The organism is Methylobacillus rhizosphaerae, from assembly GCF_900187985.1.
Classification (GTDB): Bacteria; Pseudomonadota; Gammaproteobacteria; order Burkholderiales; family Methylophilaceae; genus Methylobacillus; species Methylobacillus rhizosphaerae.
Window position 1 is genome coordinate 1 of record NZ_FZOA01000008.1, and the last position, 56,591, is coordinate 56,591.

The 56,591-nt window shown below is 51.5% G+C and carries 57 protein-coding genes, 2 tRNA genes and 1 rRNA gene (1 of these 60 running past the window's edge); 43 read left to right on the forward strand and 17 right to left on the reverse strand.

Annotation, left to right across the window (positions count from 1 at the left end):
* Nucleotides 1–215 precede the first annotated feature (215 nt).
* Together rrf and msrA are read left to right on the forward strand one after the other, a co-directional pair.
* Nucleotides 216–329: ribosomal RNA gene (gene rrf, locus CHB59_RS09610) — 5S ribosomal RNA — on the forward strand.
* Nucleotides 330–492: 163 nt separating this feature from the next.
* Nucleotides 493–1,029, forward strand: coding sequence for a peptide-methionine (S)-S-oxide reductase MsrA (gene msrA / locus CHB59_RS09615; protein WP_089376033.1), 537 nt, complete (start codon nucleotides 493–495; stop codon nucleotides 1,027–1,029).
* A 3-nt stretch (nucleotides 1,030–1,032) separates the two neighbouring features.
* Here msrA and corA read toward each other — a convergent pair whose 3' ends face one another.
* Complete coding sequence (gene corA / locus CHB59_RS09620) at nucleotides 1,033–2,103, reverse strand: magnesium/cobalt transporter CorA (protein ID WP_089376034.1); 1,071 nt, start codon at nucleotides 2,101–2,103, stop codon at nucleotides 1,033–1,035.
* Between the two features lie 298 nt (nucleotides 2,104–2,401).
* Between corA and CHB59_RS09625 the strand changes: the two genes are divergently transcribed.
* Complete coding sequence (locus CHB59_RS09625) at nucleotides 2,402–2,674, forward strand: hypothetical protein (protein WP_179212131.1); 273 nt, start codon at nucleotides 2,402–2,404, stop codon at nucleotides 2,672–2,674.
* Here the strand turns inward: CHB59_RS09625 and CHB59_RS09630 are convergent.
* Nucleotides 2,668–3,255 carry a flavin reductase family protein gene (locus CHB59_RS09630; RefSeq protein WP_089376036.1) on the reverse strand — a complete coding sequence of 196 codons (588 nt, stop codon included), beginning with the start codon at nucleotides 3,253–3,255 and terminating at the stop codon, nucleotides 2,668–2,670. The two genes, CHB59_RS09625 and CHB59_RS09630, sit on opposite strands and share 7 nt — an antisense overlap.
* Nucleotides 3,256–3,288: 33 nt before the next feature.
* Nucleotides 3,289–5,052, reverse strand: a complete 1,764-nt coding sequence (locus tag CHB59_RS09635; RefSeq protein ID WP_089376037.1) for a glutamine--tRNA ligase/YqeY domain fusion protein — start codon at nucleotides 5,050–5,052, stop codon at nucleotides 3,289–3,291.
* A 128-nt stretch (nucleotides 5,053–5,180) separates the two neighbouring features.
* Here CHB59_RS09635 and CHB59_RS09640 point away from each other — a divergent pair, with 128 nt between their 5' ends.
* Genes CHB59_RS09640 through CHB59_RS09655 form a run of 4 tightly spaced genes read left to right on the forward strand, consistent with a single transcriptional unit; the run spans nucleotide 5,181 to nucleotide 8,015 of the window.
* Nucleotides 5,181–6,161: a biotin--[acetyl-CoA-carboxylase] ligase gene (locus tag CHB59_RS09640; RefSeq protein WP_089376038.1), complete on the forward strand. Its 981-nt coding sequence runs from the start codon at nucleotides 5,181–5,183 to the stop codon at nucleotides 6,159–6,161.
* Nucleotides 6,158–6,916 carry a type III pantothenate kinase gene (locus CHB59_RS09645; protein WP_089376039.1) on the forward strand — a complete coding sequence of 253 codons (759 nt, stop codon included), beginning with the start codon at nucleotides 6,158–6,160 and terminating at the stop codon, nucleotides 6,914–6,916. The genes CHB59_RS09640 and CHB59_RS09645 overlap by 4 nt, the downstream gene beginning before the upstream one ends.
* The gene (locus tag CHB59_RS09650; RefSeq protein WP_089376040.1) at nucleotides 6,913–7,572 is read left to right on the forward strand and encodes an SPOR domain-containing protein; all 660 of its coding nucleotides are present in this window, start codon (nucleotides 6,913–6,915) and stop codon (nucleotides 7,570–7,572) included. Before CHB59_RS09645 ends, CHB59_RS09650 begins: the two co-directional genes overlap by 4 nt.
* 8 nt (nucleotides 7,573–7,580) lie before the next feature.
* Entirely contained in the window at nucleotides 7,581–8,015 is a 435-nt protein-coding gene (locus CHB59_RS09655) for a hypothetical protein (protein WP_089376041.1), read from the forward strand.
* 116 nt (nucleotides 8,016–8,131) lie between these two features.
* On the opposite strand, the gene lpdA is transcribed toward CHB59_RS09655, so the two are convergent.
* The 3 genes from lpdA to aceE form a co-directional block, all read right to left on the reverse strand.
* A complete protein-coding gene (gene lpdA, locus CHB59_RS09660; RefSeq protein WP_089376042.1) occupies nucleotides 8,132–9,901 on the reverse strand; it encodes a dihydrolipoyl dehydrogenase in 1,770 nt (589 codons plus the stop codon).
* Between the two features lie 16 nt (nucleotides 9,902–9,917).
* On the reverse strand, nucleotides 9,918–11,252 hold the full coding sequence (aceF, locus tag CHB59_RS09665; protein WP_089376043.1) for a dihydrolipoyllysine-residue acetyltransferase: 1,335 nt from the start codon (nucleotides 11,250–11,252) through the stop codon (nucleotides 9,918–9,920).
* A 126-nt stretch (nucleotides 11,253–11,378) separates the two neighbouring features.
* Complete coding sequence (gene aceE / locus CHB59_RS09670; protein ID WP_089376044.1) at nucleotides 11,379–14,033, reverse strand: pyruvate dehydrogenase (acetyl-transferring), homodimeric type; 2,655 nt, start codon at nucleotides 14,031–14,033, stop codon at nucleotides 11,379–11,381.
* A gap of 202 nt (nucleotides 14,034–14,235) precedes the next feature.
* On the opposite strand from aceE, the gene arfB reads away from it, so the two are divergent.
* Nucleotides 14,236–14,643, forward strand: coding sequence for an alternative ribosome rescue aminoacyl-tRNA hydrolase ArfB (gene arfB / locus CHB59_RS09675; protein WP_089376045.1), 408 nt, complete (start codon nucleotides 14,236–14,238; stop codon nucleotides 14,641–14,643).
* A gap of 11 nt (nucleotides 14,644–14,654) precedes the next feature.
* On the opposite strand, the gene CHB59_RS09680 is transcribed toward arfB, so the two are convergent.
* The 5 genes from CHB59_RS09680 to CHB59_RS09700 are packed head-to-tail and all read right to left on the reverse strand — an operon-like array spanning nucleotide 14,655 to nucleotide 19,471.
* The gene (locus tag CHB59_RS09680) at nucleotides 14,655–16,358 is read right to left on the reverse strand and encodes a potassium channel family protein (protein WP_179212136.1); all 1,704 of its coding nucleotides are present in this window, start codon (nucleotides 16,356–16,358) and stop codon (nucleotides 14,655–14,657) included.
* A 52-nt stretch (nucleotides 16,359–16,410) separates the two neighbouring features.
* Entirely contained in the window at nucleotides 16,411–16,779 is a 369-nt protein-coding gene (locus tag CHB59_RS09685; protein ID WP_089376047.1) for a DUF6394 family protein, read from the reverse strand.
* Nucleotides 16,780–16,838: 59 nt separating this feature from the next.
* Nucleotides 16,839–18,320: a CYTH and CHAD domain-containing protein gene (locus CHB59_RS09690; protein WP_089376048.1), complete on the reverse strand. Its 1,482-nt coding sequence runs from the start codon at nucleotides 18,318–18,320 to the stop codon at nucleotides 16,839–16,841.
* Between the two features lie 3 nt (nucleotides 18,321–18,323).
* On the reverse strand, nucleotides 18,324–18,980 hold the full coding sequence (locus CHB59_RS09695; RefSeq protein ID WP_089376049.1) for a ParA family protein: 657 nt from the start codon (nucleotides 18,978–18,980) through the stop codon (nucleotides 18,324–18,326).
* Nucleotides 18,981–19,018: 38 nt separating this feature from the next.
* The gene (locus CHB59_RS09700) at nucleotides 19,019–19,471 is read right to left on the reverse strand and encodes a SixA phosphatase family protein (RefSeq protein ID WP_089376163.1); all 453 of its coding nucleotides are present in this window, start codon (nucleotides 19,469–19,471) and stop codon (nucleotides 19,019–19,021) included.
* A 72-nt stretch (nucleotides 19,472–19,543) separates the two neighbouring features.
* Between CHB59_RS09700 and CHB59_RS09705 the strand changes: the two genes are divergently transcribed.
* From CHB59_RS09705 to CHB59_RS09725, 5 genes are all read left to right on the forward strand, one after another.
* Nucleotides 19,544–20,488, forward strand: coding sequence for a hypothetical protein (locus CHB59_RS09705; RefSeq protein WP_089376050.1), 945 nt, complete (start codon nucleotides 19,544–19,546; stop codon nucleotides 20,486–20,488).
* Entirely contained in the window at nucleotides 20,488–22,182 is a 1,695-nt protein-coding gene (gene recJ, locus CHB59_RS09710) for a single-stranded-DNA-specific exonuclease RecJ (protein WP_089376051.1), read from the forward strand. The genes CHB59_RS09705 and recJ overlap by 1 nt, the downstream gene beginning before the upstream one ends.
* Nucleotides 22,183–22,238: 56 nt before the next feature.
* A complete protein-coding gene (tpiA, locus tag CHB59_RS09715) occupies nucleotides 22,239–22,997 on the forward strand; it encodes a triose-phosphate isomerase (RefSeq protein WP_089376052.1) in 759 nt (252 codons plus the stop codon).
* Between the two features lie 24 nt (nucleotides 22,998–23,021).
* Nucleotides 23,022–23,357, forward strand: a complete 336-nt coding sequence (gene secG, locus CHB59_RS09720; RefSeq protein WP_089376053.1) for a preprotein translocase subunit SecG — start codon at nucleotides 23,022–23,024, stop codon at nucleotides 23,355–23,357.
* A 21-nt stretch (nucleotides 23,358–23,378) separates the two neighbouring features.
* Nucleotides 23,379–23,463: transfer RNA gene (locus tag CHB59_RS09725), tRNA-Leu, on the forward strand.
* Nucleotides 23,464–23,554: 91 nt separating this feature from the next.
* Here the strand turns inward: CHB59_RS09725 and CHB59_RS09730 are convergent.
* Nucleotides 23,555–24,313: an SDR family NAD(P)-dependent oxidoreductase gene (locus tag CHB59_RS09730; protein WP_089376054.1), complete on the reverse strand. Its 759-nt coding sequence runs from the start codon at nucleotides 24,311–24,313 to the stop codon at nucleotides 23,555–23,557.
* Between the two features lie 114 nt (nucleotides 24,314–24,427).
* Between CHB59_RS09730 and CHB59_RS09735 the strand changes: the two genes are divergently transcribed.
* The 29 genes from CHB59_RS09735 to CHB59_RS09875 all read left to right on the forward strand — a co-directional run bounded on the left by CHB59_RS09735 (nucleotide 24,428) and on the right by CHB59_RS09875 (nucleotide 52,144).
* Nucleotides 24,428–25,327 (forward strand): LysR family transcriptional regulator, encoded by a 900-nt coding sequence (locus CHB59_RS09735; RefSeq protein WP_089376055.1) that lies wholly within the window; start codon nucleotides 24,428–24,430, stop codon nucleotides 25,325–25,327.
* 440 nt (nucleotides 25,328–25,767) lie between these two features.
* Nucleotides 25,768–26,124, forward strand: coding sequence for an NADH-quinone oxidoreductase subunit A (locus tag CHB59_RS09740; protein WP_089376056.1), 357 nt, complete (start codon nucleotides 25,768–25,770; stop codon nucleotides 26,122–26,124).
* A gap of 13 nt (nucleotides 26,125–26,137) precedes the next feature.
* Nucleotides 26,138–26,614: a NuoB/complex I 20 kDa subunit family protein gene (locus tag CHB59_RS09745; protein ID WP_011480281.1), complete on the forward strand. Its 477-nt coding sequence runs from the start codon at nucleotides 26,138–26,140 to the stop codon at nucleotides 26,612–26,614.
* A gap of 10 nt (nucleotides 26,615–26,624) precedes the next feature.
* Nucleotides 26,625–27,218, forward strand: a complete 594-nt coding sequence (locus tag CHB59_RS09750) for an NADH-quinone oxidoreductase subunit C (protein ID WP_179212132.1) — start codon at nucleotides 26,625–26,627, stop codon at nucleotides 27,216–27,218.
* Between the two features lie 128 nt (nucleotides 27,219–27,346).
* Nucleotides 27,347–28,600 (forward strand): NADH-quinone oxidoreductase subunit D, encoded by a 1,254-nt coding sequence (locus CHB59_RS09755; protein ID WP_089376058.1) that lies wholly within the window; start codon nucleotides 27,347–27,349, stop codon nucleotides 28,598–28,600.
* Entirely contained in the window at nucleotides 28,597–29,076 is a 480-nt protein-coding gene (gene nuoE / locus CHB59_RS09760; protein WP_089376059.1) for an NADH-quinone oxidoreductase subunit NuoE, read from the forward strand. The genes CHB59_RS09755 and nuoE overlap by 4 nt, the downstream gene beginning before the upstream one ends.
* Complete coding sequence (gene nuoF / locus CHB59_RS09765; RefSeq protein ID WP_089376060.1) at nucleotides 29,073–30,398, forward strand: NADH-quinone oxidoreductase subunit NuoF; 1,326 nt, start codon at nucleotides 29,073–29,075, stop codon at nucleotides 30,396–30,398. The genes nuoE and nuoF overlap by 4 nt, the downstream gene beginning before the upstream one ends.
* Nucleotides 30,391–32,817 carry an NADH-quinone oxidoreductase subunit NuoG gene (gene nuoG, locus CHB59_RS09770; protein WP_089376061.1) on the forward strand — a complete coding sequence of 809 codons (2,427 nt, stop codon included), beginning with the start codon at nucleotides 30,391–30,393 and terminating at the stop codon, nucleotides 32,815–32,817. The genes nuoF and nuoG overlap by 8 nt, the downstream gene beginning before the upstream one ends.
* The gene (gene nuoH / locus CHB59_RS09775) at nucleotides 32,814–33,830 is read left to right on the forward strand and encodes an NADH-quinone oxidoreductase subunit NuoH (protein ID WP_089376062.1); all 1,017 of its coding nucleotides are present in this window, start codon (nucleotides 32,814–32,816) and stop codon (nucleotides 33,828–33,830) included. Before nuoG ends, nuoH begins: the two co-directional genes overlap by 4 nt.
* Nucleotides 33,831–33,838: 8 nt before the next feature.
* Nucleotides 33,839–34,330 carry an NADH-quinone oxidoreductase subunit NuoI gene (gene nuoI / locus CHB59_RS09780; RefSeq protein ID WP_089376063.1) on the forward strand — a complete coding sequence of 164 codons (492 nt, stop codon included), beginning with the start codon at nucleotides 33,839–33,841 and terminating at the stop codon, nucleotides 34,328–34,330.
* A 75-nt stretch (nucleotides 34,331–34,405) separates the two neighbouring features.
* Complete coding sequence (locus CHB59_RS09785) at nucleotides 34,406–35,044, forward strand: NADH-quinone oxidoreductase subunit J (protein WP_089376064.1); 639 nt, start codon at nucleotides 34,406–34,408, stop codon at nucleotides 35,042–35,044.
* A 13-nt stretch (nucleotides 35,045–35,057) separates the two neighbouring features.
* The gene (gene nuoK / locus CHB59_RS09790; RefSeq protein ID WP_089376065.1) at nucleotides 35,058–35,366 is read left to right on the forward strand and encodes an NADH-quinone oxidoreductase subunit NuoK; all 309 of its coding nucleotides are present in this window, start codon (nucleotides 35,058–35,060) and stop codon (nucleotides 35,364–35,366) included.
* 59 nt (nucleotides 35,367–35,425) lie between these two features.
* A complete protein-coding gene (nuoL, locus tag CHB59_RS09795; protein ID WP_089376066.1) occupies nucleotides 35,426–37,438 on the forward strand; it encodes an NADH-quinone oxidoreductase subunit L in 2,013 nt (670 codons plus the stop codon).
* A gap of 8 nt (nucleotides 37,439–37,446) precedes the next feature.
* A complete protein-coding gene (locus tag CHB59_RS09800; RefSeq protein ID WP_089376067.1) occupies nucleotides 37,447–38,934 on the forward strand; it encodes an NADH-quinone oxidoreductase subunit M in 1,488 nt (495 codons plus the stop codon).
* Between the two features lie 19 nt (nucleotides 38,935–38,953).
* Nucleotides 38,954–40,402, forward strand: a complete 1,449-nt coding sequence (gene nuoN / locus CHB59_RS09805; RefSeq protein ID WP_089376068.1) for an NADH-quinone oxidoreductase subunit NuoN — start codon at nucleotides 38,954–38,956, stop codon at nucleotides 40,400–40,402.
* A 43-nt stretch (nucleotides 40,403–40,445) separates the two neighbouring features.
* A complete protein-coding gene (locus CHB59_RS09810) occupies nucleotides 40,446–40,739 on the forward strand; it encodes a DUF2818 family protein (protein WP_089376069.1) in 294 nt (97 codons plus the stop codon).
* Nucleotides 40,740–40,766: 27 nt separating this feature from the next.
* Nucleotides 40,767–41,351, forward strand: coding sequence for an NUDIX domain-containing protein (locus tag CHB59_RS09815; RefSeq protein WP_089376070.1), 585 nt, complete (start codon nucleotides 40,767–40,769; stop codon nucleotides 41,349–41,351).
* Nucleotides 41,348–42,178: an SDR family oxidoreductase gene (locus CHB59_RS09820; protein WP_089376071.1), complete on the forward strand. Its 831-nt coding sequence runs from the start codon at nucleotides 41,348–41,350 to the stop codon at nucleotides 42,176–42,178. The genes CHB59_RS09815 and CHB59_RS09820 overlap by 4 nt, the downstream gene beginning before the upstream one ends.
* 352 nt (nucleotides 42,179–42,530) lie before the next feature.
* The gene (locus CHB59_RS09825) at nucleotides 42,531–44,330 is read left to right on the forward strand and encodes a methanol/ethanol family PQQ-dependent dehydrogenase (protein ID WP_089376072.1); all 1,800 of its coding nucleotides are present in this window, start codon (nucleotides 42,531–42,533) and stop codon (nucleotides 44,328–44,330) included.
* Nucleotides 44,331–44,407: 77 nt separating this feature from the next.
* Nucleotides 44,408–45,250, forward strand: coding sequence for a methanol oxidation system protein MoxJ (gene moxJ / locus CHB59_RS09830; RefSeq protein WP_089376073.1), 843 nt, complete (start codon nucleotides 44,408–44,410; stop codon nucleotides 45,248–45,250).
* Between the two features lie 59 nt (nucleotides 45,251–45,309).
* Nucleotides 45,310–45,768 (forward strand): cytochrome c(L), periplasmic, encoded by a 459-nt coding sequence (moxG, locus tag CHB59_RS09835; RefSeq protein WP_245835115.1) that lies wholly within the window; start codon nucleotides 45,310–45,312, stop codon nucleotides 45,766–45,768.
* A gap of 99 nt (nucleotides 45,769–45,867) precedes the next feature.
* Nucleotides 45,868–46,143 carry a methanol dehydrogenase gene (locus CHB59_RS09840; protein ID WP_089376075.1) on the forward strand — a complete coding sequence of 92 codons (276 nt, stop codon included), beginning with the start codon at nucleotides 45,868–45,870 and terminating at the stop codon, nucleotides 46,141–46,143.
* A gap of 138 nt (nucleotides 46,144–46,281) precedes the next feature.
* On the forward strand, nucleotides 46,282–47,301 hold the full coding sequence (locus tag CHB59_RS09845) for an AAA family ATPase (RefSeq protein ID WP_089376076.1): 1,020 nt from the start codon (nucleotides 46,282–46,284) through the stop codon (nucleotides 47,299–47,301).
* Nucleotides 47,302–47,325: 24 nt separating this feature from the next.
* Nucleotides 47,326–48,189 carry a DUF58 domain-containing protein gene (locus CHB59_RS09850; RefSeq protein ID WP_089376077.1) on the forward strand — a complete coding sequence of 288 codons (864 nt, stop codon included), beginning with the start codon at nucleotides 47,326–47,328 and terminating at the stop codon, nucleotides 48,187–48,189.
* Nucleotides 48,189–49,061 (forward strand): hypothetical protein, encoded by an 873-nt coding sequence (locus tag CHB59_RS09855; protein ID WP_089376078.1) that lies wholly within the window; start codon nucleotides 48,189–48,191, stop codon nucleotides 49,059–49,061. The genes CHB59_RS09850 and CHB59_RS09855 overlap by 1 nt, the downstream gene beginning before the upstream one ends.
* A complete protein-coding gene (locus CHB59_RS09860; RefSeq protein ID WP_089376079.1) occupies nucleotides 49,058–50,062 on the forward strand; it encodes a vWA domain-containing protein in 1,005 nt (334 codons plus the stop codon). Before CHB59_RS09855 ends, CHB59_RS09860 begins: the two co-directional genes overlap by 4 nt.
* Nucleotides 50,047–50,619 (forward strand): hypothetical protein, encoded by a 573-nt coding sequence (locus tag CHB59_RS09865; protein WP_089376080.1) that lies wholly within the window; start codon nucleotides 50,047–50,049, stop codon nucleotides 50,617–50,619. Before CHB59_RS09860 ends, CHB59_RS09865 begins: the two co-directional genes overlap by 16 nt.
* A 2-nt stretch (nucleotides 50,620–50,621) precedes the next feature.
* Nucleotides 50,622–51,644 (forward strand): vWA domain-containing protein, encoded by a 1,023-nt coding sequence (locus tag CHB59_RS09870; protein WP_245835112.1) that lies wholly within the window; start codon nucleotides 50,622–50,624, stop codon nucleotides 51,642–51,644.
* Nucleotides 51,641–52,144 (forward strand): SRPBCC family protein, encoded by a 504-nt coding sequence (locus CHB59_RS09875; RefSeq protein ID WP_089376082.1) that lies wholly within the window; start codon nucleotides 51,641–51,643, stop codon nucleotides 52,142–52,144. Before CHB59_RS09870 ends, CHB59_RS09875 begins: the two co-directional genes overlap by 4 nt.
* Before the next feature lie 59 nt (nucleotides 52,145–52,203).
* Here the strand turns inward: CHB59_RS09875 and CHB59_RS09880 are convergent, their stop codons facing one another.
* The gene (locus CHB59_RS09880) at nucleotides 52,204–53,655 is read right to left on the reverse strand and encodes a pyridoxal phosphate-dependent decarboxylase family protein (protein ID WP_089376083.1); all 1,452 of its coding nucleotides are present in this window, start codon (nucleotides 53,653–53,655) and stop codon (nucleotides 52,204–52,206) included.
* Nucleotides 53,652–54,290 (reverse strand): 2OG-Fe(II) oxygenase, encoded by a 639-nt coding sequence (locus CHB59_RS09885; protein WP_089376084.1) that lies wholly within the window; start codon nucleotides 54,288–54,290, stop codon nucleotides 53,652–53,654. Before CHB59_RS09885 ends, CHB59_RS09880 begins: the two co-directional genes overlap by 4 nt.
* 126 nt (nucleotides 54,291–54,416) lie before the next feature.
* On the opposite strand from CHB59_RS09885, the gene CHB59_RS09890 reads away from it, so the two are divergent.
* A tRNA-Val gene (locus CHB59_RS09890) sits at nucleotides 54,417–54,493 on the forward strand.
* 62 nt (nucleotides 54,494–54,555) lie between these two features.
* Here the strand turns inward: CHB59_RS09890 and rfbD are convergent.
* The 3 genes in view from rfbD to rfbA are tightly spaced (at most 6 nt apart) and all read right to left on the reverse strand, a layout consistent with a single transcriptional unit that may run on beyond the window.
* A complete protein-coding gene (gene rfbD, locus CHB59_RS09895; RefSeq protein ID WP_089376085.1) occupies nucleotides 54,556–55,452 on the reverse strand; it encodes a dTDP-4-dehydrorhamnose reductase in 897 nt (298 codons plus the stop codon).
* 6 nt (nucleotides 55,453–55,458) lie between these two features.
* Nucleotides 55,459–56,007, reverse strand: a complete 549-nt coding sequence (gene rfbC, locus CHB59_RS09900; protein ID WP_089376086.1) for a dTDP-4-dehydrorhamnose 3,5-epimerase — start codon at nucleotides 56,005–56,007, stop codon at nucleotides 55,459–55,461.
* Nucleotides 56,007–56,591, reverse strand: the 3' portion of a protein-coding gene (rfbA, locus tag CHB59_RS09905; RefSeq protein WP_089376087.1) for a glucose-1-phosphate thymidylyltransferase RfbA. 294 nt of this gene lie beyond the right edge of the window; the window shows 585 of its 879 coding nt (coding positions 295–879); the start codon falls outside the window, past its right edge; the stop codon is at nucleotides 56,007–56,009. The genes rfbC and rfbA overlap by 1 nt, the downstream gene beginning before the upstream one ends.

Sequence of the window (56,591 nt, forward strand, 5' to 3'; positions counted from 1 at the left end):
ATAGGTCGGGTGTGGAAGCGCAGTAATGCGTTAAGCTAACCGATACTAATTGCTCGTGAGGCTTGATCCTATAACCTTGAAACTTGAATCAAGGTATTTTTAAAGCAGCAATCAAAATACCATCTTTACTTCTTCTGTTTGTTGAAGACGAATTTGCGATAGCAAATTCCATCAGACATCAGTGAATGTACCTCGTACACGCACTACCGGTTATGTCTGGCGGCCATAGCGAATTGGACCCACCCCTTCCCATCTCGAACAGGGACGTGAAACGATTCTGCGCCAATGATAGTATGCACCTCGCATGCGAAAGTAGGTCACCGCCAGGCTTTTATTCAAAAGCCCGCTAGATTACTAGCGGGCTTTTTTCATTTTTGCTTTTTCTCGTTTCTTTCGCTGGTAATTTGATTTTTGACGTCTTTGGCTGATAGTTGCTTTCTGTTTGAAAAGCAATTATAAAAATACCGATGAAATTTTGAACAGGACATTAAAATGGAATCTGTTGCTATCTTTGCCGGTGGTTGTTTCTGGTGCTTGGAGCCTGTCTTCTCGCAATTAAAGGGTGTAAAGAAAGTTGTGTCTGGATATATAGGCGGCCATGTTGTGAATCCTGACTATAAGCAGGTATGCACAGGGCAGACTGGGCATGCGGAAGCAATCAGAATTCTGTTTGATCCAGCAGTCATTAATTATGAGGTGTTACTGGAAATATTTTTCCTGGCTCATGATGCTACGACCTTGAATCGGCAAGGGCATGATATAGGAACACAATATCGTTCTGCAGTGTTTTGCCAAAATATGGAGCAGCAAGAGATACTTAATGAATTGCTCCGGCAGTACGCAAAGGACAATACTTATGGAGCTCCAATAGTGACTGAGATTGTGAGTGGGGGCGAGTTTTATCCTGCTGAGGATTATCATCAAGGCTATTATGCAAATAATCTTGACCAGCCTTATTGTCTTGCTGTTGCAGCGCCCAAGGTTGCAAAAATACGTGCAAAGTATGCAGCTCGGATCAAAAGTGCATGATAGTTAATGTCTGCTAAGCCATTGTCTGCGCCAGAAATGCAATCCCATTCCACCTGCCACAAGTAACATGAAGGCAAGGGCAATCCAGAATCCCCAATAATCTTTCAACAGTGGCATATGTTCAAAATTCATGCCGAAAATACCTGATATCAAGGTTGCAGGCATGAACAACATGGTGACCACTGTCAGGATGCGGACTTCTTTGTTTACCTGGTTGCTGATGCTGGAAAGGTAGATATCAAGCATGCCTGCCAGTAAGTCGCGCAGTGATTCCAGAGATTCAATGAAGTGAATACTGTGATCATAGACATCGCGCAGATATAGGGTGGTACTTTCCTGAAAAAAGTCAAATTCGTTACGGACCAAGCTATTGATGATTTCCCGCAATGGCCAGACTGCGCGACGCAGATCCATGGTTTCACGCTTGAGTTTATGGATGTTTTGCAATACTACGTTGCTGGGGCGATGAAGTAGCTGGTCTTCGAGTTTTTCGCAATCGTCACTGATTTGCTCCAGCATAATAAAGTATTTATCTACGATCATGTCCAGCAATGCATAAGCTAGGACGTCTGCACCAGATTTTCGCAGTAATCCTTTGTTGGCGCGTAAACGTTCGCGTAGTGGGTCAAATGAGCCAGTTGGTCGCTCCTGGAAGGACAGCACAATATGTTCCCCGAGGATAATGCTGATCTGTTCCGAATTGATCTGCATTTCTCTGGAGTCATAGGTAAAGAATCGAGTGACGAGATATAAATAATCGTCATAAACATCTACCTTGGGGCGCTGTTCAGTATTGAGGATGTCTTCTAATACTAAAGGATGCAGTTTGAATTTCAATCCGATTTCAGCCATGATCTTGGGGTCATGCAGGCCATGTATATTCAACCAGAGGATACTATTCTCTGATTCTGATGGTATCTCATCCAGTGAAGTGATCGTACGCTCTTCAATCTGTTCGGCGCTGTAGCGGAACATGGTTAGTGTCACCTGCGAGGTTTTGACATCTCCTGTGTGTATAAGTGTGCCAGGAGGTAGGCCGGTTTTCTTGCTGTGAGCATGACGCTTTTTTTTCATGTGGGTTTTCTTTCTCCACTGATGGTCAGAAAAAAGATGTATTCGCTTGATTGATGTGATGATGAGTTCCGCAATCAATGGAATAGTACGGTAGAAAAGTCATGCTCACCATACGCAGCAGTCATGATGACAATGTCAGGTGTTGAGTTAGAATAGGCCAGTTTGTGGTAGATCATTGCTAGGACTGTTTTATTGAGGTGGCCAAGAAGCCTAGCTGGAGTTAAATGGAGATGATATGCGGTATTGCCTGATGATGGGGTTGTTGTGTGTAATCTTGAATGCGCATGCGGCGGAATCCATGGATTCAAATGTAGCTGGAGTTGGCTTGATTGAGGACGAGAGTTCGGAATGTCTTGCCAATGATGGCAAGTTGATTCTATTGAAGAGTGATGCGACTGAGGCCATGGAGGTATGGCTGGACCGCTGGTTCATGGATGTGCAGACTGCGGATCATACCAAACATATTATCCAGCCGGGAGATGAGCCGATTGCGCTGGGATGCTCTCAGACGCGCGACAAGGAAAAACAATATTGGACGATTGCCAGCGCGCGTCCTGTAGCGCTTCAGTGATCCTGGGACTGCGTGGAGACACTTTCTCCGGGCGTAAAGAAAAATCCGCCAGCAACATGATGCAGGGTGCGTAATTCATCATGGCCATCAAAATGCCAGCGCCCGTGACTAAAGACACGGCTGTCGGCATGTGCAGCAACGATATCAGCAATAAATAAATCGTAGCTTTCCTGCATATGGGGCTCGTTTATCAGCCTGCATTCCAGCCAGGCAATACAGCCTTCCAGTAAAGGAGCTTCAATCTTGGAGGCAGAAAATGTTGAGAGATCGAGCGCAGAAAATTTGTTATCCGGATTTTGTCCCAGTAATTCACGGCCAGAGCTGGCACCTACCTGGGTAACGACTCCGGCTTGCGCGCGACAAGGCACATTGATGGCGAATGTGCTACTTCCCTCTATCAATTCGCGCGTGTAGGTTTTCTTATCAATGACAATTGCAATCCTGGCTGGACTGCAATCCAGAGGCATATTCCAGGCGGCGGCCATTACGTTGACTTTTCCCTGATAGGCTGCTGTAACTAGTACAGTCGGGCCATGATTGAGAAGGCGAAATGCTTGATTCAGGTCAACGGCTAGTTTCATGGTTGTATTGTTAGATAGAGGGAATGCACAGAGCTATTTTTGCCAGGCGTCGCGTAAAGTCACTGTTCTGTTAAAGACAGGCTTTCCAGACTGGCTATCCTTGCTGTCGGCTACAAAATAGCCGTGACGCTCAAACTGGAAACGTTCCTCCGGCCTGGCTTGCTGCAGTGATGGCTCCAGCTGTGCTGTAATGATTTTGACCGAGTCTGGATTAATATCGTCCAGATAATTGCGGTCGCCTTCGCCTGGGCGCGCTTCCTTGAACAATCGGTCGTACAAGCGTATTTCTCCGGCGAAAGCATGTGCTGCGGATACCCAGTGAATGTTACCCTTGACCTTAACCGAGTCTGCGCCAGGTGTGCCCGACTTGGTGTCTGGCAGGTATTCGCAGTGTACCGTGGTGATATTGCCATCAGCATCTTTTTCAAAGCTTGTGCATTTGACGACATAACCATAGCGTAGTCGTACCATATTGCCCGGGAAGAGTCTGAAGTAACCTTTTGGTGGTGCTTCCATGAAGTCTTCGCGCTCTATCCATAGTTCGCGCGAAAGCGGCACTACCCGGTGGCCAAGCTCAGGTTTTTGCGGGTGGTTGGGAGCGTGGCAATCCTCGGACTGGCCTTCTGGGTAGTTATCAATGACGAGCTTGATAGGGTCAAGCACGGCAATACGGCGTTCTGCTGACGCATTGAGTACTTCCCGCATGCAGTCTTCGAGAATGGTGTATTCGATCCAGGAGTCCGTCTTGGAAATACCAATACGATCTGTAAACAAGCGGAAACCTTCAGGTGCATAGCCGCGGCGGCGAGCACCCACTAAAGTAGGCAGGCGTGGGTCATCCCAGCCACTGACGAATTGCTTTTCCACCAGTTCAATCAACTTGCGTTTGGAAAGTACAACATAAGTCAGGTTGAGGCGGGAAAATTCGTATTGCCTAGGTAATGGATGAGCCAGCAAACCAGCTTCTGCCAGTTTGGCTAGTACCCAGTCATAAAACGGACGCTGGTCCTCGAATTCCAATGTACAGAGCGAGTGAGTTACTCTTTCGTAAGCATCTTCCAACGGATGGGCGAAGGTGTACATCGGGTAGATGCACCATTTGTCACCGGTGTTGTGGTGATGGGCATGCTTGATACGGTAGATCGCCGGATCACGCAGATTGATATTGGGGGAAGCCATATCAATTTTGGCGCGTAATATCATGCTGCCATCCGCGTGCTTGCCATCGCGCATTTCACGGAATAGCGCGAGGTTTTCCACTGCTGAGCGGTCACGCCAGGGAGAATTCTTGCCCGGTTCTGTGAGTGTGCCGCGGTTAATACGCATTTCCTCGGCGGTTTGCTGATCGACATAAGCATGGCCTGACTCAATCAGTATTTCTGCAGCCCGGTACATGAAGTCAAAATAGTTACTGGCAAAATACAAATGAGATTCGCCGAAAACATTCCAGTCAAACCCCAGCCATGTGACGGAGTCTATGATACTGTCAACGTATTCCTGTTCTTCTTTTTCAGGATTGGTATCATCGAAGCGCATATGGCAGACACCACCGAAGTCTCGTGCCAGCCCGAAATTGAGGCAAATGCTCTTGGCGTGTCCTATGTGCAGGTATCCATTGGGTTCTGGAGGGAAGCGGGTACGGATCTTGGCCGGGTCGATTTCCCCGGCAGCATGATGTTGCGCATCGCCAGGTGAGCTTGCCCAATGGCGATGTTTGTACGTACCTTGTTCAAGGTCATGTTCCACAATATTGCGAATAAAGTTGGAAGCAGGGGCAACAGGTGTTTTTTCAGACATGGTGGTAATGCACTATTGATTTGCTGCTATTTTACACTGTGTCGCGTCCTAACGGGCTGTCCGGCATGGCAGACAGACCCAGATTATTCGTTAGATTCTGCTACAGCTTGCGATATACTGGCCTAGCAATGAATAATTTGGTTTTTCCTATCTTAAGATTATTGGCGGATGGCCGCTTTCACTCTGGCGAGGATATTGCCCGCCAGTTTTCCGTGACCCGCGCTTCTGTCTGGAATGCAATCCAGGCAGCAGAAAGACTTGGCATCGAGATTTTTTCTGTTCGTGGGCGTGGATACCGGTTACCGGCACCAGTGCAGTTGCTTGATAAAGAAACAACGCTGACTGAGTTGGGCATGCAGCAATCCTTGTTTGATGTGGAGTTGTTTGATGCTATTGACTCCACTAATAGTTATCTTATGCAGCAAGCTGCGAATGACGCACAACATGGTGCTGTTGCTGCTGCTTTGCTGCAAACACGGGGCCGTGGGCGACGCGGACGTAGCTGGCAGGCCGCACTCGGTGCCAGCCTGACATTTTCTTTATTGTGGCGTTTCCAGATGGGGGCCGCTGCATTATCTGGATTGAGCCTGGCAGTGGGCCTGGCCCTCATCCGTACGCTGCACCAATACGGATTGCTGGAGGCAAGATTAAAATGGCCGAATGACATTCTGGTCGGAGAGCACAAACTTGCGGGTATCCTGATTGAACTGCAAGGAGATATGGAGGGACCCAGTGCTGCGGTAATAGGGATCGGGCTTAACCTTAAATTGTCTGAGGCGACCCGGGCCATGATAGACCAACCTGTCACAGATATGACCAGCCATTTATCTGTGGAAATAAATCCCAGTATTTTGCTGGGAAGAGCATTGGGACAGCTGGCACAAGTATTGCAGGAGTTTGAACAGTCTGGATTTTCGGGCTTGAGTATGGAGTGGCAGCGATTTCATGCTTATCATGCAAAAGCAGTACGTTTATTGTTTCCTGATGGGCGTGAGCAACACGGCATTGTGCAGGGTGTTGCCCATGATGGCGTATTATTGGTCAATACTACACAGGGTGTGCAGCGTTTCTCTTCTGGTGAGATCAGTTTGCGAGGGCAAATCACATGAGCCGCTTGCTGACCATTGATATGGGCAACAGTCGTACCAAATGGGGAATATTCGAGCTGGATAATGGGGATATTCATGCACAAGGTCTACTGGCTGGAGATGGCGATATCCCTGAGTCCTGGCAGGAGTGTACGCGAGTAGCCATCGCGAATGTCGCCGGGAAGGAGCAGCAGGATGTACTTGGCCGACGCCTGGAGGCACTGGGGTTGCCTGTGCGCTGGCACCTGAGCGGCCTTCATGCGTGCGGGCTTGAGAACGCATACACCATACCTGAGCAGCTGGGGATTGATCGCTGGGCCACGATGGTGGCATCCTGGCAGTATTACCGCGACAGTTGTCTGGTGGTGAATGCAGGCACAGCATTGGCGATCAATATGATTGAGCACATGACACAAACGCAGGGCCGCTTTATCGGCGGGATTATTGTGCCAGGTTTGCGATTGATGCGTTCCAGTATCATGGGAGCTGCAGCTAATATTGAGATGGAGCATGATGGGGAATACATGAGTTTCCCCGTCAATACCCGCGATGCGGTGCATAGCGGTAGCCTGCAAGCCATGTGTGGTGCGGTAAATAATATGTTGCAGTTATTGAACGAACGTTGTGGGCAGCGAGTACCATGTATATTGAGCGGTGGTGACGCGAGTGCCTTACTGCCTTTGTTGGAGGAGCATGGGTTGGCGAAAGAATACCGGCTTGAGGAGAATCTGGTACTACGGGGTTTGTTGTGCCTGGAAAGAGCAGAAATGGCATGAAGTGGCTATTGGGTATCCTGTTGTTACTGAATATGGGATTGTGGGTGGGCTTTCACAACCATCATGTCGAGACTATGCCGCAACATGGATTGCATGCGCCCTTATCGCCAGAAAAGATTAAATTGCTGACGAGTGAAGAGATAGAAGCATTGCCTGCAGGGAGTGAAACAACAGGAATGCCGGGTTCTGACAAGGCTTATGCTTGTTACGAATGGGGAAGTTTTGATGCAAACAGCGTGAAGCGGGCCCAGGCGATTCTTGCGCGAAATTCTCTGATGGCAACCATGCAACAGAAAACTATGCAGGAGACGTTGCAATACTGGGTATACATTCCGCCATTACCATCGCGCCAGGCCGCTCAGGATAAAATAAGAGAATTGAAAGCGCAGGGCGTGGATGTCAGCGTTATCATGCAAGATGCGCCTTGGCGTAATGCAATTTCTCTGGGAGTATTCAAAGATGAGCGATTGGCGACTAAACTGCTTGAACAGCTACAGGATCGTGGTGTTGCGTTGGTACAGAAAGCAATAAGAAACCAGGAAAAAGGCCGCGTCAGTTTGCGTATCAATGACATGTCGGCAGAAATGGTAGTAGAGTTGAATAAACAGGGAGAACATTTTCCTGGAAGTGAACTTAAACAGGTGAATTGCCAATAGGAGACGGTATGGGAATACTCAAGGATATTGTCAAGAAAGTTGCACTGGCTGCTGCGGTTGTTGCGGGCAAACGGATACTGAGCAAAGTAGTGGCGAATGCCAGCAATGAGGGGGAAAGTGTCCCGGAGAGTGCAAGCACAACATCTCTCCCTGAAAGCAAGCCCAAGAATACTCGGAAAAGATCGCCCCGGCGGAGTGGTGCGACAAAGGCTGCAGCAGGGGATGCACCCAAGTCGAAATCCGTAGCTAAATCTAATGCTGGCAGTACTGACACAGAGAAAAAGGCTGTAAGCAAACCAAGAACCCGCAAACCTCGTGCCAAAAAGACAGGTGAAACAGCAAAAGCTAAGGCTGGTGATAACAAGGATGCGGCAATCAGTTCGGAATCTCAGCAAGCAGCTGCGGTGCCAGTTGCTGGAGATCAATCCGGGACAGCCAGTTAGCAGTATTCTTCCCTAGAGTGCTGGAAAAAGATGGAATGTCTTTATCGGCCTCCTCTTGGGGTGAATGTAATTCTGGAAATAAAAAATCCCGCAGAAGCGGGATTTTTTATTGGGGTTTATCTTTTCTTGATATACAGGTCAGTGATCGTGCCTTCCTTCATTTCTGCCGCAAAGCAGATGGTTTCAGACAAGGTCGGATGGGCATGAATGGTCAGGCCCAGATCATGTGCGTCTGCGCCCATCTCAATTGCAAGCACGGCTTCTGCCAGTAGCTCACCGGCATTGGTACCAACGATACCGGCACCGATCACGCGATGAGTTTCCTTATCGAAAATCAGCTTGGTTGCGCCTTCGGAGCGGGCGATTGATAGTGCACGACCACTCGCTGCCCATGGGAAGGATGCTTTTTCTATGGCCAGACCCTGGGCCTTGGCTTCGGTTTCTGTCACACCTACCCAGGCCACCTCGGGATCAGTATAGGCGACCGATGGAATGACCATGGCCTGGAATTCAACCTTGTGTCCGGCAATGACTTCCGCAGCCACCTTGGCTTCGTGGGTCGCTTTGTGTGCCAGCATGGGCTGACCGACAATATCGCCAATCGCGAAGATGTGCGGTACGTTAGTACGCATCTGCTTGTCTACGGCAATGAAACCGCGATCATCAACTGCCACACCCGCATTTTCTGCGCCGATGTTCTTGCCATTCGGGCGGCGGCCGATGGAAACCAGCACTCGGTCGTAGATCTGAGTTTCCTTGGGTGCGTTTTCACCTTCGAAACTGACATGGATGCCGTCCTTCTTTGCTTCCATCTTGGCGACCTTGGTCGAGAGCATGATGTTCTCGAAGCGTTTTTCCATGCGTTTCTGCAATGGACGGATCAGGTCACGGTCAGCACCGGGAATCAGGCCATCCATGAACTCGACCACGCTGACCTTGCTGCCCAGCGCGTCATATACTGTGCCCATTTCCAGGCCGATGATACCGCCGCCGATCACCAACAGGCGTTTTGGCACATCTGCCAGTGCCAGTGCGCCGGTGGAATCCATGATGCGCTCGTCTTCAGGTGCACCTGGGAACTTGGTAGCCTGCGAGCCAGCGGCGATGATGGCATTCTGGAACCCGACCGTAGTGACTTTGCCATCGGTTGCGGTCACTGCGATCTGGTTGGAGCTAGTGAATTGACCTACACCTTGTACCACGGTTACGCCGCGCTGCTTGGCCATTTGCGCCAAACCACCGGTGAGCTTGGCAACAACGTCATTGGCCTTCCAGTTACGCAGTTCGTCGAGCTTGATCTCAGGTTTGCCGAAACTGACGCCATGATGACTGGTTTCCTCGGCCTCAGTGATTACCTTAGCGGTATGCAGTAATGCTTTGGAGGGAATGCAGCCTACGTTGAGGCAGACGCCACCTAGCGTGGAATAGCGCTCAATCAGGACAACTTGCTTGCCGAGATCGGCAGCGCGGAAGGCTGCTGTGTAGCCACCAGGACCTGAACCTAATACCACGACTTCAGTATTGATGTCGGAGTCGCCAGTGCTCACTGCCGGTGTTGGTGCTGTGGCAGGCTGTGGATTTTCTACCGGAACGGCTGGAGCAGTTTCTGCCTGTGCCGTGCTGGCTGGTGCGTTATCAGCAGCAGCTGCTTCTTCCACTAGCAGGATCAGCGTGCCCTTGGTGACCTTGTCGCCCACCTTGACTTTGATTTCCTTCACAACGCCGGCGTGGGAAGAGGGAATGTCCATGGAGGCCTTATCAGACTCCAGGGTGATCAGCGCATCCTCCTTGGCGATGGTGTCGCCAGTTTTCACCAGGACTTCAATGACGTCCACGCTATCGAAATTGCCGATATCGGGAACCAGTACTTCAGTAATCTTGCTCATTTTTATCCCTTAATCCTTACAGCAACAAACGACGCACATCAGACAATACCATGCGCAAGTGGCTGGTGAAACGCGCACCATCGGCACCATCAATCACACGGTGGTCATATGATAGGGATAAAGGCAGAACCAGACGCGGCTCGAATTCCTTGGTTTTGCTGTTGAATACCGGCTGGATGCTGGAGCGTGAGACTCCCAGGATGGCAACTTCAGGACAGTTGATGATAGGAGTGAATGCCGTACCGCCAATGCCGCCAAGGCTGGAAATGGTGAAGCAGCCACCTTGCATTTCTTCGACCTTGAGTTTGCGTTCGCGAGCCTTGGCAGACAGATCGCCCAGTTCTGCTGCGATTTCGAGCACATCTTTGCGGTTGACATCGCGAATCACGGGTACCACCAGGCCATCTGGCGTGTCGCAGGCAAAGCCGACGTTGTAGTACTGCTTGAGAATCAGGTTTTCACCATCAGCAGACAGTGAGGCATTGAAATTAGGGTAGGCACGTAATGCATTGACTGATGCCTTGATCAGGAAGGCCAGCATGGTGAGCTTGACGCCACGCTTTTCAGCTTCAGCCTGCATGGATTTACGGAACTCTTCGAGGTCCGTGATATCTGCTTCATCGAATTGGGTCACGTGTGGCGCAGTCACCCAGTTACGATGCAGATTGGCACCAGATAACTTCTTGATGCGCGATAAAGGCTTGGTCTCAATATCGCCATATTGAGTGAAATCAATGACTGGAGATGGAATGACTGCCAGACCACCTGCGCTGGAAGCAATGCCGCCAGTGCGAGGCTTGTTGAGCTCACTCTTGACGTAGGCTTGTACGTCTTCCTGCAGGATGCGGTTCTTATTGCCACTCGGTGTGACAAAGGCAAGATTGACGCCGAGCTCACGCGCAAACTTGCGTACAGAGGGGCTGGCATGCGCCAATTTGCCAGGTGTGGTTTCTACACTGGCACTGACTGGATTCGGTGTTGCCTGTGGTTGTATGGTTTGAGGTGGCGGTGCTGCTGGGCGTGTTGCCTCAGGTGCCGGTACAGGCGGAGGCGCAATTTCTGGTACCGGTGTTGGCTTGGTCTCTTCCTTGGGCGCAGCCGTGCTTGCATTCTCTTCTGCATCAAGGGTCAGAATGAGTCCGCCTTGCGCAACTTTGTCGCCCACCTTGATATTGACTGTTTTCACTGTGCCTGCAAATGGTGCAGGAATATCCATGGAGGCCTTGTCAGACTCCAGGGTGATCAGTGAATCGTCCTTGGCAATGGTGTCACCGGCTTTGACCAGGACTTCAATGACATCCACGCTGTCAAAGTTGCCGATGTCGGGAACGAGTACGTCTTTAATTGCCATGCTTGATGTTCCTTAAAAATGTATCTTTTTCAAGATATGCATTTACGCGAAACGCCCACATGCGGATAGGCCGGGGCGTTGTACGAACGAACGGCCACCAGACGATGCTGGTGGCCTGCCAACCGCTTAAACCGTTGTCGGATTTGGCTTGTCAACGTTGAAGTTATATTTCTTGACCGCATCTGCAGCCTTGCTTGCTGGCAACTGACCTTCGTCAGCCAGTGCTTTCAGGGCTGCCAGAACCACATGGTAGCGATCAACCTCGAAGAAGCTGCGCAATGCTTCGCGCGAGTCAGAGCGACCATAACCGTCAGTGCCCAATGCAACATAACGTTGTGGAATGAAGTTACGGATCTGGTCGGCAAATGCCTTCATGTAGTCAGTGGAGGCGATGACTGGCCCTTCTGCCTTCTTCAACTGCTGGGTGACGTAACTTTCTCTCTGAGTTTTTGCTGGATTGAGCAGGTTCCAGCGTTCTGCATCCAGGCCTTCGCGACGCAGCTCGGTAAAGCTGGTAACGCTCCAGATATCGGCAGACACGCCCCAGTCTTTTTCCAGCAGTTCAGCAGCAGCAATCACTTCACGCAGGATCACGCCACTGCCGAGTAATTGTACCTTTGGCCCTTTGGCCTTGGATTTCTTGAACTGGTAGATACCCTTGAGGATGCCTTCCTCGACACCCTTCGGCATCTCGGGGTGCGTGTAGTTCTCGTTCATCAGGGTGATGTAGTAGTACACATCTTCCTGGTTCTGCACCATGCGGCGCAGACCTTCCTGGATGATGACCGCGAGTTCATACGCAAATGTCGGATCATAGGAAACGCAGTTCGGGATGGTGGCTGACATCAGGTGACTGTGACCATCCTCGTGCTGCAAACCCTCGCCATTCAGCGTGGTGCGGCCCGCGGTCGCGCCGAGCAGGAAGCCGCGTGCGCGGCTGTCACCCGCTGCCCATGCCAGGTCGCCAATACGCTGGAAGCCAAACATGGAGTAGAAGATATAGAACGGGATCATCTGTACGCCGGTGACGCTGTAGGAGGTCGCCGCCGCCAGCCAGGATGAGAACGAACCTGCTTCGTTGATCCCTTCCTCCAGAATCTGGCCGCTCTGGGATTCTTTGTAGAACATCACCTGATCAGCATCCTGTGGCTCATAGAGCTGGCCGACGGAAGAGTAGATACCCAATTGGCGGAACATGCCTTCCATACCAAAGGTACGGGCTTCATCCGGTACGATAGGAACAACGAACTTGCCCAGCTGCTTGTCACGCAGCAGCGTGGACAGGATGCGGACAAATGCCATGGTGGTGGAGATTTCGCGTTCACCGGTGGCAACCAGCATATTATCGAATGCAGACAATTCTGGAACGGTCAGCTCGTTACCCTTACGGCGACGTACCGGCAGGTAGCCTCCCATGGCCTGACGGCGGGCATGCAGGTACTGCATTTCCGGGCTGTCATCAGCAGGGCGATAGAAACTGAGGTTTTCAACTTGTTCATCAGTCAGTGGCAGGTCGAAACGATCGCGGAATTTCTTGAGGGTTTCAACACTCATGCTCTTCTGCTGGTGTGTGGTGTTCTGGCCTTCGCCTTCTTCACCCATGCCGTAACCCTTGACGGTTTTTGCCAGGATGACGGTAGGCTGTCCCTTATGGTTCACGGCAGAATGGTAAGCGGCGTAAACCTTGTGTGGATCATGACCGCCACGGTTGAGGCGCCAGATGTCTTCATCAGACATTGCAGCTACCATCTCCTTGAGTTCAGGGTATTTGCCAAAGAAGTGCTCGCGGGTGTATGCGCCACCCTTGGCCTTGAAGTTCTGGTATTCACCATCCACGCATTCTTCCATGCGCTTCTTGAGCAAGCCATCTTTATCCATGGCCAGCAGTGGGTCCCAATAGGAGCCCCAAAGTACCTTGAGTACATTCCAGCCAGAGCCACGGAAAGCTGCTTCAAATTCCTGAATCACCTTGCCATTGCCGCGTACCGGGCCGTCCAGGCGCTGCAGGTTGCAGTTGATGACAAAAATCAGGTTATCCAGCTTCTCGCGCGCTGCGAGGGAAATGGCACCCAGGGATTCTGGTTCGTCCATTTCGCCATCACCACAGAAGACCCACACCTTGCGCTCAGCCGTATCGGCAATGCCACGGTTGTGCAGGTATTTGAGGAAGCGTGCTTGATAAATGCCGGCAATCGGTCCCAGACCCATGGAAACAGTCGGGAACTGCCAGAAGTCAGGCATCAACCATGGATGGGGGTATGAAGACAGGCCATTACCGTTGGATTCCATACGGAAGTTGGACATTTGTTCTTCAGTCAGGCGGCCCTCCAGGAAAGCACGTGCATACACACCTGGAGAGGAGTGGCCCTGGAAGTAGATCAGGTCGCCACCAAAGTTTTCATTGGCCGCGCGGAAAAAGTGGTTGAAACCAGTATCGTACAGTGTGGCAGCGGATTGGAAGCTGGCAATATGTCCACCGATGCCAGGTGATTTTTCGTTGGCGCGCAGTACGGTCATGATGGCATTCCAACGGATCAGTGCGCGGATCTTGCGCTCCATGGCGGTATCACCCGGATGCTTGGCCTGCAGATGAGAAGGAATGGTGTTTACGTAAGCAGTTGTTGCGTTGTACGGTAAGTAGGCACCTGAGCGACGAGCTTTGTCGATCAGTGTCTCCAGCAGGAAATGCGCGCGCTCGGCACCTTCATTCTCAAGTACCGATGAGATGGCATCAAGCCATTCCTGGGTCTCTTGAGGGTCGAGGTCGGGGGTCAATGCCATGTAGGATTCTCCGGGAAACTTTTTAAGATACGCTTGGGTATAATCAGCCCGATACAACATCAGGCCGAAGTGTTTTGTTATGGCTTGAGGCCTTCTTTGAAGGCGATATATTGGCTTTTTTGGCCCTTCAGGTCAAGTTTTGTTGGTTTAAGCCACTACCTGAATGCCTAGGGTTAAGCTGCTAAAAAGAAGAGAAAACTTGATGGTTGAAAACATCGTATTGCAGATTGATGAAGTTGAGTTGACGGCCGTGCGTGCGCAGGGCGCTGGGGGCCAGAATGTTAATAAGGTATCCAGTGCGATACATCTGCGCTATGACGTCAAGGTTTCCAGCTTGCCGGAAGCGGTCAAAATGCGCCTGTTGCGCTTGCGTGATCACCGCATTACGCGCGATGGTGTCATCATCATCAAGGCACAGACGCATAGGAGCCAGGAACTGAATCGCGCAGAAGCCCTACAACGATTACAGGCGTTGATCAACAGTGCAGCGGTTGTGCCGAAGTCGCGGACACCTACCAGGCCTAGTCTGGGAGCACGTCGTCGTAGACTGGAGGATAAACGCTGGCATGGAGCGGTTAAGATCTTGCGCAGAACTCCAGTTGAAGAATGAGTCTCTGCTTCCTATTTGGCTGAGTGCTTGCCTTGTGGACGCAGAGATTTTCTCCAGCGGGTGATTTTGCGTGTTGCCCAACGCCAGAGCCAGCCATCGGCAATTTCGCGGCCATTGATAATCCAGGTCAGGGTTTTATGATTACTCAATGTGATGGGTTGTGCGCTCTTGGCAGTAGAGCTGCCGCAGAACAGCAGGCGGTCACCAACATGTAGTGCCTCAGTGACTTCCGGCAGCAGAAAATATTGGCCACTGCGTACCAGCATGAGGGGAACCAGGTCCAGCTTCTGTGTGCGGTTTCCGGGGTCACGCGTCAATGCGTCCAGAGTGACGGGCAGCCCCCATGAAATCAGGTTGGCGACTGCCGGGCTGTGTTCCGTATCAACGGTGACGCCCCAGGCATCAGGTACACTCTCACCGACCACGCCTACCAGGCGGCTGATCAATTGATTAGCCCAATTATTGTCCTGGGTACGTACCAGTTGCAGGAAGTGCGTCATCATCGGCGTAATCATGCGTGCCAGGCACTCATGGGCAATGATATCGCTGGGATCCATTGATATATCTGCATTGAAATGTTCAAACAAGGGTTCGTTGAAGCGACGGTTCTTGCGCACGACAACAAACAGGTTGGGATTCATCTTCTGGGCCGTCATCACGATTGACAGATTATTAATGTCGCTGTTGGTGCCTGCGATGATGCCGACAGCATTTTCAATGCCAGCTTCTTTCAGCGTGGATGCTTCCGTGCCACTGCCGACAATGCAATTCTCACAGTGTGTGAGTTCAGGATCGGCCTCGATGACAACCGTCGTGATTTGTTCACGCTCCAGGTTTTCTACCACGGCTTTGCCAAAGCGTCCGTATCCACAGACGATCCATTTGCCGATAGGCGGTACCTTGGGCAGGTTCAGGGTATCACCAGGAACACCCGTGAGCCATTTATGCAGCAGGTAAGTGCCAATGGCATGCACTTCTGTGCCTAATTGATCCCCGAACAAGGTGTAGGGGTTCAGGATATGATCTGTGCCGAAAGAGGCCATGTTGGCGGCTACGTCGTCGTCTTCGGCGCGTGCGAGCACTGTCAGGTTGGGGTTGAGAAGTTTTGCCGCGACTGCCACTGCCAGGTTGACATGGTCGTTATCAGTCAGTGCTGCAATACCCTTGCACATGGGGTGGCGTACGCCTGCGCGCAGCAAGGTGTCTGGCATCTTGGCATCAGCGCAGAGTGCAGGGATATCGAACTGGTAATCCTCCAGTTCCAAGTCGTTGACACGGTCCTGGTTTACTTCTGTCACGACAACACGAATACCTTTGTGGTCCAGTGCCTTCACCAGTAGGCTGCCGGTTTCGCCATAACCTGACACAATGAAGAAGGGTTCATGCAGGTGATCCACGGCCCGGGCAAAGCTGTTGGTGGTGAGCGCCTGCTTGAGTGCAGGATCCTGAAACAGGGAAATGATTTTACCTATGGCGTAGAACCAGGGGATGACCGTGAGGTAGATGGAGAATGTCATCCACAGGCGTTGCGCATCGCTGTAAGGGAAGGGGACTTCGCCAAAACCAATGGTGGTGGCGGTGTAGCTGATGACATAAAAAGCCTCGAACAGGCTCATATGCCATGGATTGCCGAGATCATCCACTCCTGGCATCAATGTTAGCCCGACGATCGCAATGGTGTAGCTGACAATGACAGTGATCAGCGGCGTGCGCATGCGCCGCAGGATCAGGAAGAAAATATTATTCACCAGCGGTTCCGCTCAGGATTTACCGGCGCAGTGTAATGGTTTCCGCCAGTAGCAGAATGACGGAGGTGATGTTGGCAAGCAAGGCGCCACCACTCAGCGAGACAACACGTGCAGCGGTGCCTGATGCTTCTGAGCTGGCAACGACCCAGACGATGGCGGCGGCAATCAGTTGCAGATCTGCAACCAGGCTGGTGGAAAGATGGATAGCGCCGATTTGGGAGCGATCACCGAATTTGAGCACGGTGGCAATCAGGTTGACCACAATGGCAGTGTAGAGCTCATAGATGTGATGCTCTATGGGGTTGCCGGAGCCACCAACAAAAAAGCCAAAATTGAGGGTCATCGCCAGGACGATGAAGAAACCGAAAATTACTTTTTCCAGATTCATGGCAATCTCTTAAATATACACATTGAGGGAATGGGGGCGAGTGTAGTGGATTTTTACCCCTACCAAAAGGTTTTCGTCTGTTTTAGTGTTTTCCATGCCTCTGGCAGGGCGGAGTGATGGCGTTTTTCCAGTTTTTCCATGATTTTCTCCCAGCTGGTGACAGCCTGCAGGGCTGGATGACGCTTTGTCATATCATGCAATATATTGCGCGCATTCAATAGGTCATTCAAGTTGCCTGACAGGATTTGCATCTGCTTCAAGGTTGTCGATAGCAGGGCGGCCTGCTTTGATTTTTTCTTGTCTGGATAGGTTTCCCGGAAGAGTTCCACTGTATCGCGCAATTGGCGTGCGTGCCTGCGTACGTTGTGGCGTTCTTCTGCTGAAAGCCGCCTGAACTTGCGACCACTTTTCAGCAATGTTTTATGCAGGTGTGCCAGGCGGGATTTGACAGTTTTCTTCAATGATTTGTCATGTGCAGGCAGGCCGGTTGCCACCAAGTTTCCCAGTGTGAGCAGAAGGTGCTGGTAGCGTGGATGTTTCAAGCCTGTCCGCAGCTTGCTGCAAGCACGCTTATGTCTTTGTTTTACGATGGACTGTATGGCTGACAGTGGTTTGGTGCCTAACTTGAGTTGTGGCAAGGTATCATGTTGCAGAACATCCAGGTCACGTACTTTGGCCAATAGCGTGTCCAGCCAGTCCAGTTCTGTCTCGATATATGCATCTTCAATCGCAAAGGTACGTAGTACAGTGCGTAACCGGCGTAATGCGATCCGCATCTGGTGTACCCCTTCCGAGTCAGTACCCTGCATGGCGGATTGCTGGTTGCTTTGCAGGTGTCGCAGGCACTCCCATCCGGCTTGTTCAAATGTGGTGGCTGGAGAATCTGCAGGGTGGATACTGATGGATCTGGCTTTGGATGTTTTTAGCGGAAAATGGCGGTAATAGGCGTAACCGCGCTGTGCCTTGCTGATATTTTCTATCGTCAGCGGAATATCCGCCTGCAGTTCAAGCGCCAGCGCGAACAGGTGCTTGATCTCACCGTGCTTCAACTCCAGCTCGATCTCAGTCATGTCCTCGCTCGCCTGGCCAGCGATCAATTGCCCATTGTCCAGCGAGAGCTCAATATGGCTGCCTTGGTATGCCAACTGCCATTCCGTACGCTGCATGTCGGTGGTGAAGATCGGCTTGAGGGCTTCGCGCAGTGCCGGGTTGTCAAAAATCGGTGTCAGAGACGGGTCGATGATTTTGGTGTAATCAGGCTCGCCTTTGGAAATGATATCTTCCCATTCCAGTCGCTGGTGCAGTCCGGCAAGTGAATGGCCTGCAGCTTTGACGGCCTGGAACCATCCTCCTGACATGCGGCGGACACGCAGGCTGATGAGGCGGTCAAGCAGCTGCAAATCTTCAGTGTCATAGTATGTGCTGACCAAGCGGCGCGTCAGGGCTTTTTCCGTCAGATTGCGGAGGATGGCAGGATGGCGTCGCAGCCTGGGAATGTCCTCTTTGGCAATGCGTAATTTGAGCTCGATCTCGTTAGGCATGCGTCATGTCCCAGTTTCTTTTTTTACTTGTTTTTGCTTGTGTGCATTAATCAGCCAGTGCAGCAGGGGAGCCCACTGTTGCAAGTCACGATTGACCTGGGATGGGCGGATGTCAAACAGGCTGGCACCTTGTTCTGCTGCCAGTGCGTATACCTGGGCAGGCCGTAAATTACCGACTGATGGAAAGCCTGATGTGGCAAGGAATTCCTGCAAGGCCTGGGCTGCCCGTGTCCGGCTGTCTACGCGCATGCCTATCATGGCGACAAATGTATGTCCCTTGCGGATAGCTTTTTCCTCTTGCAGTACTTGCAGGAAATCGCGCGTGGCTCCGATGTCAAACGCCGAGGTCTGCATGGGGACGATGACAAAATTGGCATCCTTGACGGCCTGCTTGAGTTTGTCACCCCGCAGCCCAGCGGGAGAATCTATGATGGTCCAGTCTGCACTCAGGCTGGTGGCAAATTTCCCCCGGCCATCCTGGCCATGAATCAGGGGCAGCTTGTGCGGACGCCGCTCCAGCCATTGCAGCGCTGAACGTTGCCTGTCCATGTCGGATAGCACGACATGACGTCCCCTACTGGCAAAATAACCTGCGAGATTTGTGGCGAGTGTGGTTTTTCCGCTTCCACCTTTTGGGTTGGCAATCAGGATTGTGCTCAAATCATCTCCTGGCAATTATTTTGTTGTATTGACACAATCTAAAGCAGTTCGGGTGTCAGCATGGCGCGTAACACAGTCTGCTCCTCTTCGCCGCGGCGTCGGTTTGCAATCCACCAGATGGCGCCTTTTCTTACGCTCCAGTACTGCGTGCGCCGTGTCATGGCGTATGCAGCAGCCATGCCTAGTGTAGGCTGGTGGCCGATAACGAGTACACTGCCCTTGCTGAGGGGCCAGCCTGCTGCTTCAAGCAGGGCTTGTGGCGATGCGCCGGGAGCCAGGGCGTCCAGGGTGGTAAACTCCATGCCCAGTGATTTGGCTGTTTGCTGCGTGCGCTGCGCAGGGCTTGCAATGATGCGCGTGTTGCCCGGCATATGCTGTTTGAGCCAGGCTGCCATTTTTGCAGCTTGTTGCTCTCCATGGGAGGTCAGTTTCCGCGCAAGATCGGGAGAACCTTCCTCGGCTTCAGCGTGACGCCATAAAATAATATCCATAACCTTATTGCCAAGCTGAGAATGTCCTTCTATCTTAGCGCTCAACATGCTCCATGACAAAGTGACATCTGTGTGAAACTGCAAATTTACTATTCTGATCTTCCAGACGGCCTGCATGCCCTGAATGACAATGAGGCCTTGTTGCGCATAATGGCGCGCGGTCGTGTGCAATGGATGGATGAGGGGTGGGAGGAAAATCTTTGCCAGTTGTTCGGGATTGCGAGGCAGCAGGATTTGCCATTGGCTGCTTTGGCACGTATCGGCCTGGGAGCTGCGGTTGATTCAGGATATTGGTTGCTGGCCAGTCCGGTGAATCTGGCATTGCAGCGCGATACTTTTTCACTTGGCCAGCCAGCGCCCTTATGGTTGACGCCAACGGAAGATGAAAGCTTGCGCGCAAGCCTGAATCAACATTTCGCCGAAGATGGTCTGGTATTCCTGTCGGGAGCGCAGGGGCACTGGCATGTGTGCCTGAAAACCGTACCTGACCTGGTCACGACATCGCTAGCCAGGGCAGCCGGAAGGGATATTACGCATTATCTGCCGCAAGGAGCTGATGCCCAGCGATGGCGGCAATTGCTCAATGAAATACAGATGTTGTTATTCCACCATCCGGTAAATCAGGTGCGGGAAGCGCAGAACAAGTTGCCTGTGAACAGTATCTGGCTGCATGGCGGAGGAGAAGTGCCAACGGCTGGTAGAATCTCGGTTGATAGTGTTTATAGTGGTGATGTCTGTGTGCAGGGCGCGGCTACGTTATCCGGAATGGCGGCGATGCCCGTGCAACCTTTGCAACATATTCTGGGCAACAAGCATGAGACCTGCCTGGTGCAGGCTGCCTATGGTGAGCTGGGGTGCGAATGGGCAGCAGAATTGTGGCAGGCATTGAAGTTACGGCAAGTGAGTGAGGTGATCATTTATTTCGCTTGGGAAGGCCGTATGCTGACGGTATCCATGACGACGAACGATACTTGGAAATTCTGGCGCAGGCCAAAAACAATAGAAGCGTATATTTGATGGTTCAGATTGTACAAAGAAGTGTTGACCAAGCTGCAAGTGCGGCGCTGGCTGAGGCAGGCATACGTCCGGCGCTCGCCCGCTTGCTGGCGGCGCGCGGAGTTCGTGAGGTATCGCAGTTGGATGTGAGTCTTGCGCGATTGATCCCGCCAGAGCGATTGACAAACAATACCCACATGGCCTCGCTGCTGGCAGATGCCATTGCCACAGGCAAAAATATCATGGTGGTAGGTGATTACGATGCTGATGGAGCAACGGCAACGGCGGTTGCCGTCAAGGGGCTGCGCAGCATGGGAGGGCGTGTGGAGTTCCTGGTGCCCAACCGATTTGAGTATGGGTATGGCCTGACGCCTGAAATAGTGATGCTGGCAGCCAGGCAGCAACCTGACATTATCCTGACCGTGGACAACGGTATTGCCAGTGTGGATGGCGTGAATGCTGCCCGCGAGCTTGGCATCCAGGTTCTTGTGACAGATCACCACTTGCCGGGAGATGTGACACCGCAGGCGGCCTGTATCGTCAATCCCAACCAGCATGGATGTGATTTCCCCAGCAAGAGCCTGGCGGGAGTCGGCGTCATGTTTTATGTGCTGCTTGCATTGCGCGCCGAATTGCGCAGGCGTGGCGCATTTGCATCGCAAGTGGAACCGAACCTGACTGAGCTCCTGGATCTGGTGGCCCTGGGAACGGTGGCGGACTTGGTGCGTCTTGACGATAACAATCGTATTCTTGTTGAACAAGGGCTGCGGCGTATCCGTGCGGGTAAATGCAGCCCGGGAATCCGGGCATTATTTGCAGTGGCAGGGCGGGATATCACTAAGGCCGGTCCGCAGGATCTCGGGTTTAGTATCGGCCCGAGGTTGAATGCTGCTGGCAGGCTGGACGATATGACATTGGGGATTGCCTGCTTGCTGGAGCAGGATGATGTGCCTGCTGGAGCGATGGCGCAACAACTGCATGAGTTGAACCAGGAACGCCGCAATATTGAGGCCGACATGCAAGATGGCGCGCTGGATATTCTCGATAAAGTCGATGCGGCGGGACGTTATAGCCTGAGTCTGTATCAGGCTGACTGGCACCAGGGCGTGATTGGTATTCTCGCTTCCAGGATCAAGGAGCGCTTCCATCGACCTGTTATCGCATTTGCCCCGTCTGTCGATGGCGAGATCAAGGGTTCAGGGCGCTCTGTGCCGGGCTTGCATTTGCGCGATGCGCTGGATGTGCTGTCCAAGCGAGAGCCGGGGCTGCTGCTGAAGTTTGGTGGGCATGCCATGGCTGCTGGATTGAGCATTCGTGAGCAGGACTTTGAAAAGTTCAGTGAGGTATTCGAAAGCGTTGTGTCCAGCCTGCTGGCGCCAGAGCAGCTGGATGCCGTCATCGAGGTGGATGGTTCACTCGCCATTGAGGAGGCAACCCTGGAAACGGCGCACGCGCTGGAGCGACAGGTGTGGGGTGCAGGGTTTCCCCCGCCTTTGTTCTGGGATGAATTCCGGATCGTGCAGCAGCGCATTGTCGGTGAGCGGCATCTGAAGCTTAGTTTGCAGAAAGAGGGGCAGGTGTTTGATGCCATATTTTTCCGCCAGGAAGCATTTCTACCGGACACAGTGCAGGTAGTGTATCAGTTACAGGTGAATGAATATCGTGGCAACCAGTCAGTTCAACTTTGCCTGCAGCATTGGCAAGCGCCAGTTTGAGCCGGGGATATGGCTTGAGCGTATGTTAATATCCAGAAAATTTTTGCGGGTGATATATGCGTCGTAAACTGGTTGTCGGCAACTGGAAAATGAATGGCAGCCTTGACCAGAACAGGTTGTTGCTGGAAGCGCTCGTGCGGCATTTAGATGAGGTCAAGCAAGTGGATATTGCGGTTTGCCTGCCTTATCCCTATTTATTCCAGGCCCAGGCAATCCTTGCTGCTAGTGACATAGCCTGGGGAGCGCAGAATGTGGCGACTCATGAAGGCGGTGCCTATACCGGTGAGGTGAGTGCTGCCATGCTCAAGGAATTTGGCTCGACCTATGTGATTGTCGGGCACTCTGAGCGTAATGGCGCATATTGCGAAAGCGATGCAGACGTTGCCAGTAAGTTTGCCATCGCCAAGCAGCATGGCATCACCCCAATCTTTTGCGTGGGCGAAACCTTGCAGGAGCGTGAATCCGGGGTCATGGAATATGCGATTGCCAATCAGCTGGATGCCATTCTGTCAGTATCAGGTGGCGCGCTGCTGGACCAGACGGTGATTGCGTATGAGCCAGTATGGGCGATTGGCACTAATAAAACTGCTACACCAGAACAAGTACGCGCTGCGCATTCCTTCATCCGGGAGCGTATTGCCGCATTGCATCCGGGCGCTGCAGAAAGCGTAAGAATTTTATACGGGGGTAGCGTAAATCCGAGAAATGCGTCACAATTGCTGTCTATGCCTGATGTGGATGGCGGGTTGATCGGCAGGTGTGCGTTGGATGCCGATGATTTTGAAAGAATTTGTCGTGCTGCTTGTAAAGCTTAGCAAGCAGCGGATGTGAAGAGAAAAATGGAAACCATTGTAACAGTCATACATGTTATTGCTGCACTCGGGGTTGTCGGCCTCGTCCTGTTGCAACATGGCAAGGGCGCCGATATGGGGGCTGCGTTTGGCAGCGGTGCATCCGGCAGCCTGTTCGGCGTGAGCGGCTCATCAAATTTCATGAGTCGTGCAACTGCCGTTTGCGTTGCGATCTTTTTCGTGACCAGCATGAGTCTCGCCTACCTGACCAGTCATCGTTCAGAACAAGGCAGCGTAGTCCAGAAATCTGTAGTAAAATCCGCTCCGGTTTCTAATACACCCAAAGCTGATGAACCTGCATCAGCCAAGGATGTACCTCAGTAAGTTTCAGGGTTGACACCCAATGCCGTCGTGGTGGAATTGGTAGACACGCTATCTTGAGGGGGTAGTGGCGAAAGCCGTGTGAGTTCGAGTCTCACCGTCGGCACCAAGTATTAAAATCAAGCAGTATCAAATAGTCTTAAAAACAATCAAAACCCGCATGTAACCTAGAGTTTGGCGGGTTTTTTGTTTTTCTACATTCAAATCAACATGCCACCGGAAACTTCAATGCGCTGGGCGTTGACCCAGCGGTTGTCCTCAGATAGCAGGGAGGCAATCATCGGGCCGATATCATCAGGGAGTCCGACACGTCCCATGGCGGTTTGTGATGCGATATGGGCGTTGATATCCTGATTGTCGCGCACGACTCCCTGGCCGAAATCTGTTTCGATTGCTCCGGGAGCTACAGTATTGACGGCAATCTGTCTTGCACCCAGCTCTTTTGCCATGTAACGGGTCAGTACTTCAATACCGCCCTTCATGGCGGCATAAGCGCTGTAGCCGGGCATGGCAAATCTGGCAAGCCCACTTGATAGATTGACAATACGTCCGCCATTGCGGATCAGGGGCAATAATTTCTGTGTCAGGAAAAATACGGATTTCAAGTGGGTATTGACCATCTGGTCAAACTGCTCCTCTGTGGTTTCTGCGAACGGGGCATAAATACCAGTGCCGGCATTATTGACTACGTAATCAAGACTTTCTGTTTGCCAGTTTGTTTGCAGCAGTGTCGCGATCTGCTGGGAAAACTCCTTAAATCCTGAGGAGTCTGTGACATCCAGCTGCAGGGCGGCAGCTTTGCGACCCATTGCGGTGATTTCTGCAACTACGGCTTGTGCAGAGGTGTGCTGGCTATGATAGGTCAGTATCACGTCTATGCCTTTGGCTGCCATTGCCAGGGCAGTATTCTTGCCAAGTCCGCGGCTGCCGCCAGTTACCAATCCGATTTTTTGTGACATTTTCCATACTCCTGGGTTGTGAATGATTGTTTGCATACTATTTGTATGGTTTTGAATGATAAACAGGGTTTGTGTGATTAAACTGTTCATTAAAAATGAACAGATGGGGTTGGTATGGAAACAATTGAGGCGATCAAACGATTTGTGCGTGTTGCTGAACTGGCAAGTTTTACCCGAGCGGCGGACCAGTTGGGTTTGCCGAAGGCCAGTATTTCCAATGCGGTACAGCAACTGGAGAGTCAGCTTGGGACCCAGTTGTTGCATAGAACCACGCGTAAGGTGCAGTTGACACCTGATGGGCAGGTATTCTATGAGCGTGGCAAGCATTTGCTGGGCGAGGTGGATGAGTTGTGGACATTGTTTCAGGGAGATGATGCGAGTGTCTCTGGCATTGTGCGTGTAGATATGTCTTATCCCTTGGCACGGAATGTCGTCATTCCACAGTTGCCGGATTTTTTGCAGCGTTACCCTAATATGCAAATAGAGCTGAGCAGCACAGACAGGCGTGTCGATCTTGTAGCGGAGGGATATGACTGTGTCGTGCGAACCGGCCAGCTTGCAGATTCAGGTTTGGTTGTGCGGCATCTTGGGGCAATGGGGCAGGCAAATTTTGTTAGCCCTGGCTATATTCAGCGCTATGGTAAGCCTGAGGCGTTGGATCAGCTTTCCGGGCACTGGTTGATTCATTATCACGTCAGCATGGCTGCCAGGTTTGATGCGTTTGAATATTGGGATGGACGTCATTGTCACAGGGTGCCTATGAAGCATCGCATTGTTGTCAATAATACAGATGCTTATCGTGCAGCATGTCTTGCAGGTATGGGCATCATGCAGGCGCCTTTGATGGGGGTTCACTATTTGCTTGATGAGGGAAAGCTGGTGGAGATTCTCGGGGAGTTTCGTGCGCCTCCCATTCCAGTGTCTCTGCTGTACCCACAGCGGCGGAATTTATCCAGGCGGGTACGCATTTTCATGGATTGGCTGAGTGATATATTGAAGATGCATCTCTCTTGATTCATCGGGTTCCTTTAGATTCTGTCAGGTAGTGCGATGATGCCTGGCTGGCTGAAAGTGGCAATAGGCTGTGAGGTCGGGCGAAGCGGGCTTTTGCGTGGTAATTGAAACTTCGCACCCGTGGATATGTCTGTCTTTTAGCGATGAAAGACCTGTATCTTGAAAGGTTATTTCTGTAACAAAAAGTTAATGAATTTGCATTTTAAGCTTATATTTTTAAGGTTATTTTGGAATCAATTCAATAATAAACAGTAGGTAAGCTTGAAATCCGCTGCCATGGCTGGATTTGACGATGTTGAGTTGTAATTTGTGTGTTACAATTCATTAACAAAATATGGGTATGATGTAGCAGATAACCTGAAGGCCTGGCAGTTGCTGGGCGAGGCTGGCCGTGAGCTTGTGAATCTGGCTGGTGTTGCTGATTTGTATAGGATTGGAACGTGCTGGAGAATTACTTTCCGATATTGCTGTTCATTGTTGTAGGGCTTGGTGTAGGCATTGCTCCTATTGTCCTTGGCAAGCTGGTTTCCCCCAATCGGCCGGATGCTGAGAAGAACTCTCCCTATGAGTGTGGTTTTGAAGCGTTCGAGGATGCGCGCATGAAGTTTGATGTGCGTTACTACCTTGTTGCCATCCTATTCATCCTGTTTGACTTGGAAATTGCTTTCCTTTTCCCCTGGGCTATTGTGTTGCAAGAGATAGGCCTGTTCGGCTTTCTGGCGATGATGGTGTTTCTTGGGATATTGGTGGTGGGTTTCGTCTATGAGTGGATGAAGGGGGCGCTGGAATGGGAATGAAAGGTAATGTGGCATGAGTATTGAAGGCGTACTCGAAAAAGGTTTTGTGACAACAACGCTGGATACGGTGATCAATTACACTCGTACCGGCTCCCTCTGGCCCATGACGTTTGGCCTGGCATGTTGTGCGGTGGAAATGATGCATGCTGGTGCGGCACGGTATGACCTGGATCGCTTTGGCATTGTGTTCCGCCCCAGTCCCCGGCAATCCGATGTCATGATCGTGGCTGGTACTCTGGTCAATAAAATGGCGCCAGCCTTGCGCAAGGTATACGACCAGATGGCTGAGCCGCGCTGGGTGATTTCAATGGGTTCTTGTGCCAATGGTGGCGGGTATTACCATTACTCCTATGCTGTTGTGCGTGGATGTGACCGTATTGTGCCTGTGGATGTCTATGTGCCCGGTTGCCCTCCTACTGCAGAGGCGTTGCTGTACGGAATTATTCAGTTGCAGAACAAGATCAAGCGCACTAATACGATTGCACGTTGAAGGTTGAGTGATGACACGCCTGGAACAATTAAAGCAGCATTTGCAGGAAGTCCTTGGTGACAGTATTGTCAGAATGGATGAAGCTGTGGGTGAGTTGAGCATTGAGTGCAAGCCTGCCTGCCTGTTGGAGGTCTGCAATTTGCTGAGGGATCATAAGCTGTTGAAATTCGAACAGCTGATTGATTTGTGTGGGATGGATTATGTGGATCATGGTGAGGGCACATGGTCTGGTTCCCGCTACGCGACAGTCTACCATTTGCTTTCGGTAAGCCTGAATCAGCGCCTGAGGCTGCGGGTTTTTGCCGCTGATGATGATTTTCCCGTGCTCCCGACCGTGGTGGATTTGTGGCCGGTGGCCAATTGGTTCGAGCGTGAGTCCTTTGACTTGTTCGGCATCATGTATGAAGGGCATCCCGACCTGCGCCGCTTGCTGACGGATTATGGTTTCGTCGGCCATCCATTCCGCAAGGATTTCCCGATGATAGGCAACGTGGAAATGCGCTACGACCCCGAGCAACAACGTGTGGTGTATCAGCCGGTCACGATTGACCCACGGAATAACGTACCCCGGGTGATACGTGAAGAAGGGTTTCATCATGGCTGAAATCAGGAACTACACCATGAATTTTAGCTCCGGCCGTACTTCGTACTTAACTTGCATGCGCAAGTTAGCCTGCACTGAAATAGTGATGGCGACCATGGCTCGGGTGGCTGAGGCCGAGGAGCTAAGTCGTGGCTGAAATCAGAAATTACACCATGAACTTTGGACCGCAGCATCCGGCAGCTCACGGGGTATTGCGCCTGGTGCTGGAGCTGGATGGTGAAGTGATCCAGCGCGCAGACCCGCATATCGGCCTGTTGCATCGCGGGACAGAAAAGCTTGCCGAGAATCGTACTTACTTACAGTCGGTGCCCTACATGGACCGGCTGGATTACGTGTCCATGATGGCGAACGAGCATGCTTACGTCATGGCGATCGAGAAATTGCTCGGACTGGAAGTGCCGCTGCGGGCGCAATATATCCGCGTGATGTTCGACGAGATTACCCGTATTCTCAATCACTTGCTATGGTTGGGCGCACATGCGCTGGATGTCGGGGCGATGACGGTATTCCTCTATGCCTTCCGCGAGCGCGAGGATCTGTTTGATTGCTACGAAGCGGTTTCTGGCGCGCGCATGCACGCAGCCTATTACCGTCCAGGCGGGGTTTATCGTGATCTGCCGGACCGGATGCCGCTGTATGAAAAATCTGCTGTGCGCAGTCAAGAAGATGTGCGGCTGCTGAATGAAAACCGGCAGGGGTCGCTATTGGATTTCATTGAGGACTTCACCAACCGTTTTCCTGCCTATATCGACGAATATGAAACGCTGCTTACCGATAACCGGATCTGGAAACAGCGTACTGTCGGGATTGGTGTGGTATCTCCGGAGCGCGCGTTGGCGCTGGGATTGACCGGGCCGATGCTGCGTGGATCCGGCTTTGCGTGGGATTTGCGCAAGAAACAGCCTTATGAGGTGTATGACAAGCTGGATTTTGATATTCCAGTCGGCGTCAATGGCGATTGTTATGACCGCTACCTGGTGCGTATGGAGGAGTTTCGCCAATCCAACCGTATCGTTAAGCAATGTATTGATTGGTTGCGTAAGAATCCAGGACCTGTCATCAGTGACAACACCAAGGTCGCCCCTCCCCAGCGGGAGGGAATGAAGCAGGATATGGAGGCCTTGATCCACCATTTCAAATTGTTTACCGAAGGATTCCATATCCCGGCAGGAGAAGCCTACGCTGCTGTTGAACATCCCAAGGGCGAGTTTGGTATTTATCTGGTATCAGATGGAGCGAATAAGCCATACCGTCTCAAGATTCGCGCTCCGGGATTTGCACATTTGGCTGCTCTGGATGAAATGACGCGAGGTCACATGATTGCTGATCTGGTAGCCATTATCGGTACACAAGATATTGTATTCGGAGAAATTGACCGATGAGTTTATCTACTGAATCCCAGGCCAAGATTGACCGGGAGCTGACCAAGTATCCTCCCGAGCATCGCCAGGCCGCGGTGATGTCTGCGCTACGCATTGCCCAGACGGAGAAAGGCTGGCTTTCCAAGGAAACTATTGCCGAAGTTGCTGATTATCTTGGTATTCCAGCGATTGCTGCGCTGGAAGTGGCGACTTTCTACAATATGTACGAGCTGGAGCCTGTTGGTAAATACAAAATTACCGTATGTACCAATATTTCCTGCATGTTGCGGGATTCGGCAGAAATTGTGACGCATCTGGAAAAGAAACTGGGCATCGGTTTCAATGAGACTACAGCGGATGGACAGTTCACCCTCAAAGAGGGCGAGTGCATGGGGTGTTGTGGCGGAGCGCCGTTGTTCCATATTAATAATACCCAGATGCATGAATATCTCACCCCGGAAAAGGTGGATCAGATACTGGAAGGCCTGGATAAATGAGTGCAACGCAAACCCTGGTGTGCCTGCGTACCGTAGGGCAGGATAACCCGGCATCATTGGCGACTTATCTCAAGCTTGGTGGTTATGCCCAGCTGCAGAAGTTAGTGACAGAAAAGGTCAAGGCCACTGAAATCATCAGTCAGGTCAAGCTGTCCGGATTGCGCGGGCGTGGAGGGGCAGGCTTCCCGACCGGGCTCAAATGGAGCTTTATGCCGCGGTACTTCGATGGCACCAAGTATCTGGTGTGCAATACCGATGAAGGGGAGCCGGGCACCTTCAAGGACAGGGATATCATTCGCTACAACCCGCACCAATTGATTGAGGGGATGGCAATTGCCGCTTATACCCTGGGTGCGAGAGTAGGTTACAACTATATACACGGTGAAATCTGGCAGGATTACGAGATATTCGAGGCAGCGCTTGAGGAAGCACGCGCGGCTGGGTTTCTTGGTGAAAACCTGTTCGGCACCGGTTTCAGTTTCGATCTCTATGCGGTACATGGTTACGGTGCCTATATCTGTGGCGAAGAAACCGCATTGATCGAGTCGATAGAGGGCAAGAAAGGGCAGCCGAGGTTCAAACCGCCTTTTCCTGCCAGCTACGGTGTGTTTGGCAAGCCGACTAATGTGAATAATACGGAGTCATACACGTCGATACCATGGATCATGGAGCACGGTGGTCAGGCATTTCAGGAGCTTGGCGTCGCTAATTCAGGGGGAAGCAAAATCTTCTCGATCTCGGGTCACGTAGACAAGCCCGGGAACTATGAAGTGAACATGGGCATCCCCTTTGCGGAATTGCTGGCGCTGGCTGGAGGTGTATGGAAGGGGCGACAGTTGAAAGCCGTCATCCCCGGAGGGCCGTCAACTGCCGTTTTACCAGCTGCAGCCATCATAGGAGCGACCATGGATTACGATGGTCTTTCCAAGGCAGGTTCCAGCCTGGGCGCCGGCTCCATGATAGTCATGGACGAAACTACTTGCATGGTGAAAACCCTGAAGCGATTGTCTTATTTCTTCTTTGAGGAATCTTGCGGGCAATGTACGCCATGCCGTGAAGGAACGGGGTGGTTGTACCGCGTCATCAAGCGCATTGTCGATGGGCAGGGACGATTGGAAGACCTGGATCTGCTGACTGATGTCAGCAGCAATATTTCCGGGCGCACTATCTGCGCATTGGGAGATGCAGCCGCGACACCGGTGCTGAGTTTTATCAAGCATTTCCGTCCCGAGTTCGAATATTACATCCGTCATGGCCGCAGCATGGTGGAAGATGGTCTGGCAGCACAAAGCCAGGCACAGCAAGAGGTTGCATATGCTTAATGTCGAGATAGATGGCAAGCAGGTTGAGGTGGAAAACGGATCCACCATTATTGATGCCGCTGACCAACTGGGCATTGCGATTCCCCGTTTCTGTTACCACAAGAAATTGTCTGTTGCTGCCAATTGCCGGATGTGTCTGGTACAGGTAGAAAAATTCAATAAGCCGCTGCCTGCCTGTGCTACTCCGGTGGCGGATGGCATGAAAATATTCACACGCTCCAAGGCTGCTGTGGAAGCGCAGCAGAGTGTGATGGAGTTCCTGCTGATCAATCACCCGCTGGATTGCCCGATCTGTGATCAGGGAGGAGAGTGTGATCTGCAGGATATTGCGGTGGCCTATGGTGCTCCAGCATCGCGCTACACCGAGGAAAAGCGCGTCGTCCTCAACAAGAATATAGGCCCATTGGTATCCACCGACATGACGCGTTGCATCCAGTGCACACGTTGCGTACGCTTTCTCAAGGAAGTGGGTGGCATGATGGAGCTGGGGCTGATCAACCGTGGCGAGCATGCCGAGATCACGGCCTATGTCGATAAAAGTGTCGATTCAGAGCTTTCCGGCAACATCATTGATCTTTGCCCTGTGGGTGCCCTGACCAGCAAGCCGTTCCGCTATACGGCACGTTCATGGGAATTGACCCGTCGTCCATCCATTGCACCGCATGACGGCCTGGGGTCGCATATTGAGGTGCATATCAAGGATGGCAAGGTATTGCGCGTACTACCGCGCGAAAAGGAAACCATCAATGAATGTTGGCTTTCCGATCGTGACCGTTTTTCCTATGAAGGTCTGAATAGCCCTGACCGACTCAAGGTTCCCATGGTCAAGCACAATGGTGTCTGGCATGAAACCGACTGGAAAACCGCACTGGAGCTTGCTGCGGGTCAGATCAAGGATATCGTGAACAGTGAGGGTGGAGATGTGTTGGGTGTACTGGTTTCTCCCAATAGCACCATGGAAGAGGCTTATCTTGCTACCCGGCTTGCCCATGGACTCGGTTCGGATAATGTGGACTACCGTTTACGGCATACCGATTTTCGTCATGACGGCAAACGTTTGGGCGTGATCTGGATGGGGTGCAATATCCCAGACTTGCAGGAAATGGACCGTATCCTGGTGATCGGCGGCAATCTGCGTAACGAACATCCCTTGCTGGCGCAACGTATCCGCCGGGCAGTGGCGAATGGTGCCGAGCTTTCCGTCGTCAATCCGCTGGATGATGATCCACTGATCCCGATCAAGCACAAGGCGATTTGCTCACCAAATGATATGGTCAATGTGCTATCGCAGATACTCAAGGCTGTTTCCGGCATGGAGCGGCTTTCCCTGTGCCTGCCTAAATCCCTGAATGATTTGCTGGAAAAAGTCAGGGTCTGGGATAACAGCAAGGCAATTGCACTCAGTCTGACAGGTCATGGCGAAACCATGGACTTGATCAGCCCGCGTTCTGCCGTATTCCTGGGCAATATTTCCCAGCACCACCCGCGCTATACCGAAATATTCAGCCTGGCTGAAGCGATTGCGTCACTGTGTGGTGCCACATTTGGCGTATTGAGCGCTGGCGCAAACAGTGTTGGTGCCAACCTGGTCGGTGCCATGCCCAAGGCTGGTGGCCTGAATGCACGCACCATGCTGGAGTCGCCGCGCAAGGCGTATATGCTGGTCAATGTCGAACCCGAGTTTGATTGCCATAATCCGCGCCTGGCGAGCAACGCATTGCAGCAGGCGGAATGTGTAGTGGCGCTGACAGCATACAAATCAGAATCACTGGAGCGGGATGCGGACATTATGTTGCCTATCACGCCATTCACTGAAACTTCAGGTACGTTCATGAGTATGGAGGGGCGGGTACAGAGCTTCACTGCCGTGACCAAGGCTCTGGGTGAAGCGCGGCCTGGCTGGAAAGTATTGCGTGTTCTGGGTAACCTGACTGGTGTCAGTGATTTTGACTTTGATAGCACAGAACAGGTCAAGAACGATATCTTCGGCGGCGAAAAGCCTTCCACTGTGGTCTGGCGTACCTTGAACAACAACCTGCGAGAGCTGATTGATGTCGAGATCAAGGTCAAGCTGGACAGCGATCTACAGCGCGTAGGTGAAATTCCTCAGTTCCAGACGGACGCCATCGTGCGCCGTTCGACCCCGTTGCAGAAAACCAGGCAGGTTGTGAAAGCAGTATTGGCAGCATTGCACCCTGAGCAGATGCAGAAATTGGGTATTCAGGAGGGTGAGCGTATTCTTGTCAGGCAGGGCAGTGGCAGTGCGGTGCTGGCAGCACATGCAGATAGCCGAGTCCCTCATGGATGTGTGCGTATTCCCGGCGCCTTGTCTGCCACGGCGAGCCTGGGCGAGCTGCTGGGAGAAATCACTGTGGAGCGGATTCCCGCTGAGCAACCAGCAGGTGAGGTGATTGCATGATCGCAGAAGTGCAAACCTTGCTGGGGCCGGTCTGGCCTGTGATTTGGACTCTGATCAAGATCATGGCTATCGTAGTGCCGCTGATGTTGGCAGTAGCCTACCTTACCCTGGCGGAGCGCAAGGTGATTGGGTTCATGCAGGTACGTCTGGGGCCAAATCGTGTGGGCTATGGATGGCTGCAACCAGTGGCGGATGGTATCAAGTTGCTGATGAAGGAAATTATCATCCCTAGCGCTGCAAACCGTGCCCTATTCTTGCTTGGTCCGGTCTTGGCAATCGCACCTGCTTTTGCGGCCTGGGCTGTTGTGCCGTTTGACCTGACATTGGTGCTTGCAGATATTGACGCAGGCTTGCTTTATATCCTGGCGATGACTTCGGTCGGGGTGTACGGTGTCATCATTGCCGGTTGGGCTTCCAACTCCAAGTATGCTTTCCTGGGAGCCTTGCGCTCTGCGGCACAGATTGTTTCCTACGAAATTGCCATGGGCTTTGCGTTGGTCGGTGTGCTGATGTCTGCCAACAGCCTCAACCTGGGCAAGATCGTTCTGGCGCAAAGCGGCGGTTTCTGGCAATGGTACTGGCTGCCGCTGTTTCCCTTGTTTGTTGTTTATTTCATTAGCGCGGTGGCAGAAACTAACCGTGCACCGTTTGACGTGGCTGAAGGTGAGTCAGAAATTGTGGCCGGTTTCCATGTGGAGTATTCCGGCATGGCATTTGCCGTATTCTTCCTTGCGGAATATGCCAACATGATTCTGGTTGCCATGCTGGCCGTGCTGATGTTCCTTGGCGGCTGGTTGTCGCCCGTGCCTTTCCTGCCAGATAGTATTTTGTGGCTGTTGTTGAAAGTAGCTGCTCTATTGTTTTTCTTCCTGTGGTTCCGCGCTACTTTTCCGCGCTACCGTTATGACCAGATCATGCGCCTGGGCTGGAAAGTGTTCATTCCCGTGACCCTGGTCTGGATATTATTTGTGGGCGCGATGATGCAGACGCCCTGGGCTTATTTGTTTCACTGAGAATCAAGATGATCAGCAAGATAAAAGAATTATTTTCGAGTTTCATGCTGCTTGAGCTGGTCAAGGGCATGGCCTTGACCGGACGCTATTTTTTCGCGCGCAAGATCACCGTGCAATTCCCTGAAGAGCGGACTCCTATCAGTCCGCGTTTCCGCGGACTGCATGCCTTGCGCCGCTACCCGAATGGCGAAGAGCGCTGCATTGCCTGCAAATTATGCGAGGCAGTCTGTCCTGCCATGGCGATTACCATTGAGTCAGAGCAGCGTGAGGACAATACACGTCGTACAACACGGTATGACATCGACCTGACCAAATGTATTTTCTGCGGGTTTTGCGAAGAATCCTGCCCGGTTGATTCCATTGTTGAAACCAGAATCTTTGATTATCACGGTGAGAAGCGGGGTGATTTGTTGTACACCAAACCCATGTTGCTGGCTGTCGGTGACAAGTACGAAGAGCAAATTGCTGCAGATAGGGCTGTAGATGCTAAATATCGCTAAAAGAACCAGCACGGTAATCGGCGCCGAAACTGCAATCAGGTATCGTGATGCAGCCATGGGTATCGGGAGGCCATCATGATCTTTCAGGATTATGTTTTCTACGCCTTGGCTGCCATTTTGCTGTTTGCCGGTTTGCGCGTGATCACTTCACGCAATCCGGTGCATGCTGCCTTATTCCTGGTATTGGCTTTTTTTACTGCGGCAGGAATCTGGCTATTGCTGGAAGCCGAGTTTCTGGCAATTGCACTGGTGCTGGTGTATGTCGGTGCTGTCATGGTGTTGTTCCTGTTTGTGATCATGATGCTGGATATTAATCTCGACAGGTTACGGGAAGGATTCTGGAACGCGCTACCGGTGGCATTGCCGGTCGGTATTCTGATGGCTATTGAAATGGTCATGGTGTTGAGTAGCAAGCATTTCAGTGCCGACATGATCAATGCGCCAGTGCCGAAACCTGCAGGTTATAGCAATACGGCAGAAATCGGCAGTCAACTGTATACCGATTACCTGCTGCCTTTTGAGCTGGCATCCGTGGTCCTGCTGGTGGCGATTGTGGCAGCCATTGCCCTGACCTTGCGCGAGCGCAAGGACTCCAAATTCATAGATCCTGCCGAGCAGGTTAAGGTCAAGCGTGCAGACCGCGTGCGTATTGTGAGCATGCCTGCAGAAAAAGAAATCATTGCAGTGACCGAGCCTGAGGCAGAAAAAAAATAATGGGGATGAATCAATGAGCGTAGGACTTTCTCATTACCTGATACTGGGGGCGGTGTTGTTTGCCATCAGCGTGATTGGTATTTTTCTCAATCGCAAGAATGTGATTGTATTGCTGATGGCGATTGAGTTGATGCTGTTGGCGGTGAACATGAACTTCATTGCGTTTTCCCATTACCTCAACGATCTTGCCGGGCAGATTTTCGTGTTTTTCATCCTGACTGTCGCTGCGGCGGAATCGGCGATCGGGCTGGCAATTCTGGTGCTGTTGTTCCGTAATTTGAGGACCATCAATGTTGATGATCTGGACAGGCTGAAGGGCTGATTGATGAGTATGTGCGAAGTTTTTGGCCATGATGTTGATAGCTCGTCTGGGGTGATGGCATGACAGTACAAAGTCTTTATATCTGGATTCCATTGCTGCCGTTGTTTGCTGCGGCAGTTGTTGGCTTGTTCGGGCGCAAACTATCCAGGGCTTCTGCCCATTGGCTGACGATTCTTGGCGTGGCCGCTGCATTTGCCCTTTCCGTTTGCGTGTTCATGGATGCGTTGCAGGGGAATGTATTCAATGGCGCGGTATACACCTGGCTGACGAGTGGAGGCAATAGTTTCGAAGTCGGTTTTCTGGTTGACCGATTGACTGCCACGATGATGGTGGTCGTGACCTTTGTGTCGCTGATGGTGCATATCTATACCATCGGCTATATGGCGGAAGATCCCGGTTACAGCCGCTTTTTCAGTTATATCTCGCTGTTTACTTTCTCCATGTTGATGCTGGTGATGAGTAATAACTTCATGCAGCTTTTCTTTGGCTGGGAAGCTGTGGGATTAGTGTCCTATTTGTTGATCGGCTTCTGGTTCAAGCGCCCGACAGCTGTTTATGCCAACCTCAAGGCATTTCTGGTGAATCGTGTGGGGGATTTTGGTTTCCTGCTCGGTATTGGCATGGTGCTTTATTACCTGGGTAGCCTGGATTATGCCACTGCCTTCTCGGCTGCCCCACAGTTCGCAAATACGCAGGTTGAGCTGATTCCAGGCCACTCCTGGTCATTGATGACGGTCATCTGCATCCTGCTGTTCATTGGCGCCATGGGTAAGTCGGCCCAGGTGCCGCTGCATGTGTGGCTGCCGGATTCCATGGAAGGCCCGACACCTATCTCGGCATTGATTCATGCCGCGACCATGGTGACAGCAGGGATTTTCATGGTGGCGCGGATGTCGCCATTGTATGAGTTATCGACCACGGCATTGTCGTTTGTACTGGTGATAGGTGCGATTACTGCATTGTTCATGGGTTTTCTCGGCATCATCCAGCACGACATCAAGCGCGTGGTGGCATATTCCACCCTGTCACAACTTGGTTACATGACAGTGGCGCTGGGTGTTTCCGCCTATTCGGTGGCGATTTTCCACCTGATGACGCACGCTTTCTTCAAGGCCTTGCTGTTCCTCGGGGCCGGTTCGGTGATCATGGGCATGCACCATGATCAGGATATGCGCAACATGGGCGGTCTGCGTAAATACATGCCAGTGACCTGGATTACTTCCCTCATCGGTTCACTGGCCCTGATCGGCACGCCGTTGTTCAGTGGCTTCTATTCCAAGGATTCCATTATCGAGGCGGTCAGTTTTTCCCATATCCCCGGCAGCGGCTTTGCCTATTTCGCCGTGCTTGCTGGTGTGTTTGTCACCGCGTTCTATTCTTTCCGCATGTATTTCCTAGTGTTCCACGGCAAGGAGAAATGGATGCAGGCAGCTGAGCACGACCATCACCATGATGATGCCCATGATGAACATCATCATGGACTGGGACCGCATGACAAACCGCATGAATCTCCATGGGTGGTGACGGTGCCGCTGGTATTGCTGGCAATTCCTTCTGTCATGATTGGTTATGTGGTCATTGACCCCATGGTATTCGGGGATTATTTCAAGGGCGTGATCCATATTGATTATGCGCAACATGGCGCAATGCATGAACTGGCGCACCATTTCCATGGCGCATGGGCGATGGCCGTCCATGGCCTGACTTCATTGCCGTTCATCCTTGCTGCATCTGGCGTGGTGCTGGCATGGTTCTTCTATATGAAGCGCCCGGATATTCCGGCTGCTATCCAGGCAAGGTGCGGCCTGATTTATCGTATTCTCGACAACAAATATGGTTTTGACAGTTTCAACGAGAAATTTCTTGCCGGCGGATCGCGCCTGCTCGGTAGCAAGCTTTGGCAGATAGGTGATGTCAAACTGATAGACGGCTTGTTGGTCAACGGTTCTGCGCGCCTGGTTGGACTGGTTGCAGGATTGGCTCGGCGCTTGCAGACAGGCCTTGTTTATCATTATGCGTTCGCCATGATCATTGGCGCTTTCCTGTTGCTTACTGTATTCATGAAAATATAAAAAAGACTATGAATGACTTACCCATCCTGAGCCTGTCCATCTGGGTGCCGATTGTTGCAGGCATCCTGGTGTTGTGTACCGGCAGCGACAAAAATGCCAGTAGCGCCCGCTGGCTGGCATTGCTTGGCAGTATCGCCGGTTTTGCCGTGACGGTGCCACTATATCTTGGGTTTGATATGCAGTATGGCGGTTTTCAGTTTGTGGAGCGCCTGACATGGATTCCCGCATTCAATATTGATTACCACCTGGGAGTGGACGGTATTGCCGTCCCCTTGATCCTGCTGACCAGCTTTACCACGGTCATTGTGGTGATTGCCGGCTGGGAAGTGATACAAAAGCGTGTTGCCCAGTATATGGCCTCGTTCCTGATCATGTCTGGCATCATGATTGGGGTGTTTGCTGCGCTGGATGCAATTCTCTACTATATTTTCTGGGAAGCCATGCTGATCCCGATGTTCCTGGTGATTGGTGTCTGGGGCGGCCCGAACCGGGTTTATGCCACCATCAAGTTCTTCCTGTACACCTTGCTTGGCTCGTTGCTGATGCTGGTAGCGTTTATCTATCTGTATCATCAAAGTGGCACATTTGAGATCGCTGAGTATTACCGCATGCCATTGGCGCTCAATGTGCAGATCTGGATATTCATCGCATTCTTCCTGGCGTTTGCCGTCAAGATTCCGATGTGGCCGGTGCATACCTGGCTGCCTGATGCCCACGTCGAGGCGCCGACAGGTGGTTCGGTAGTGCTGGCAGCCATTGCGCTCAAGCTGGGAGGCTATAGTTTCCTGCGTTTTGCCATGCCGATCACACCTGATGCTGCGCATTACCTTTCCGGATTCATGATCACGCTGTCGCTGATTGCCGTGGTTTATATCGCGCTGGTGGCGCTGGTGCAAAAGGATATGAAGAAGCTGATCGCCTATTCATCCATTTCACATATGGGATTTGTGACCCTGGGTTTCTTCCTGTTCAATCCGCTGGGTATGGAAGGCGCCATGGTGCAGATGATTTCCCATGGCTTCATTTCCTCTGCGATGTTTCTTTGTGTAGGTGTCCTCTATGATCGCATGCATAGCCGCCAGATCGCGGATTATGGTGGCGTGGCCAATAGCATGCCGATCTTCACGGCTTTTGTGGTGCTGTTCGCCATGGCTAACTCTGGCTTGCCGGGCACATCAGGTTTTGTCGGTGAGTTCATGGTGATTCTGGGCTCCATTCAGGTGAATTTTTGGTATGCCTTCCTGGCGGCCACAACCCTGATTACCGGCGCTGCCTATACTCTGTGGATGATCAAGCGGGTCTATTACGGTGAAGTAGCCAATCCACAGGTGGCGGCTCTCAAGGATATTAACCGCCGCGAATTCTTCATCCTGGGGTTGCTGGCAATTCTGGTGCTGGGGTTTGGTATCTACCCGCAGCCAATTACTGAAATGACGCATGCGACAGTCAACCAGCTGTTGGACCATTTGGCACTGAGCAAGTTGCCACCGCTGTAATCGTGATGAGATGACACCCATGAATGTATTATCCCTTGACCTCATGACAGCGCTGCCAGAAATTGTAGTGCTCGTCATGGCAATGTTCATCCTGTTGCTGGACTTGTTCCTCAAGCCATCCAACCGTTTCCTGATTTATGTATTAACGCAACTAACCCTGCTGGGAGCTGCTGCGATTACGATATTGACCCATAGTACGACGGTCACTGATGCGTTCAATGGGATGTTTGTCGATGATCCGCTGGCGGATGGGTTGAAGCTGGCCATTTACCTGGCAACCTCGGTGACATTGATTTATTCGCGCGCCTATATCAGTTTGCGAGGCATGTTCCGCGGTGAGTTCTATGCGCTGGTGCTGTTTTCCACGCTGGGCATGATGATCATGGTGTCAGGCCAGCACTTCCTTACCTTGTACATGGGGCTGGAATTATTGTCACTGTGCCTGTATGCCCTGGTTGCCCTGGACCGGGACAACCCCAGCTCCACCGAAGCTGCCATGAAGTATTTTGTGCTGGGAGCCCTGGCATCCGGCATGTTGCTGTATGGCATGTCCATGCTTTACGGTGTCACAGGTAACCTCAATATCACGGGTGTAGCAGAGGCATTGCTGAATGGTGCCCCGGATCATGGGGTATTGATACTGGGATTGGTCTTCATTGTGGCTGGCCTGGCATTCAAGCTGGGCGCAGCACCATTCCAGATGTGGGTGCCGGATGTCTACCATGGTTCTCCAACCGTCGTAACGCTGTTCATTGGCTCCGCAACCAAGATCGCGGCATTTGCAATGGTGGTCAGGTTGTTGATCCAGGCCATGTTCGTATTGACGGCTGATTGGCAGGGCATGCTGGTGATCATGGCGGTGTTGTCCATGGTCATCGGGAATATTGCGGCGATTGCCCAGACCAATATCAAGCGTATGTTGGCCTATTCCACGATCTCGCATATCGGTTTCCTGTTGCTTGGTTTCTTGAGTGCCAGCCTCAATGGTTATGCCTCTGCTACTTTTTATATCCTGTCCTATGTCCTGATGACCCTGGCTGGTTTTGGCATTATCCTGCTGTTGAGCCGCCAAGGGTTCGAGGCGGACAGGCTGGAAGACCTCAAGGGCCTGAACCAACGCAAGCCATGGTATGCCTTCCTGATGCTACTGGTTATGTTCTCCATGGCAGGCATTCCACCAACGCTGGGGTTCTATGCCAAGTTCACAGTATTGCAGGCTGCATTGCAGGCTGGATTTACCGTCCTGGTGGTATTTGCCGTTATCATGGCGCTGATTGGCGCTTTCTATTATCTTCGTGTAGTCAAATACATGTATTTCGACGAGGCTGAAGATCACAGCCCGATTACGGCACCGGTTGACATGAAGCTGGTCTTGAGTGTTAATGCTATCGGTTTATTGATATTGGGCATGTTGCCGCAGCGCTTCATGGATGCCTGCGCTTATGCCATTATCCATAGCATTCAATAATCACAGGGCGCAGTGAAATGCTGCGCCAGAGTTAACTGACGTCATGACAATTACGATACTGTTGCTGTTGGCATTACTTGCTGCCAATCTACCCTGGGGTTCCGAGCGGTTGTTCTACCTTGTTCCGCTGAAAGGCGCGCACAAGGCGATCGGCTGGTGCCTGCTGGAGTTGGTGGTGCTTTATTTCGTGATCGGCACAGTTGCCGTTGCCGTGGAGCAGGGGAGTGTTGGCCAGGTCGCAGCACGTGGCTGGGAGTTTTATGCCATTACATTCAGCTTATTCCTCGTATTCGCGTTTCCGGGTTTTGTATACCGGTATCTCTGGCGTAACGCATAAACTCACCCTTTCACCAAGGGCAATCTCATGAATCATCAAGCTGGCGACGATCAGGATCTCGCAGAGCTGACATTATCTTCAGAAACCATTGCTGAGGGCGGCATGTTGCTGGTCAAGCGTGACCAAGTGCGTGTCCCATCCGGAGCTATCAGCCAACGCGAATATGTCATTCACCCAGGAGCCGTTCTTGTCATCCCTATCCTGGATAATGGCAAGCTGCTGCTAGAGCGACAGTTCCGCTACCCTTTATCGCAAGTGTTTATTGAGCTGCCAGCCGGTAAGATAGATGCTGGTGAGCCTCATCTGGAAACCGGCAAGCGCGAGCTACTGGAAGAAACAGGGTATACGGCGACAGATTGGGTCTATCTTGGCCTGGTGCACCCATGTATCGGCTATTCAAATGAAGTCATCCACATGTATCTTGCGCGTGGTTTATCAGCAGGGAAACACCAGCGCGATGAGGATGAAGCGCTGCAATTGTTTGAGGCCAGTCTCGACGAATGCATGACCATGGTGGCAGAGGGAACATTGACCGATGGCAAGACCATCGTGGCGCTGCTGCATGCAGAGAAATTCCTGGGTGGAGTATGGACAGGCATGCGCACAGAATGAAGCGCGTGCTGATTGCAGGTTGCGGAGACCTGGGTCTGGAGTTGATGCGGCGGCTGGTGCAGGCCGAATATGAAGTAATGGGGGTGCGGCGCAGCTCACCAACAACGTCTGCAGATGCAGAGATGATACTGGCTGATGTCACGCGTCCAGAGACTCTGGGAGAACTAGCCATATTTCAACCGGATATCCTGGTCTATTGTGTAGCAGCCAGTGAGCATAGTGATGAAAGTTACCGTTCAAGCTATGTCGATGGACTGCGTAATGTCCTGCATGCACTGGCAACCGTATCCGTGCAACATATATTCTTTGTCTCCAGCACCGGGGTCTACGGGCAGGAAACGGATGCATGGCTGAATGAAGATGATCCCGCAGTTGCCACGCATTTCAGCGGACAGCGCATGTTGGAGGCAGAAGCCCTGTTGAGTGAATATCCTGCCAGCATCCTGCGGTTTTCCGGAATCTACGGGCCCGGGCGGACGCGCATGATCACGCTGGCCCGGAATCCTGCACAATGGCCTGTGCGAAATGGCTGGACCAATCGCATACACCGCGATGATGGTGCGGCTTTCATTGTGCACCTGATCCGGCAGATGTCCTGGAGGCGGCCGGAACCATTGTATGTGGTGACGGACAACCAGCCGCTGGCGATGTATGAATTATTGCAATGGTTGGCACGTGAGCAAAAAATAGATATCACATCTGTTGCAGCACCTCATGCCTCAGGCAACAAGCGCTTGAGCAATCAGCGCATGCTGGACAGTGGCTACCAGTTCATCTACCCGGATTTCAAATCTGGCTACAGCGCCTTGCTTGCAAGCATACCCTAGTTATATTTTTTTGATGACATGATTCGGCAACATCATGGATGCTTGATCTATGGTGTTTTTTTCGACATAAAGCACTTAATAGAAAGAGTGGGACTTTTTCCCTGTCGTTGCTTCCAACTCTAAGTGATTGATCAACAGACAATTGGTCAATATCAATCTGGCAGCTGGCTGATAATGCAGTTGCTACCGCAATATTCGGCATTCATCCCTCATGGTTTTTGTGTGAATAGTTTCCCTGTTAATAGGGAAACTTTCATCTGTTGCACTTGTTACAAATTGTTAAAAATTGTTTCTGCCGAGTAACAACCGATCGGCAGGGAGTTTGTAACCAAACCAGAATGAGGAGAAGTATATGAAAGGCAGAGTAACCCACGTCGGTATCAGCGCTGCTGTAAGCAGTCTGCTGGTACTTGCGGCGATGCAAGGTGCTCAGGCAAACCAAGATCTGCAGAATCTGACAAAGAACGCAGACAACTGGGCTTTGCAGACTGGTAACTACACTGGTCAGCACAATAGCACACTGAATCAAATCAACAAAGGCAACGTCAAGAACCTGAAGGCAGCTTGGTCTTTCTCCACCGGCGTATTGCACGGTCATGAAGGTGCGCCATTGGTTATTGGCGACATGATGTACATTCACAGTGCATTCCCTAACAATACATTTGCTGTGAACTTGAATGATCCAGGCGTTATCGCATGGCAACACAAGCCAAAGCAGATCGCTTCCGTTAAGGCGGTTGCATGTTGCGATATCGTAAACCGTGGTCTGGCTTATGGTGATGGAAAAATCATCAAGACTCAGCTGGATGGTAAGCTGGTCGCCCTGGATGCCAAGAGTGGCAGCATTGTTTGGGAAATCGAAGTTTGTGATCCTAAGGTCGGTGCAACTCTGACTCAGGCTCCATTCGTTGTTAAGAACACTGTTCTGGTTGGCTGTTCCGGTGCTGAACTGGGTGTTCGTGGTGCTGTTAACTCCTTCAACCTGAAAACTGGTGAATTGCAATGGCGTGCCTTTGCTACTGGTCCTGACGAAGAGGTACGCTTGGCCAAGAACTTCAACAGCGACAATCCACACTATGGTCAATTCGGCCTGGGTCTGAAGACTTGGGAAGGTGATGCATGGAAGATCGGTGGCGGTACTAACTGGGGTTGGTATGCTTACGATCCTAAGCTGAACCTGTTCTACTACGGTTCCGGTAACCCAGCTCCATGGAATGAAACCATGCGTCCTGGTGACAACAAGTGGACCATGACTATCTGGGCTCGCGATCTGGAAACAGGTGAAGCCAAGTGGGGTTACCAAAAGACTCCTCACGATGAGTGGGACTTTGCTGGTGTGAACCAGATGATCCTTTCCGATCACAAGGTTGACGGCAAGGTAACTCCTCTGCTGACTCACATTGACCGTAACGGCATTATGTACACACTGAACCGTGACAACGGTAACCTGGTGCAAGCTGCCAAGGTTGATCCGGCTGTGAACGTGTTCAAGAAGGTTGACCTCAAGACAGGTACTCCAGTACGTGATCCTGAATTCAGCACACGTATGGACCATAAGAGCACCAACGTATGTCCTTCCGCGATGGGTTTCCACAACCAGGGTCTGGATGCATTGGATCTTGACGAGCCTATCGTTTACGCAGGTCTGAACCACATCTGTATGGATTGGGAGCCGTTCATGCTGCCATACCGTGCTGGTCAGTTCTTCGTAGGTGCAACCCTGGCTATGTACCCTGGACCTAGCGGCCCAACCAAGAAGGAAATGGGTCAAGTACGTGCTATGGATATCGTGACTGGCAAGTACAAGTGGACCAAGTGGGAAAAGTTCGCTGTTTGGGGCGGTACTCTGGCTACCAAGGGCGGTCTGGTTGCTTACAACACACTTGATGGTTACATCAAGGCACTGGACAAAGACAATGGTAACGAATTGTGGAAGTTCAAGATGCCATCCGGTGGTATCGGTGCCCCTATGACTTACCAGTTCAAGGGTAAGCAATACATCGGTTCCATGTACGGTGTAGGTGGTTGGCCTGGTGTTGGTCTGGTATTCGACTTGACCGATCCTAGCGCTGGTCTGGGTGCTGTAGGTGCCTTTAAGGAACTGCAGAACCACACTCAAATGGGCGGCGGCCTGATGGTATTCAGCCTGTAATTTAGCTGATGTCATGTTCCGGGGCAGCGTGGCTGCCCCGGTATTTAAGTAAAACTGCACTTTGGAATTAAGCACACATGCATATTGTTAATAAGAAGTCCTGTATCACCGCTGTGAAGATTGCGTTGATGAGTTTTGCTGGAATGGTTGCGTTGCCAGCTCAAGCTGCAGATGAATTGAAGGTTTGTGCAGGTAAGGATGAGTTGCCTTATTCAAATGACAAACAGCAGGGTTTTGAGAATGAGATTGCCAAGATTATTGGCAAGAGCATGGATCGTAAGGTGACGTTTGTCTGGTGGCCGGATGCGCGTTATGCAGTGAGGGATTTTCTCGACAAGAAGCAGTGCGATGTATTGATGGGATTGGATAAAGGTGACCCTAGGGTGCTCAATACCAAAACCTACTACAAATCTGGCTATGTATTTGTGACTCGCCAGGATAGGGAAATAGATATTACCTCTTGGGATCATCCATATCTCAAGGAGCGTAGTTTCAGACTTGGTTTTCTGCCGGATAGTCCGGCCAAGAACATGATGTTGGAAATAGGACGTTTTGATGACATGTTCGACTATTTGACTGAGCTGACTGATTTTAAATCCACCCGGAATCGTTACATCAAGATAGATGAGCGCAAGCTGGTGGATGACGTGATCACAATGCGATTGCACGCTGCTGCACTGTGGGGACCTTCGGTTGCCAAGTATGTAGCAGAATCCACAACGCCATTGAATATGGTGTTGATTGAGGATAATGCCAAGCGTGCCAATGGCAGCAAGATTCCAATGCAGTATGAAGCAGTAATGGGTGTTCGACTTGGTGATGAAGCTTTAAAAGCCGAATTGGATAAGGCGATTGCCTCTAGTCAGGAAGAGATTGATGCTGTGCTCAAGCGTGAGCACATACCTCTCTTGCCAATTTAGTTTTTGTAACTCCGGGGTAGTAAATGTTTAAAAAAATAGCAGTAGTAAGTGGTTTAACTATGTTCCTGGCTGCAGGATCTCTCCTGATGTCAGCGCAGGCTGAGCTAAGTTTCACAGGTACCGTTTCAGGTGATCCTTTGGACTTCACTGGCGAGGAGGAAAGTCCTCAGTTCAAGGAGTTCAAGAATACTGGCGTGAATCCGTACAACGGTGATCAGGAAGCCCTTAATAAAGGTTATGTGATTTTCGCAACAGCATGTTCCGGTTGCCATGGTCACTTGGCTGAAGGAAAGTTGGGCCCTGCATTGAGCGATGATTACTGGACTTATCCAACTAATCTTGAAGATAAGGGGCTGTTTGAAACTATCTACGGTGGTGCTGCAGGTCAGATGGGTCCTCAGCAAGGTCTGCTGGAGCCTGATGAGATTCTGCACGTGATGGGCTGGGTACGAGCATTGCAAACTGAGCCGGAAAAGGCCAAGAAGGCAGTAGATACATTTGAACATCGTAATGGCTAATTGCCGATAGTCGTGTATTAGGAACTCTGCCGGGAGGCTGACTGGTGGCACCCGGCGGATCAGTAGTATCACCAGCAACCATAACACAAGGAGATATCAATGAAACGCGTTTTGACATTAGTAGCAACCGTAGGTGCGATGGTTGCCTCTGGCCTCGCTTTTGCATACGACGGCCAAACCTGTAAGGAAGCTGGTAACTGCTGGCAAGCTAAGCCTGGCTATCCAGAAAAAATTGCTGGTTCCAAGTACGACCCTAAGCACGATGCTGCTGAGCTCAGCAAGCAGGAAGCTGCTATCAAGGCAATTGACGAGCGTAACGCCAAGCGTATCGCTAATGCAAAAGCTACTGGCACTTTCAAGTTTGACGTGAAGTAAATTCGTTTTGCATAAAGGGCTGATGTCCGTTATCGGGCATCAGCCTTTTTGCTAGGGAAATTAACCGATGAGGTTATTTAAGTGGCATTTCGATGAATGCTATTTAAATAAAATCTTCAGTCAGCAGGATGCAATCCCATGCAAGAACAAATCGATTTAAATGAGTGGCGGGAACGTGCACTTTCATTCGAGAAGGCAGCCAATAAGGTAGTGCTCGGACTGGAGAGGCAGGTGCGTGCACTGACCATTGCCATTTTTTCCCGCGGACATGTATTGCTTGAGGGGGATGTAGGGGTTGGTAAAACTACTTTGCTTAAGGCTGCATCCCGCTTGCTGGGAGGCGCTTATCAGCGGATTGAGGGTGCAATTGACCTGATGCCAGGTGATTTCCTCTATCATGCATATATTGACCAGAATGGCCAGCCGGCAGTTGCGCCTGGTCCACTGTTGCGACATGAAGAAGACTTGGCAGTATTTTTCTTCAATGAAATCAACCGGGCTCGTCCGCAAGCACATTCCTTGTTATTGCGCCTGATGGCGGAGCGTAGCGTCAATGCATTCAATCGTGAATATGCGTTCCCACACTTGACCGTATTTGCAGACCGTAATGGGCTGGAACGTGAAGAGACTTTTGAGTTGCCTGCTGCTGCTCGTGATCGTTTTTTCATGGAAATTTCCATTACCGCACCTGAGGACCGGGAGTTCCAGCGTGACCTGATGTTCAGCACGCGTTTCCATGACGCAGACGCATTGATCAGTACGCTGGAAGAGGGGCTGGTTCCTTACGACAAGCTTAATGCCGTTTCCGCCACGATTCAGGAGCATGTGCGCGCCGAACTGGCCTTGCAGGATTACGCTGTCAACCTCTGGCAGGCTTTGCGCCATCCAGAGCAGGCTGGTGTGGAGATCGAAGATGTCGAGATTAGCCGATTGATTGCTGGCGGGGCGAGTCCACGCGGCATGGGGATGCTGATGCGTGCGGCACGTACACGGGCCTGGCTGGAAAATCGTGATTACCTGACCCCTGATGATATACGCGCAGTTTTCCCGGAAACCGTCGGACACAGGATATTCTTTACGCCAGCTTATGAGTTGCGCCGCGACGATATTGCACCAGCCTTGCTGAATGGTGTGTTGAACAAGATCACTGCGCCGTAACTGGCGTCAAGAGCAGGTAACATTTTGTCAGGCTTTATTCCCCAGGAATTTTACTATCACCTGCACTGGCGTGCGCGTGGCGCACAGCCTGGTGCGCATGCAACGCGTACGCCTGGTAATGGCGCTGATTTTGCCGGGCATGTCCCGTTTATGGATAATCCTGATCCTCGCCGTCTGGACTTGCGTGCCAGCATGCGCGTGATTCCACGACGATACGTGGTGCGCTCCTTTTATGAAAGAGGCGCCATTGTTGTCTATGCCTTGCTGGATGTTTCCACTTCCATGCGTTTTGCAGGCAATGCAGAGAAAAAGCGTTTGCTTGCCGATATCACATCCGCTATTGCCTGGTCCAGTACACGTCATGGGGATTCATTCTCGCTTCTGGCCTGTGATGATCAGGTGCGTCAGGATTTATTCGTTGCTCCTTCGCATCGCCGGGGAATGGCGCAGGATATCCATAAAAAAATACTGGGTGCGGAAATATATACCCAGCGTGGAGCACTCGCCTTGCCACGCGCGATTGAGCAAGTGAGGCCCAATCGATCCCTGGTATTCCTGATTTCGGATTTTCATCTTGACGAAAGTTTGCTAAGCCGCACCCTGAGCAGCTTCTCGGCACATGATGTGGTGCCATTGGTGCTATGGGATAGCAGTGAGTATCGCGACTTGCCGGATTGGGGCTGGGCGCGAGTGCGTGATCTGGAGCATGGTGGCGAACGTTCCTTGTTTTTGCGCCGTCGTCTTAAGCAAGAAATTGAGCAAAGTTATCTAGAAAGAAAGCTGGAGCTGAAAACCATGTGCCGTAAATACGGTGCTCGTACACCATTCTTTATTGAAGATGAATTTGATGCCGGGTTATTGACGCGTCATCTTTTGGAGGCTAGTTAATGAGACGTCTACTGTTGCTTTTGCTCTTTCTGGCATTGCCAGTAGTGGCGGCAGAGAAAAGCATTAATGCGACATCTTTCGTACGGGATGTCGGATATCGGGTGGGAGATGTTGTACAACAGCGCGTGGAGATCATCACACCTGCCGGGTTCGAGCTGGATGAGGGATCCTTGCCCAAGCGCCGTGGTGCTGGTGCGCATATTGAATTGCGCGATGTTACGCATCACACGGAAAAGGTAGATAAAGGTATCAAGCATGTATTGATATTTGACTGGCAGGTATTTCGCACGCTGCGCGATGTTCGTACCATTCCCCTGCGTGACCTTGAGCTGAGTTTCCGCCAGGGAGAAGAGGTACTGGTCGCACGTTTGCAGGCAGCGGAAATTCTTATGGCCCCCATGTTGCCGACAATGCTGACCCCGGAGCAAGCTGCGCCGCGGGAAGCTGTGGCTCCAGCTGCACAACCATTGCAACCTATTCTTGAACAGTTGGGTGCTGCTGTTTTTGCCTTGTTGATTGCGGTGCTGTATTTCGCATGGCGTTTTGATTTGCTGCCATTCTCTGCCAAACATGCCAGCCCTTTCCGTCAGGCTGTACGTGAAATTCGACGCGTTCGCAAGCAGCAGGATGCGCTGCCGACTTCAGTCAGGATACTGAGTCGTGCATTCAATGAATATGCACAATCTGCGGTTACCCAGGAAGGGGTGCAGGCATTTCTTGCTCGACATCCCGAGCTACAGACATTGCGGACTGATATAGAGCAGTTCTTCAGTGCCACTCAGCAGATGTTTTTTGCTGGTAAACCCAATATGATCAGTCAGGCTGAAGTGGAGAAGCTTGCCAGGAAACTTAGCCTGACGGAGACGCCGTGAGCGAGTTCCTCCAGAATGCCGGTGCGGGGTTGTATGCTCCCGGGTGGCTGGCCCTGGCCATCTTGTGCCTGGTTCCGTTGCTGGTGCGTGGCCATCATGCATTTCCCTATCCTGCTATTGTCAGGCTACCTGAAGATGAGCTGTCTGTATGGCTGGAACGGTTATGGCGCTGGGCAGGTGCACTTTCTATTATCGCGCTTGCAATCGCACTTTCCGGCCCTTATTGGGGTGAGCAACAAATTGAGAAAGTAGGGCGTGGCGCGCATATCATGATTGTGCTGGACCGGAGTGCCAGTATGAATGACAGCTTTGCCGATACGCGGGAAAAAAATGATGCCGAGCCAAAAATGGCGACAGCAAGGCGTGTATTGCAATCTTTTGTGCAGCAGAGCCGTGAGGACTTACTTGGCATGGTGACATTCAGTACCTCGCCAATCCTGGTGGCCCCTCTGGGAGGAGACCGTGAGGCTGTACTGGCTGCTTTACGGGCCACTGAAGCGGGAGGCATGGGATTCACTGCCGTGGCACGAGGTCTGGGAATGGCACTGGATTATTTCGAGGGCAAGCCAGTCACGGGTGCCCGGGCAATTCTGCTGGTATCGGATGGTGGCGCTCACCTTGATGTGAAGACTCAGGATCTTCTGCGCGAAATGTTTCATCGCCAGAACGCTTCACTTTATTGGGTATATCTGCGCTCAGCGAATGGGGCAAGTTTGAAGGATGCGCCCGAAGATGAAAATCGCGATGCCTATCCGGAATATCAATTACACGAATATTTTCAATCGCTGGGTGTGAATTACCACGTCTATGAAGCAGAAAGTCCTCAGGCGGTAGAGGAAGCGATTACAGATATATCCAAGCTGAAGAACCAGCCTGTCAAGTATTACGAAGCTACTGCGCGACAGGATTTGGCATGGATGTTCTATTTGATTGCGCTGTTGTGTACAGCAGCGTTATTTGCATTACACCTGACGGAGGTTAAAAGATGGCGCGCCGTTTAAGGCTGTTTCCATGGATGTTGCTCTTATTGGTGCTGGCAATTGCAGCACTGATCTGGAGTGGAGTGAGCTTGTATCGCGCTAATGTCTATAACCAGAATCTGGAGGCTGGTGCGATGCAGAACGGGAAATCTGCACGGGAGTTGTTTGCTGATGGTTGGTTATTGGCAGAGCAGGGCCAGACAGACAAGGCGCTGGAGAAATACGCCGAAGCTGCTGCGAAAGGTGATGATGCAATACGCAAGGCGGTATTTTTTAACACTGGTAATCTTTATCTGACACAAAGTGTGGATATTCTTGAAAGTGAAGGTTATGTGGCATGGGACAAGGTTGGTCCCTTGATGTCCTTGTGCAAGGAAAATTACAGCAAGGCTTTGCTGATTGATCCTGACTGGATTGATGCCAAATATAACCTGGAGCTTGCATTGCGTTTGTCACCATCATTCGCTGGTGTGAAGACACCTAATCGCTACAATGAGGATGACGACGATACTGAAGATGTCGAGAAGCGGCCGGATGGCTGGCCTTCTATACCTGGCTTTCCACGAGGGATGCCTTGATCTTGCGCCGCTTTACATTATCCAGCCTGGATCTGCGTGGTCAATTGATGCTGCTCAGCGTGGTGTTGTTGATTATTGCGATGATAGGGCCGCAGGCTACCTTGCCTAGACGCGTATTTGACTGGTTTTTTGTACTGGATATTACGCAGAGCATGAATGTGCGGGATTATATCCTGGACGGCAAAAGTATCAGCCGCCTGGAGTATTCAAAGAACGCCATGCGCGAAGCGTTGCGTGATATGCCTTGCGGATCGACGGTTGCCCTGGGGATGTTTACCGAGCGGGGTGCCCAGAACATTGTGCAGCCTCTGGAAGTCTGCGCGCATTTTTCTGCACTTGATCAAACCATTGAGCATATGGACTGGCGCATGGCATGGGCGGCGGATTCCTTTATTACCCATGGTGTGCTGAGTGCAGTGGATCTGACAGCCAAGCTGGGGCCGAACACACATCTGGCATTCTTTACTGATGGGCATCAGGCTCCGCCATCCAATCCAGATTACCTGCCGAAGTTCGACGGTAAACCTGGAGAGGTCAAGGGCATACTGGTCGGCACAGGTAAAGAAGAGCTAAGCCGTATTCCCAAACTGGATGAGCATGACAATATCATCGGATACTGGGAACTGGAGGAAGTCATGCGTTTTGCTACTTTCGGCATGATGACTTCAAAATCTGTGGCGGCCATGGAAGCTGACATGGAAGTGGAGGAGGAGGATGGTTTAAATAACCGCAATGCTTCTCATGGACGCAACCCTGCTGAAGATACCAAGGCCAATCTTTCCGGTCTCGATGAAATAACATTGATGCGCTTGTCTGAAATGACAGGCCTGGATTATCAACGGTTGAATACGTTACGCGGCTTTGCCAATGATGTGACGGCAACCAGCATGGCAACTTGGCGTAGCGGTAAAACCGATTTGCGGCCATGGTTTGCCATACCAGCACTACTTATGATTTTGGCATTTTTTATGCCAGCAGGATTTTTCGATTTCGTTCAACAACATTTGAGGTTTAATAAAAAATGAAGTTATTAATTGCGATACTTGGCCTTGCCATTGCAGCACCTGCATTTGCACACGGCCCTACCCCACGCAAGACTGATGAAGTAGTGACGGTCAAGGCTGCTCCAGACGCGGTCTGGGCAAAAATTGCCGATCCTTGCGGTATTGCCAAGTGGCACCCTGAAATCAAGGCGTGTGAAGCTGTGGATGACAAGACTGCAAACCTGACATTGCAAAATGGCGGAAAATTGCAACAACAAGTGGATGAACTGGATGTTGCCAACAAGACGCTGTCCTATCGTCTGGGCGGGGAAATTGCGCTCGAGGCATTGCCAGTCAGCTCACTTACTGGGCGTATCAAGGTAGAAGCTGATGGCAGTAATTCCAAGGTTAGCTGGATGGCACGTTTCTACCGTTTCGATACAGGTAATGAACCGCCTGAGGGACAGGACGATGAAACAGCACAGAATGCCGTGGATAGTTTCATCAAGGCTGGTCTGGCTGGTCTGGAATCCGGTAAATAAGCTAGCTGTATTGAGTATGTAATTGAAAAGGGCGGTCACGCCCTTTTCATTTTTCCGGCTCAGGCACGAGCGCGGGCAATGGCAATGATTTCCTGCAACAGGTGTTGTTGGTGTGCTGGTTGTGTCTGTGGATTCATGAAGACGGAGCGTAACCAGATGCTGTTGTTGATTTCCACCTGGCTCAGGTGAAACAGACCACGATGCAGCAATTGCTGACGGATGTGTACCTGCAGGGAATCAAGCACTGCAGTGTTTGAAACATTACCATGGTAGCGGAAGCAGACAATGTTGGTTTGCGGATGCATGAGTAGTTCAAACCCGGGAGTGCTGCTTAGCATCACCGCAAATTGTTCCGCCAGCGCAAAGACGTGATCAAGTAATGACGCCATCCCTTTCCGTCCATACAGCTTGAATGCTGCAACTATTTTCAGCGCCATCATGCGCTTGGTGCATTCTAGCGTGCGATAGCTGAGGTTGAAGTCAGTTTCCTCTCCATGCTCGTCATTGAACAAATAGGATGCCTCCTGGGCAAAGCTGAGGTAGCTATCCGCTGTATTGCGGAAAAGTACTGCAGACACTGTGGCAGGCATATACAGTAGTTTGTGACCATCCCAACTGACAGAGTCCGCCAAGTGTATGCCTTGTAGTTTATCGGCATGTTGATTCGACAGCACCGCAGCAGCGCCATGTGCGCCGTCAATGTGCAGCCATACGCCATGTGCCTGGCAATATTGGCCTATTGCCTGCAATGGATCGATGCTGCCTGTGGCCGTGCAGCCTGCCGTAGCGACAATGGCCATGACTGGCTCATGACGGTGTTGGCATGCAGTATGGGCTTCTTTTAGCGCTTCCAGTGATATACGGCCTTGCTGGTCTGTTGCGATGGATATGAGGGCATCTGCGCCCAGGCCCATGATGGCGGCTGTACGCTTGACGGAATAATGCGCCAGTTCCGACGCCAGGATGCGCAGGGGTGGTGCTGCGGTGACTCCCTCCTGCCATATATTGGCAGCCGCGTGCTGCCGTGCGGCAAGCAATGCCGTGAGATTTGCCTGGGAACCGCCTGAAGTCAGCACTCCCGTCCCGTGAGACCAGCCAACAGCGGTTGTCAGCCAGTGTATGGCCTGGTGCTCGAGTAATGTTGCCGCTGGCCCTGTTTCATATAGTGCCATTGCCTGGTTGCATAATGCAGCCACCAGGTCGCATAGCGCCGCCATTGGCAGCGGCGGGGCGGCCTGGTGTGCCATGCTGTGTGGGTGGTGCATGGCCAGGTTGCGCGGTAATATTTCTTCTTGCAGCCATGTGATGAAGTCAGAATGGCTGAGTTCTGCTACTTCAGGCATGGGCTGTTGCCATGACTGCGCCGCTTCCACCGGTGGCTGCCAATGGATCAGTTCGGCTTTGCCGCTTAACTCATGTGTCAGTTGTGCAGCCAGCAGATCGATCAGTGCATGGCCACTGCTGCGGAACTGCTCGCTATCGAACATCTGATACAGTTCAGATGAAGTCATCGCAATTCTGAGCTACGTTTCCTGAACCAGCCAGTGAGGCTAGTGCGTGGCCGGGTAGCTGGCAGTACTTCATGCCAGAATTTTCCGGAAAGAAAGACTACCAGTGTGCCGCCTTGAGGTAGTACATCAATGTATGGATGTGCTTCCGTGCCATCCAGGTATAGGCGTAGCTGGCCACCGTCCTCCTCCTGCCACTGATCATTCAGGTACAGGATGCAGCTGATCTGGCGTTCCTCATTGCCACGGAACTGATCAAGGTGCTTGTGATAAACCGCACCAGGAGGGTAAATGGCAAAATGATTTTCAAGCTCGAATAATCCAAGATAAAAATGCTGGTTCAGGGATTCCCGCAATGTTTCCATGCTGATGGCGAACTCTTGTTGTATGGCACTCGGGTGTGTGTGATCAAGCCAGTGAATCAAATCGCCACGGATCCTGGTGTTCAACTGGTTCTGCTCAGCCTTGCCTATGGAAGCACGTTGTAATTTTCCTGCTTCCTGCAGAGACAGGGCTTCCTGTTGTAATGCAGCAATAAACTCAGCAGGAAAAAACTCTGGTATGACAGCGTAGCCTTGAGAGGCAATTGCTTCAATAATGCCATCAATATGGCGGTTTAACTCAATGGGTGAAAGCATATGAACCTTTACTCTGTTACTGCTTATTATAGCGTTAGAGTAGAAGGAGAAAAAAATGAACATGTCAGCATTGCACCGTCATGAACATTGCGCTAGAATGCGCAGCTCTCTTGCTTGAAGAGCAATAGACCCGTAGCTCAGCTGGTTAGAGCGCTGCCTTGACATGGCAGAGGTCGATGGTTCGAGTCCATTCGGGTCTACCAGAATATCTGAATAAATAAAAAGCCCGTCACATGTGACGGGCTTTTTATTTATCTCCAGGCGGTCACAGTTGCTTAAGAGTGTCAACCAGGGCGGTTTGCCAATGAGGTAATTCCAGTCCTGTCAGCTGTTCAATTTTTTTATTCAGCATTCTGGAGTTGGTTGGGCGGTGTGCCGGGGTAGGGTATTCTGCCGTTGTAATGCCAATCACATGTTCCGGCTGGACTTTCAGGGCTTGCCAGTGTCTTTGCTTTTGTAATTGTACGTATTGCAGGATGATTTCCCGGGCAAAACCATGCCAGTTGGTTTCTCCGGAGTTAACCAGATGATAAATGCCATTGTGCTGGGGATCCCATTGTTGCAGTATCGCAATTGTCGTGTCGGCAATGGTATTGCTGGAAGTCGGTGCGCCAAACTGGTCTGCGACAATGCGTAACGTATCCTGTTGTGCTGCCAGCCTGAGAATAGTCAGCAGGAAATTCTTGCCATGTGTGCTATAGACCCAGCTGGTACGTAAAATCAGGTGGTGGGCATTGCTTGCCTGAATCGCCTGCTCACCGGCCAGCTTGCTGGCACCATACACGCTGACAGGGTGGGGGACATCGGTTTCCAGATACGGCGAACTTTTGTTGCCGTCAAATACATAATCCGTGGAATAGTGCACCAGTAAAGCGCCCAGTCTAGCTGCTTCCTCTGCGAATATGCCTGGCGCAATACCATTGATGGCATGGGCGAGCGCTGGTTCGGACTCAGCCTTGTCCACGGCAGTGTATGCCGCAGGGTTGATGATCAGGTCTGGTTTGATATCGCGGACTGCCTGACGGATGGCATTGATATCCGTCAGGTCGAGCTGCTTGCGATCCAGTGCAATGACTTGCCCCAACTGTTGCAGTCTGGGGTGGAGTGCGTTTCCTACTTGTCCATGGATGCCCGTGAGCAGGATTTTTCTGAACTTTGTCATGATGCTTTATGCAAATACTTCGGCCTGATTCAGGCCGAGGCCTTGTTGGTCTTTGGCAGATAGCAGAGGCTGCATGCCAATATCGGGCCATTCAATATGGATGGCCGGATCATCCCAGCTGATACAGCGCTCATGTGCCGGGGCGTAGAAATCTGTGGTTTTGTACAGAAATTCGGCCGATTCGGACAGGACGAGAAAACCATGGGCAAAGCCCGGAGGCACCCACATTTGTTTTTTGTTTTCCGCAGACAGGTATTGTCCTACCCACTGACCAAATGTTGGGGAAGAGCGGCGAATATCCACAGCAACATCAAATACCTCGCCAGCTACGACGCGTACTAACTTGCCTTGAGCCTGCTGGATTTGATAGTGCAATCCTCTCAAGACGCCTTTGCTGGATTTGGAATGATTATCCTGGACAAATTCGAGTTTTCCGTTGACTGCCTCCTCGAAGATCTGCTGATTGAAGCTTTCGAAAAAAAATCCACGAGAATCACCAAATACCCTGGGTTCGAACACAATGACTTCCGGAATGCCGGTGGTTATGATCTGCATTAAAATACCTTTTCTTTCAACATGCGTAGCAGGTATTGGCCGTATGCATTCTTGAGGTAGGGCTGGGCGATTCTTTCAATATCTGCTGCTGTAATATATCCCTTGCGGTAGGCAATTTCTTCCGGGCAGGCGATTTTCAGGCCCTGGCGCTTTTCAATGGTCTGGATGAATAATGATGCTTCCAGCAGGGATTCGTGAGTGCCAGTATCCAGCCAGGCATGACCACGTCCCATGACCTCGACATTGAGTGAGCCTGCTGCAAGATATGCCTTGTTGATATCCGTGATTTCCAGTTCACCACGTGGTGAAGGTGTCAGGCCGGCGGCAATATCAATTACCTGGTTGTCATAAAAATACAGCCCGGTCACGGCATAGCGGGATTTGGGGTGATGCGGTTTTTCCTCCAGGCTGACAGCCTGCCCTGTACTATCGAACTCAACAACACCATAACGCTCGGGATCATGAACCGGGTAGGCAAAGACAGTGGCTCCTTGCTGTTGCTGTTGCGCGTGGCGCAAATCATTGGCCAGGTCATGGCCGTAGAAAATATTGTCTCCCAGTATCAGGGCGGAAGAGTGGTTGCC

Coding starts and splice junctions, on each gene's coding strand:
- CHB59_RS09700 (WP_089376163.1), bottom strand. CDS start 19,471: ATGGATATTATTTTATGGCGTCACGCTGAAGCCGAGGAAGGTTCTCCC.
- CHB59_RS09625 (WP_179212131.1), top strand. CDS start 2,402: ATGGATTCAAATGTAGCTGGAGTTGGCTTGATTGAGGACGAGAGTTCG.
- CHB59_RS09630 (WP_089376036.1), bottom strand. CDS start 3,255: ATGAAACTAGCCGTTGACCTGAATCAAGCATTTCGCCTTCTCAATCAT.
- CHB59_RS09750 (WP_179212132.1), top strand. CDS start 26,625: ATGACACGCCTGGAACAATTAAAGCAGCATTTGCAGGAAGTCCTTGGT.
- moxG (WP_245835115.1), top strand. CDS start 45,310: ATGTTCCTGGCTGCAGGATCTCTCCTGATGTCAGCGCAGGCTGAGCTA.
- CHB59_RS09650 (WP_089376040.1), top strand. CDS start 6,913: ATGAAGTGGCTATTGGGTATCCTGTTGTTACTGAATATGGGATTGTGG.
- nuoL (WP_089376066.1), top strand. CDS start 35,426: ATGACAGTACAAAGTCTTTATATCTGGATTCCATTGCTGCCGTTGTTT.
- CHB59_RS09655 (WP_089376041.1), top strand. CDS start 7,581: ATGGGAATACTCAAGGATATTGTCAAGAAAGTTGCACTGGCTGCTGCG.
- CHB59_RS09815 (WP_089376070.1), top strand. CDS start 40,767: ATGAATCATCAAGCTGGCGACGATCAGGATCTCGCAGAGCTGACATTA.
- CHB59_RS09730 (WP_089376054.1), bottom strand. CDS start 24,313: ATGTCACAAAAAATCGGATTGGTAACTGGCGGCAGCCGCGGACTTGGC.
- CHB59_RS09635 (WP_089376037.1), bottom strand. CDS start 5,052: ATGTCTGAAAAAACACCTGTTGCCCCTGCTTCCAACTTTATTCGCAAT.
- aceF (WP_089376043.1), bottom strand. CDS start 11,252: ATGGCAATTAAAGACGTACTCGTTCCCGACATCGGCAACTTTGACAGC.
- secG (WP_089376053.1), top strand. CDS start 23,022: ATGGAAACCATTGTAACAGTCATACATGTTATTGCTGCACTCGGGGTT.
- CHB59_RS09690 (WP_089376048.1), bottom strand. CDS start 18,320: ATGCCTAACGAGATCGAGCTCAAATTACGCATTGCCAAAGAGGACATT.
- nuoG (WP_089376061.1), top strand. CDS start 30,391: ATGCTTAATGTCGAGATAGATGGCAAGCAGGTTGAGGTGGAAAACGGA.
- arfB (WP_089376045.1), top strand. CDS start 14,236: ATGGTTGAAAACATCGTATTGCAGATTGATGAAGTTGAGTTGACGGCC.
- CHB59_RS09785 (WP_089376064.1), top strand. CDS start 34,406: ATGATCTTTCAGGATTATGTTTTCTACGCCTTGGCTGCCATTTTGCTG.
- CHB59_RS09880 (WP_089376083.1), bottom strand. CDS start 53,655: ATGACTTCATCTGAACTGTATCAGATGTTCGATAGCGAGCAGTTCCGC.
- rfbC (WP_089376086.1), bottom strand. CDS start 56,007: ATGCAGATCATAACCACCGGCATTCCGGAAGTCATTGTGTTCGAACCC.
- tpiA (WP_089376052.1), top strand. CDS start 22,239: ATGCGTCGTAAACTGGTTGTCGGCAACTGGAAAATGAATGGCAGCCTT.
- CHB59_RS09735 (WP_089376055.1), top strand. CDS start 24,428: ATGGAAACAATTGAGGCGATCAAACGATTTGTGCGTGTTGCTGAACTG.
- CHB59_RS09875 (WP_089376082.1), top strand. CDS start 51,641: ATGAAGTTATTAATTGCGATACTTGGCCTTGCCATTGCAGCACCTGCA.
- CHB59_RS09645 (WP_089376039.1), top strand. CDS start 6,158: ATGAGCCGCTTGCTGACCATTGATATGGGCAACAGTCGTACCAAATGG.
- CHB59_RS09800 (WP_089376067.1), top strand. CDS start 37,447: ATGAATGACTTACCCATCCTGAGCCTGTCCATCTGGGTGCCGATTGTT.
- nuoI (WP_089376063.1), top strand. CDS start 33,839: ATGATCAGCAAGATAAAAGAATTATTTTCGAGTTTCATGCTGCTTGAG.
- nuoK (WP_089376065.1), top strand. CDS start 35,058: ATGAGCGTAGGACTTTCTCATTACCTGATACTGGGGGCGGTGTTGTTT.
- CHB59_RS09840 (WP_089376075.1), top strand. CDS start 45,868: ATGAAACGCGTTTTGACATTAGTAGCAACCGTAGGTGCGATGGTTGCC.
- CHB59_RS09825 (WP_089376072.1), top strand. CDS start 42,531: ATGAAAGGCAGAGTAACCCACGTCGGTATCAGCGCTGCTGTAAGCAGT.
- aceE (WP_089376044.1), bottom strand. CDS start 14,033: ATGGCATTGACCCCCGACCTCGACCCTCAAGAGACCCAGGAATGGCTT.
- CHB59_RS09680 (WP_179212136.1), bottom strand. CDS start 16,358: ATGCGCACGCCGCTGATCACTGTCATTGTCAGCTACACCATTGCGATC.
- CHB59_RS09820 (WP_089376071.1), top strand. CDS start 41,348: ATGAAGCGCGTGCTGATTGCAGGTTGCGGAGACCTGGGTCTGGAGTTG.
- recJ (WP_089376051.1), top strand. CDS start 20,488: ATGGTTCAGATTGTACAAAGAAGTGTTGACCAAGCTGCAAGTGCGGCG.
- CHB59_RS09845 (WP_089376076.1), top strand. CDS start 46,282: ATGCAAGAACAAATCGATTTAAATGAGTGGCGGGAACGTGCACTTTCA.
- CHB59_RS09865 (WP_089376080.1), top strand. CDS start 50,047: ATGGCGCGCCGTTTAAGGCTGTTTCCATGGATGTTGCTCTTATTGGTG.
- CHB59_RS09640 (WP_089376038.1), top strand. CDS start 5,181: ATGAATAATTTGGTTTTTCCTATCTTAAGATTATTGGCGGATGGCCGC.
- nuoF (WP_089376060.1), top strand. CDS start 29,073: ATGAGTGCAACGCAAACCCTGGTGTGCCTGCGTACCGTAGGGCAGGAT.
- nuoN (WP_089376068.1), top strand. CDS start 38,954: ATGAATGTATTATCCCTTGACCTCATGACAGCGCTGCCAGAAATTGTA.
- CHB59_RS09855 (WP_089376078.1), top strand. CDS start 48,189: ATGAGACGTCTACTGTTGCTTTTGCTCTTTCTGGCATTGCCAGTAGTG.
- moxJ (WP_089376073.1), top strand. CDS start 44,408: ATGCATATTGTTAATAAGAAGTCCTGTATCACCGCTGTGAAGATTGCG.
- nuoH (WP_089376062.1), top strand. CDS start 32,814: ATGATCGCAGAAGTGCAAACCTTGCTGGGGCCGGTCTGGCCTGTGATT.
- CHB59_RS09745 (WP_011480281.1), top strand. CDS start 26,138: ATGAGTATTGAAGGCGTACTCGAAAAAGGTTTTGTGACAACAACGCTG.
- msrA (WP_089376033.1), top strand. CDS start 493: ATGGAATCTGTTGCTATCTTTGCCGGTGGTTGTTTCTGGTGCTTGGAG.
- nuoE (WP_089376059.1), top strand. CDS start 28,597: ATGAGTTTATCTACTGAATCCCAGGCCAAGATTGACCGGGAGCTGACC.
- rfbD (WP_089376085.1), bottom strand. CDS start 55,452: ATGACAAAGTTCAGAAAAATCCTGCTCACGGGCATCCATGGACAAGTA.
- corA (WP_089376034.1), bottom strand. CDS start 2,103: ATGAAAAAAAAGCGTCATGCTCACAGCAAGAAAACCGGCCTACCTCCT.
- CHB59_RS09810 (WP_089376069.1), top strand. CDS start 40,446: ATGACAATTACGATACTGTTGCTGTTGGCATTACTTGCTGCCAATCTA.
- CHB59_RS09685 (WP_089376047.1), bottom strand. CDS start 16,779: ATGAATCTGGAAAAAGTAATTTTCGGTTTCTTCATCGTCCTGGCGATG.
- lpdA (WP_089376042.1), bottom strand. CDS start 9,901: ATGAGCAAGATTACTGAAGTACTGGTTCCCGATATCGGCAATTTCGAT.
- CHB59_RS09885 (WP_089376084.1), bottom strand. CDS start 54,290: ATGCTTTCACCCATTGAGTTAAACCGCCATATTGATGGCATTATTGAA.